54 protein-coding genes (1 of these 54 only partly in view) are annotated in these 57671 nt (G+C 66.7%); 32 read left to right on the top strand and 22 right to left on the bottom strand.

All coding sequences use genetic code 11. The features are described 5' to 3' along the window. Window positions 1-212, bottom strand: the 5' portion of a protein-coding gene (locus TX88_RS03395) for a spirocyclase AveC family protein (protein WP_044514664.1). Its footprint begins 949 nt before the window's first position; the window shows 212 of its 1161 coding nt (coding positions 1-212); the start codon lies at window positions 210-212; the stop codon falls past the left edge of the window. 168 nt (window positions 213-380) lie between these two features. Here TX88_RS03395 and TX88_RS03390 point away from each other — a divergent pair, with 168 nt between their 5' ends. Then, window positions 381-983, top strand: a complete 603-nt coding sequence (locus TX88_RS03390) for a TetR/AcrR family transcriptional regulator (RefSeq protein ID WP_044514662.1) — start codon at window positions 381-383, stop codon at window positions 981-983. Window positions 984-990: 7 nt separating this feature from the next. Here TX88_RS03390 and TX88_RS03385 read toward each other — a convergent pair whose 3' ends face one another. Together TX88_RS03385 and TX88_RS03380 are read right to left on the bottom strand one after the other, a co-directional pair. Next, window positions 991-2133, bottom strand: coding sequence for an amidohydrolase family protein (locus tag TX88_RS03385; RefSeq protein ID WP_044519046.1), 1143 nt, complete (start codon window positions 2131-2133; stop codon window positions 991-993). Between the two features lie 13 nt (window positions 2134-2146). Further along, on the bottom strand, window positions 2147-3607 hold the full coding sequence (locus TX88_RS03380; RefSeq protein ID WP_084621772.1) for an aldehyde dehydrogenase: 1461 nt from the start codon (window positions 3605-3607) through the stop codon (window positions 2147-2149). A gap of 141 nt (window positions 3608-3748) precedes the next feature. Between TX88_RS03380 and TX88_RS03375 the strand changes: the two genes are divergently transcribed. Genes TX88_RS03375 through TX88_RS03360 form a run of 4 tightly spaced genes read left to right on the top strand, consistent with a single transcriptional unit; the run spans window position 3749 to window position 7108 of the window. Further along, window positions 3749-5014 carry an aromatic ring-hydroxylating oxygenase subunit alpha gene (locus TX88_RS03375; protein ID WP_044514661.1) on the top strand — a complete coding sequence of 422 codons (1266 nt, stop codon included), beginning with the start codon at window positions 3749-3751 and terminating at the stop codon, window positions 5012-5014. Between the two features lie 4 nt (window positions 5015-5018). Next, window positions 5019-5348 (top strand): hypothetical protein, encoded by a 330-nt coding sequence (locus TX88_RS03370; RefSeq protein WP_044514659.1) that lies wholly within the window; start codon window positions 5019-5021, stop codon window positions 5346-5348. Further along, window positions 5345-6622, top strand: a complete 1278-nt coding sequence (locus TX88_RS03365; RefSeq protein ID WP_044514658.1) for a metal-dependent hydrolase family protein — start codon at window positions 5345-5347, stop codon at window positions 6620-6622. The genes TX88_RS03370 and TX88_RS03365 overlap by 4 nt, the downstream gene beginning before the upstream one ends. A gap of 33 nt (window positions 6623-6655) precedes the next feature. After that, window positions 6656-7108, top strand: coding sequence for a MarR family winged helix-turn-helix transcriptional regulator (locus TX88_RS03360; protein ID WP_044514656.1), 453 nt, complete (start codon window positions 6656-6658; stop codon window positions 7106-7108). Between the two features lie 28 nt (window positions 7109-7136). On the opposite strand, the gene TX88_RS03355 is transcribed toward TX88_RS03360, so the two are convergent. Further along, window positions 7137-8234 carry a fatty acid desaturase family protein gene (locus TX88_RS03355; protein ID WP_044514655.1) on the bottom strand — a complete coding sequence of 366 codons (1098 nt, stop codon included), beginning with the start codon at window positions 8232-8234 and terminating at the stop codon, window positions 7137-7139. A 233-nt stretch (window positions 8235-8467) separates the two neighbouring features. Here TX88_RS03355 and TX88_RS03350 point away from each other — a divergent pair, with 233 nt between their 5' ends. Genes TX88_RS03350 through TX88_RS03325 form a run of 6 tightly spaced genes read left to right on the top strand, consistent with a single transcriptional unit; the run spans window position 8468 to window position 13152 of the window. Continuing rightward, window positions 8468-9532, top strand: a complete 1065-nt coding sequence (locus TX88_RS03350) for a ferredoxin--NADP reductase (protein ID WP_044514653.1) — start codon at window positions 8468-8470, stop codon at window positions 9530-9532. Then, on the top strand, window positions 9529-10272 hold the full coding sequence (locus tag TX88_RS03345; protein WP_044514652.1) for an SDR family NAD(P)-dependent oxidoreductase: 744 nt from the start codon (window positions 9529-9531) through the stop codon (window positions 10270-10272). The genes TX88_RS03350 and TX88_RS03345 overlap by 4 nt, the downstream gene beginning before the upstream one ends. A 54-nt stretch (window positions 10273-10326) precedes the next feature. Beyond that, window positions 10327-11595 (top strand): aromatic ring-hydroxylating oxygenase subunit alpha, encoded by a 1269-nt coding sequence (locus tag TX88_RS03340; protein WP_044514650.1) that lies wholly within the window; start codon window positions 10327-10329, stop codon window positions 11593-11595. 2 nt (window positions 11596-11597) lie between these two features. Continuing rightward, window positions 11598-11942: a hypothetical protein gene (locus TX88_RS03335; RefSeq protein ID WP_044514649.1), complete on the top strand. Its 345-nt coding sequence runs from the start codon at window positions 11598-11600 to the stop codon at window positions 11940-11942. A gap of 42 nt (window positions 11943-11984) precedes the next feature. Continuing rightward, window positions 11985-12830: a TauD/TfdA dioxygenase family protein gene (locus tag TX88_RS03330; RefSeq protein ID WP_044514648.1), complete on the top strand. Its 846-nt coding sequence runs from the start codon at window positions 11985-11987 to the stop codon at window positions 12828-12830. A gap of 10 nt (window positions 12831-12840) precedes the next feature. Then, window positions 12841-13152 carry a hypothetical protein gene (locus TX88_RS03325; RefSeq protein ID WP_044514646.1) on the top strand — a complete coding sequence of 104 codons (312 nt, stop codon included), beginning with the start codon at window positions 12841-12843 and terminating at the stop codon, window positions 13150-13152. A gap of 24 nt (window positions 13153-13176) precedes the next feature. Here TX88_RS03325 and TX88_RS03320 read toward each other — a convergent pair whose 3' ends face one another. After that, a complete protein-coding gene (locus TX88_RS03320) occupies window positions 13177-14100 on the bottom strand; it encodes an NADP-dependent oxidoreductase (RefSeq protein ID WP_209446947.1) in 924 nt (307 codons plus the stop codon). Window positions 14101-14121: 21 nt separating this feature from the next. After that, window positions 14122-14535, bottom strand: coding sequence for a cupin domain-containing protein (locus TX88_RS03315; RefSeq protein ID WP_044514645.1), 414 nt, complete (start codon window positions 14533-14535; stop codon window positions 14122-14124). A 108-nt stretch (window positions 14536-14643) separates the two neighbouring features. Between TX88_RS03315 and TX88_RS03310 the strand changes: the two genes are divergently transcribed. Next, window positions 14644-15552, top strand: coding sequence for a LysR family transcriptional regulator (locus tag TX88_RS03310; protein WP_044514643.1), 909 nt, complete (start codon window positions 14644-14646; stop codon window positions 15550-15552). Window positions 15553-15633: 81 nt separating this feature from the next. Here the strand turns inward: TX88_RS03310 and TX88_RS03305 are convergent, their stop codons facing one another. Both TX88_RS03305 and TX88_RS03300 read right to left on the bottom strand, forming a co-directional pair. Further along, a complete protein-coding gene (locus TX88_RS03305) occupies window positions 15634-17052 on the bottom strand; it encodes a WS/DGAT/MGAT family O-acyltransferase (RefSeq protein WP_044514641.1) in 1419 nt (472 codons plus the stop codon). 26 nt (window positions 17053-17078) lie between these two features. After that, window positions 17079-18302 (bottom strand): alpha/beta hydrolase, encoded by a 1224-nt coding sequence (locus TX88_RS03300; RefSeq protein WP_044514640.1) that lies wholly within the window; start codon window positions 18300-18302, stop codon window positions 17079-17081. Between the two features lie 123 nt (window positions 18303-18425). On the opposite strand from TX88_RS03300, the gene TX88_RS03295 reads away from it, so the two are divergent. Next, the gene (locus TX88_RS03295; RefSeq protein ID WP_044514639.1) at window positions 18426-20588 is read left to right on the top strand and encodes an acyl-CoA dehydrogenase family protein; all 2163 of its coding nucleotides are present in this window, start codon (window positions 18426-18428) and stop codon (window positions 20586-20588) included. 8 nt (window positions 20589-20596) lie between these two features. Here the strand turns inward: TX88_RS03295 and TX88_RS03290 are convergent, their stop codons facing one another. Then, on the bottom strand, window positions 20597-21259 hold the full coding sequence (locus TX88_RS03290; protein WP_044514637.1) for a TetR/AcrR family transcriptional regulator: 663 nt from the start codon (window positions 21257-21259) through the stop codon (window positions 20597-20599). Window positions 21260-21502: 243 nt separating this feature from the next. Here TX88_RS03290 and TX88_RS03285 point away from each other — a divergent pair, with 243 nt between their 5' ends. Beyond that, the gene (locus tag TX88_RS03285) at window positions 21503-22078 is read left to right on the top strand and encodes a hypothetical protein (protein ID WP_049924821.1); all 576 of its coding nucleotides are present in this window, start codon (window positions 21503-21505) and stop codon (window positions 22076-22078) included. A gap of 114 nt (window positions 22079-22192) precedes the next feature. After that, window positions 22193-23095: an alpha/beta hydrolase gene (locus tag TX88_RS03280; protein WP_044519042.1), complete on the top strand. Its 903-nt coding sequence runs from the start codon at window positions 22193-22195 to the stop codon at window positions 23093-23095. On the opposite strand, the gene TX88_RS03275 is transcribed toward TX88_RS03280, so the two are convergent. Further along, window positions 23075-23320 carry a hypothetical protein gene (locus tag TX88_RS03275; RefSeq protein ID WP_044514636.1) on the bottom strand — a complete coding sequence of 82 codons (246 nt, stop codon included), beginning with the start codon at window positions 23318-23320 and terminating at the stop codon, window positions 23075-23077. The genes TX88_RS03280 and TX88_RS03275 overlap by 21 nt on opposite strands. A gap of 51 nt (window positions 23321-23371) precedes the next feature. Further along, window positions 23372-24907, bottom strand: a complete 1536-nt coding sequence (locus TX88_RS03270) for an APC family permease (RefSeq protein ID WP_044514634.1) — start codon at window positions 24905-24907, stop codon at window positions 23372-23374. Window positions 24908-25091: 184 nt separating this feature from the next. On the opposite strand from TX88_RS03270, the gene TX88_RS03265 reads away from it, so the two are divergent. From TX88_RS03265 to TX88_RS03220, 10 genes are read left to right on the top strand one after another with little or no spacing between them, the layout of a single operon-like run. Further along, complete coding sequence (locus tag TX88_RS03265) at window positions 25092-26372, top strand: class-III pyridoxal-phosphate-dependent aminotransferase (protein WP_044514633.1); 1281 nt, start codon at window positions 25092-25094, stop codon at window positions 26370-26372. Beyond that, a complete protein-coding gene (locus tag TX88_RS03260) occupies window positions 26369-27916 on the top strand; it encodes an aldehyde dehydrogenase family protein (RefSeq protein WP_044514631.1) in 1548 nt (515 codons plus the stop codon). Before TX88_RS03265 ends, TX88_RS03260 begins: the two co-directional genes overlap by 4 nt. Before the next feature lie 4 nt (window positions 27917-27920). Next, window positions 27921-28526 (top strand): BMC domain-containing protein, encoded by a 606-nt coding sequence (locus TX88_RS03255; protein ID WP_044514630.1) that lies wholly within the window; start codon window positions 27921-27923, stop codon window positions 28524-28526. Next, a complete protein-coding gene (locus TX88_RS03250) occupies window positions 28523-29035 on the top strand; it encodes a hypothetical protein (RefSeq protein WP_044514628.1) in 513 nt (170 codons plus the stop codon). The genes TX88_RS03255 and TX88_RS03250 overlap by 4 nt, the downstream gene beginning before the upstream one ends. Then, complete coding sequence (locus tag TX88_RS03245; RefSeq protein ID WP_044514627.1) at window positions 29032-29295, top strand: EutN/CcmL family microcompartment protein; 264 nt, start codon at window positions 29032-29034, stop codon at window positions 29293-29295. The genes TX88_RS03250 and TX88_RS03245 overlap by 4 nt, the downstream gene beginning before the upstream one ends. Before the next feature lie 12 nt (window positions 29296-29307). Next, complete coding sequence (locus TX88_RS03240; RefSeq protein ID WP_044514625.1) at window positions 29308-29589, top strand: BMC domain-containing protein; 282 nt, start codon at window positions 29308-29310, stop codon at window positions 29587-29589. A gap of 2 nt (window positions 29590-29591) precedes the next feature. Next, window positions 29592-30254, top strand: coding sequence for a microcompartment protein (locus TX88_RS03235; protein WP_044514624.1), 663 nt, complete (start codon window positions 29592-29594; stop codon window positions 30252-30254). Beyond that, on the top strand, window positions 30254-31249 hold the full coding sequence (locus TX88_RS03230; RefSeq protein WP_044514622.1) for a phosphotransferase enzyme family protein: 996 nt from the start codon (window positions 30254-30256) through the stop codon (window positions 31247-31249). The genes TX88_RS03235 and TX88_RS03230 overlap by 1 nt, the downstream gene beginning before the upstream one ends. A 19-nt stretch (window positions 31250-31268) precedes the next feature. After that, window positions 31269-32048, top strand: coding sequence for a 3-oxoacyl-ACP reductase FabG (gene fabG / locus TX88_RS03225; RefSeq protein ID WP_044514621.1), 780 nt, complete (start codon window positions 31269-31271; stop codon window positions 32046-32048). A 49-nt stretch (window positions 32049-32097) separates the two neighbouring features. Continuing rightward, window positions 32098-32865 (top strand): GntR family transcriptional regulator, encoded by a 768-nt coding sequence (locus tag TX88_RS03220; protein ID WP_044514619.1) that lies wholly within the window; start codon window positions 32098-32100, stop codon window positions 32863-32865. On the opposite strand, the gene TX88_RS03215 is transcribed toward TX88_RS03220, so the two are convergent. From TX88_RS03215 to TX88_RS03195, 5 genes are all read right to left on the bottom strand, one after another. Then, the gene (locus TX88_RS03215) at window positions 32840-33964 is read right to left on the bottom strand and encodes an MFS transporter (protein WP_322786849.1); all 1125 of its coding nucleotides are present in this window, start codon (window positions 33962-33964) and stop codon (window positions 32840-32842) included. The two genes, TX88_RS03220 and TX88_RS03215, sit on opposite strands and share 26 nt — an antisense overlap. Further along, window positions 33961-35238 (bottom strand): amidohydrolase family protein, encoded by a 1278-nt coding sequence (locus TX88_RS03210; RefSeq protein ID WP_044514617.1) that lies wholly within the window; start codon window positions 35236-35238, stop codon window positions 33961-33963. The genes TX88_RS03215 and TX88_RS03210 overlap by 4 nt, the downstream gene beginning before the upstream one ends. After that, window positions 35232-36344: a CoA transferase gene (locus TX88_RS03205; protein ID WP_044514615.1), complete on the bottom strand. Its 1113-nt coding sequence runs from the start codon at window positions 36342-36344 to the stop codon at window positions 35232-35234. Before TX88_RS03205 ends, TX88_RS03210 begins: the two co-directional genes overlap by 7 nt. After that, window positions 36344-37249, bottom strand: a complete 906-nt coding sequence (locus TX88_RS03200) for a hotdog family protein (protein ID WP_244438467.1) — start codon at window positions 37247-37249, stop codon at window positions 36344-36346. The genes TX88_RS03205 and TX88_RS03200 overlap by 1 nt, the downstream gene beginning before the upstream one ends. Before the next feature lie 115 nt (window positions 37250-37364). Next, complete coding sequence (locus TX88_RS03195) at window positions 37365-37931, bottom strand: TetR/AcrR family transcriptional regulator (protein ID WP_044519041.1); 567 nt, start codon at window positions 37929-37931, stop codon at window positions 37365-37367. A gap of 137 nt (window positions 37932-38068) precedes the next feature. Here TX88_RS03195 and TX88_RS03190 point away from each other — a divergent pair, with 137 nt between their 5' ends. Together TX88_RS03190 and TX88_RS03185 are read left to right on the top strand one after the other, a co-directional pair. Next, window positions 38069-39322, top strand: coding sequence for an NADH:flavin oxidoreductase/NADH oxidase family protein (locus TX88_RS03190; RefSeq protein ID WP_044514612.1), 1254 nt, complete (start codon window positions 38069-38071; stop codon window positions 39320-39322). Further along, window positions 39319-39747, top strand: coding sequence for a nitroreductase/quinone reductase family protein (locus TX88_RS03185; protein WP_044514611.1), 429 nt, complete (start codon window positions 39319-39321; stop codon window positions 39745-39747). Before TX88_RS03190 ends, TX88_RS03185 begins: the two co-directional genes overlap by 4 nt. Here TX88_RS03185 and TX88_RS03180 read toward each other — a convergent pair. Beyond that, window positions 39737-40627, bottom strand: a complete 891-nt coding sequence (locus TX88_RS03180) for an enoyl-CoA hydratase/isomerase family protein (RefSeq protein WP_084621961.1) — start codon at window positions 40625-40627, stop codon at window positions 39737-39739. The two genes, TX88_RS03185 and TX88_RS03180, sit on opposite strands and share 11 nt — an antisense overlap. A 5-nt stretch (window positions 40628-40632) precedes the next feature. Then, window positions 40633-42153, bottom strand: coding sequence for a fatty-acid--CoA ligase FadD4 (gene fadD4 / locus TX88_RS03175; RefSeq protein WP_044514607.1), 1521 nt, complete (start codon window positions 42151-42153; stop codon window positions 40633-40635). Window positions 42154-42378: 225 nt separating this feature from the next. On the opposite strand from fadD4, the gene TX88_RS03170 reads away from it, so the two are divergent. Continuing rightward, window positions 42379-45036 (top strand): ATP-binding protein, encoded by a 2658-nt coding sequence (locus TX88_RS03170; protein ID WP_044514606.1) that lies wholly within the window; start codon window positions 42379-42381, stop codon window positions 45034-45036. A gap of 3 nt (window positions 45037-45039) precedes the next feature. Here TX88_RS03170 and TX88_RS03165 read toward each other — a convergent pair whose 3' ends face one another. Continuing rightward, window positions 45040-45615 carry a TetR/AcrR family transcriptional regulator gene (locus TX88_RS03165; RefSeq protein WP_244438333.1) on the bottom strand — a complete coding sequence of 192 codons (576 nt, stop codon included), beginning with the start codon at window positions 45613-45615 and terminating at the stop codon, window positions 45040-45042. 76 nt (window positions 45616-45691) lie between these two features. Here TX88_RS03165 and TX88_RS03160 point away from each other — a divergent pair, with 76 nt between their 5' ends. After that, on the top strand, window positions 45692-48742 hold the full coding sequence (locus tag TX88_RS03160; RefSeq protein WP_044514602.1) for an MMPL family transporter: 3051 nt from the start codon (window positions 45692-45694) through the stop codon (window positions 48740-48742). Between the two features lie 75 nt (window positions 48743-48817). On the opposite strand, the gene TX88_RS03155 is transcribed toward TX88_RS03160, so the two are convergent. From TX88_RS03155 to TX88_RS03145, 3 genes are all read right to left on the bottom strand, one after another. Next, window positions 48818-50647, bottom strand: coding sequence for a phosphoenolpyruvate carboxykinase (GTP) (locus TX88_RS03155; protein ID WP_044514601.1), 1830 nt, complete (start codon window positions 50645-50647; stop codon window positions 48818-48820). A gap of 157 nt (window positions 50648-50804) precedes the next feature. Further along, entirely contained in the window at window positions 50805-52292 is a 1488-nt protein-coding gene (locus TX88_RS03150) for a hypothetical protein (RefSeq protein ID WP_049924820.1), read from the bottom strand. After that, window positions 52289-53137, bottom strand: coding sequence for a P-loop NTPase family protein (locus tag TX88_RS03145; RefSeq protein ID WP_322786848.1), 849 nt, complete (start codon window positions 53135-53137; stop codon window positions 52289-52291). The genes TX88_RS03150 and TX88_RS03145 overlap by 4 nt, the downstream gene beginning before the upstream one ends. Before the next feature lie 285 nt (window positions 53138-53422). Here TX88_RS03145 and trmB point away from each other — a divergent pair, with 285 nt between their 5' ends. From trmB to TX88_RS03130, 3 genes are all read left to right on the top strand, one after another. Further along, window positions 53423-54220 (top strand): tRNA (guanosine(46)-N7)-methyltransferase TrmB, encoded by a 798-nt coding sequence (gene trmB, locus TX88_RS03140; protein ID WP_044519039.1) that lies wholly within the window; start codon window positions 53423-53425, stop codon window positions 54218-54220. After that, window positions 54217-54930: an NYN domain-containing protein gene (locus TX88_RS03135; protein WP_044514598.1), complete on the top strand. Its 714-nt coding sequence runs from the start codon at window positions 54217-54219 to the stop codon at window positions 54928-54930. The genes trmB and TX88_RS03135 overlap by 4 nt, the downstream gene beginning before the upstream one ends. Before the next feature lie 65 nt (window positions 54931-54995). Continuing rightward, window positions 54996-57671, top strand: a 2676-nt coding sequence (locus TX88_RS03130; RefSeq protein ID WP_244438332.1) for a trehalose monomycolate exporter MmpL3, incomplete at its 3' end; no start/stop codon positions are given.

Raw genomic sequence — 57671 nt, 5'->3', positions numbered from 1 at the left:
ATATAAAGCGGCGGCTCGTTGACGCCGCCGGGCACGCGTTCGAAATAGGGTCCGGTGATCCAGCTGATCCACACATACAGCTGAAGTGCCAGCAATGCCCCACCGGCTACGGCCCATATCTGGACCGGTTTGACTGTCCGCTGTACCCCTACATCGATTGACGCCGCGCCGCCGCGCGGCTCGGTCTTGCTCCCGCTGGACAGGTCGCCCACGACACTGCCTCCTTCTTGGTTGCCGTATCAGCGCGCATGAATCGAACAGTGCACCCGAATCGCGAAATGGCCCCAGCGACAAGGGATCGTCATGCGTTCGCAGCAGAATATACCGAGTGGTATCTCAAATACCTAGAGGTTTTTTAGTTCTGTGGCAGAATCTCACGCATGGTCGAGCGGTGGACGCGGGAGCGGCGCCTGGAGCGCACCCGCTCACTACTCCTGGACGCTGCGGAAGCCGTTTTTGCCGAAAAAGGATTCACCGCAGCGTCTCTGGATGACATCGCCCACGCTGCCGGCTACACCAAGGGCGCCATCTACAACCACTTCTCCACCAAGGAAGACCTCTTCCTGGCAGTCAGCGACAGGTACTGGCGCCGGTATTTCGACAACTTCGCGGAGGTGATGTCCTCCGCGAAGGAGGTCGGGGCGGCAGAACTCGACGAGATCGCCGAGCGATGGCGCGAGCTGAGCCGCGACCGCGGCGCCGAGCATGCCGCGTTAGGCCACGAATTCACCCTCTACCTGCGTCGCAACCCGGAGGCTCGGGACCGGGTCGCAGCGAAGCGCGCCGAAGTCGTCGAGTCGCTCAGCGCCTTCATCGCCGCAGGTATGAAACGACTTGGCGCAACGCTGCGGATTCCGGCGTCGACGTTCGCCCAGGTGCTCATCGCCACCAGCGAGGGTGTGGTGCTGGGCAGTGAACTCGACGATGTCGACCTCTACCGGCCCATGGTGGAAATGTACGTGTCGGCCATCAAGCTGCCGTAAGGGCGACTCAGAACACCCGCACCTGACCCTCGAGCACCGGAACCGTCTCGGGCAGCTTGTAGGTCTCGATGCCGTTGCGGAACATGACGTTTTCCCTGGCGTGCTCGGGCAGGTGTTTGACCAGCCAGCGCGGGTCGTCGAACGTCCAGTGCGGGTAGTCGCTGGAGAACAGCAGGATCTTGTCGCACTCCATCCATTCGAAGGCCCGCGACAGTTCGGTCTTGTCCTCGGGGTAGTCCAACGGCTGGGTGGTGAACTTGATGTGGTCCTTGACGTACTCGGACGGCTTGCGCTTGATGTCCATCCAGGACTTGCGTGCCTCATAGATGGCGTCCATGCGCCACATCAGCGGCAGGATCCAGGTGAACGCGTGCTCGACGAACACGATGCGCAGCGTCGGGAACCGGTCGAACACGCCGTCGAAGATCAGGCTCATCACCTGGTTGGCCGCCAACAGTGAGTACGTGACCATGAAGTCGTGGTTGTAGCTGGGCAGCCCCACCGGCGGGAGCGGAAGTTCCTCGTACTCGCCGCGGGACAGGTGGCAGCTCACGGGAATGTCATGTTTGGTGGCCGCCGCCCAGATCGGGTCGTATTTGGGGTCACCCCACGACGGACGCGGCTCGGCCTTGATCAGGATCTGCGCCATGTACGGGTGGCCGGCCCACCGTTCGATCTCCTGCGCCCCCAGCTCGGGCGCTTCGACCGCCAGGCAGATGGATCCACGCCAGCGCTCGTGCCAGTTGTTGTGACTGTCCAGCCAGTGGTTGGCCTGCCAGTCGTTGAGCGCGCAGTTCATCACATGATTGGCCTCGGGAATGTGGGCCGAGTACGCCGCGGGTTCCAGAATCGCGATATCCGCCCCGGCCTCCATGATCAGCTGCCGGAAGGCGAGATCGGGGTTGCTGCCGGCGAATTCGCCGTCGGACGGGAAGGCATCCGTCCGCATCGCGTAGGCATGCGCGTAATCGGGGGCGTCGTAGTAGATGAGGTCGCCGACATCGTGGGTGTTGAAATACCTGGACCGCCACGGCTCGGGGATGTACTGGCCGAGCTCTCCCCGGCGGGGAACGGGATGCACATCGGAGTCGACACATCGCACGGCGATGCGTTCGGCGGCCGGAATCCTGGGTGAGGTGGTTGTGGTCATCATTCCCTCTCGATCACCGGGTGGCCGCGACGGCGATGGACTTGGTCTCGAGATAGCCGTCGAGGCCTTCACGGCCGAGTTCCCGGCCGTAGCCACTGTCCTTGACGCCGCCGAACGGTGCGAACGGATCCATCGTGTACCCCTGGTTTACCCCGAAAGTGCCGGTTTGTACACGTTCGGCGATCTTGATGCCGCGGTCGGTGTCCGCCGTCCACACCGAGCCGGCCAGGCCATAGTCGGAGTCGTTGGCGATCGCGACCGCTTCGTCCTCGTCGCGGTACCCGATCACGGTGAGTACAGGACCGAAGATCTCCTCGCGGGCGATGCGCATCGAGTTGTCAGCCCCGGCGAACAGAGTGGGCCGGACGTACCAGCCCGTGTCGACGCCATCGGGCAGGTCGGCCCCTCCGCAGACCATCCGGGCTCCCTCTTGCCGTCCGAGGTCGATGTAGTCGCGTACACGCTGCTGCTGCCGTCGGGACACGAGTGGACCCAGGTCGGTGGCCGCGTCGGCGGGATCGCCGACGACGAGTGCGTTCATCCGGTCGGCCAGGGCGTCGACGAACTCCTGCTCCCGGGACGCCGGTACGACGATGCGGGTCAAGGCATTGCAGATCTGGCCACTGTTGGACAGGCTGGCCGACCGCACCCCGGCCGCGACGGTCGCCGGGTCGGCGTCATCGAGGATGATGGCCGCCGACTTGCCGCCGAGCTCGAGACTTACCTTGGTCAAGTTGGCTGCGGCAGCCGCCGCGACGGCGCGGCCCGCGGCACTCGAACCCGTAAACGAGACCTTGTCGACGCCCGCGTGGCCGACCAGGTGGGCACCGACGGTGGCGTCCCCCTGGATGACGGAGACGACGCCGTCGGGCAGGCCGATCTCCTTGATCATGTCGCTCAAAAGCAGTGCATCCAGGGGAGATTCGGGCGCGGGCTTGAGCACCACCGCGCAGCCGGCGAGCAGCGCGGGCACGAGCTTGGTGACGATCAGGAACTGCGGCATGTTCCACGGAACGACGGCTGCGACGACACCCACCTGCTGCTTCACGACGCGAACGTCCGACCCGAAGAAACCCGAGCGGACCTCCCGCCAGGGATAGGTCTCGGCGAGGTCGCAGAACGCGGACATCATCATCGCCGGCAGCCCGACCTGCGCGCGTTGGGCGAAAGTGATCGGCGCACCCATCTCGGCCGAGATGAGTTGGGCCATCTCGCCGCGTCGTCCGGCGTAGACCTCGGCGAGGCGTCGCACCGCCGCGATGCGTTCCGCCGGGTCCAGCCGTGGCCACGGCCCGTGGTCGATGGCCGCACGAGCGGCCGCGACGGCAGCGTCCACCTCGGCCGGTCCGGCCGCCACCACACGAGCGATGGGTTGCCCGGTGTGCGGGGAGATGACCTCGATCGTGTCGCCGGGGTCGCCGTCGAGCGACCAGTCGGCCTCGACCCCCAGGTACTCCCCAAGATGCTGATCCATCGGACCCTCCCGCCTCAGTCGAATTCAGAGTATCAACTACTTGTCATTGATGAAACGGCCGTCTACCGTCGAGTTTGAGCTGCCGGCACCAACAGCCACGGGTCGGCATCGTCGGTCGAATCACATCTGACAGGAGCGAGCATGGCTCGGTTTCCCAAACCGGCTGAAGGCAGCTGGACTCAGCACTACCCGGAACTCGGCACCGGCCCGGTGTCGTATGAAGACTCGATCAGCCCGGAGATCTACGAACTCGAGCGCAAGGCGATCTTCAAACGCGCCTGGCTGAATGTCGGACGGGTCGAACAGCTTTCACGCAAGGGGAGCTACTTCACCCGGGAGATGAAGGCCGCCAACACCTCGATCATCGTGGTCCGCGGCAAGTCCGGAGAGGTCAAGGCCTTCCACAACGTCTGCCGCCACCGGGGTAACAAGCTGGTGTGGGATGACATGCCGCTGGAGGAGACCAGCGGGGTGTGCCGGCAGTTCACCTGCAAGTACCACGCCTGGCGTTACGACCTGGACGGCGAGCTCACCTTCGTCCAGCAGGAGTCTGAGTTCTTCGACCTGGACAAGAGCCGTTACGGCCTGGTTCCCGTGCACTGCGAGGTGTGGGAAGGGTTCATCTTCGTCAACTTCGCCAAGGTCCCAGAGCAATCTCTGCGTGAATTCCTGGGCCCGATGATCACCGATCTGGAGGGCTACCCGTTCGACAAGATGACCTCGCGGTTCACCTATCGCTCTGAGGTGAAGGCGAATTGGAAGCTCTACATGGACGCCTTCCAGGAGTTCTACCACGCACCCATATTGCACGCGAACCAGTCCCCCACCGCCTACTCGAAGGCTGCCGCTGAATCAGGGTTCGAGGCACCGCACTACCGGATCGAAGGGCCGCACCGGTTGGTGAGCACATCCGGCGTGCGGGCCTGGGAGATGGCCGACGAGATGCGCAAGCCCATCGAAGACATCTGCCAGAGCGGACTTTTCGGACCATGGGAGGCCCCGGATCTCGGCGACATGCCGGTCGGTCTCAACCCGGCCAAATGCGATCCGTGGGGGTTGGACTCGTTCCAGTTGTTCCCCAACTTCGTCGTCTTGTTCTGGGGCCAGGGCTGGTATCTGACCTACCACTACTGGCCGACCTCGTTCAACACCCACACCTTCGAATGCACGTTGTACTTCCCGCAGCCGCGGACACCACGGGAGCGGTTGGGCCAGGAATTGGCCGCGGTTTCCTTCAAGGAGTACGGCCTGCAGGACGCCAACACCCTGGAAGCCACCCAGAGCTCGATCGAGACCCGGGTGGTCGACGAGTTCCTGCTCTGCGATCAGGAGATCCTGCTTCGGCACCTACACAAGGAGACCGCGGCATGGATCGACGACTACCAGCGCAAGGCCGCGGGGGTGTGAACCGATGAGCACCAAACTGCCGGCCGAATTCGCCGACCTCGAACAGTTTTCGGACTGGTGCCTGTCCAGTGAGCCGCAGCGCTACGGCAAGCGGTTGGACAGCACCATGGCCGAGATGCAGGCGTTCTACGACGCGATCACGCCGCGGGCCGAGGAAGCGATCAGCTTCTGCGACAAGTTCGGTCTCGACGACATGCCAGAGGACGTGCTCAACCTGATGCACCTGCTGTACTCGATGGTGACGGTCTCCTTTCCGGTGGAGTGCTGGAAACAGCCACGGGTGCCCGATTCCGGTGCGACATCGCTGGACTGCGTCGCCGAGCCGATTCCGTGAGCCGGACCGAAACCGGGGCTGACACCGCGACGACGGTCCTGCGTGCCGCCCGTTGGGTGGACGTCACCGGTGGCCAGGTCCGGTCCCCGGCGGTTGTGGTCATCGAGGGAAACCGGATCTCCTCGGTCAATCCCGAAGGACCGCTACCTGATTCGGCCACCGTCATCGATCTGGGCGACGTCACACTGCTGCCCGGGTTGATGGACATGGAACTCAACCTGCTGATCGGCGGACCGGGCAACCCCGGCGGGCTGCCGACCCCGATGCACGGCGTGCAGGATGACCCGGCCTATCGGACGCTGCGTGGCGCGGTCAACGCCCGCACCACGCTCGATGCCGGGTTCACCACGGTCCGGAACCTGGGCCTGATGGTCAAGACCGGCGGTTACCTGCTCGACGTGGCCCTTCAGCGTGCCATCGACCAGGGTTGGCATCAGGGCCCGCGCATCTATCCGGCCGGCCACGCCGTCACCCCCTACGGTGGACACCTCGATCCCACGGTGTTCCAGCGGTTGGCGCCGGGGATCATGCCGCTGTCGGTCGCCGAGGGCATCGCCAACGGGGTGCCGGACGTCATCGCGTGTGTGCGCTACCAGATCCGCCACGGCGCCAAGCTGATCAAGGTGTCGGCCTCCGGTGGGGTGATGTCGCACAGCACGGCGCCGGGCGCCCAGCAGTACTCCGATGCCGAGTTCGCCGCGATCGCCGACGAGGCGCACCGCGCCGGTGTCAAGGTCGCCGCCCATGCCGTCGGGGATACCGCCATCCAGGCTTGTATCCGGGCCGGTATCGACTGCATCGAGCACGGATTCCTGGCCAGCGACGAGACGATCCAGATGATGGTCGACCATGGCACCTTCCTGGTGTCCACCACGTATCTGACCGATGCGATGGCCATCGACCGGATCGCGCCGGAGCTGCGCAAGAAGGCACTCGAAGTGTTTCCCCGGGCGAAATCCATGCTGCCCAAGGCCATTGCGGCCGGAGTCCGCATCGCCTGCGGCACCGACGCGCCCGCCGTCCCGCACGGCGAGAACGCCAGGGAATTGTGTGCACTCGTCGAACGCGGCATGACCCCGATGCAGGCGTTGCAGGCCGCGACGGTGGTGTCCGCGGAGTTGGTCGACGCCGCCGACGAACTGGGCCGGCTGGCCCCGGGCTACCTGGCCGACGTCATCGCCGTTGCGGGCGATCCCGGCGTGGACATCGCGACGACGCTCGATGTCCGGTTCGTGATGAAGGACGGAGTCATCTACAAGGAAGCGGTGCGCTAGCGTCGAGGTGAGGCGTGTGGCAGGAGAACGAGGATGGATCTGACCGAGAACACCCTGTGGTGGCTCAAACAGGCGTTCTATTTCTCGCTCACCGAGGTCAACGAGTCGGTCAAGGAGCACGGGGTCACCACTGCCCAGATCGGTGTCCTGCGCCAGTTGACCAACCAACCGGGCCTGTCCGGCGCCGAGTTGGCCCGTCGGCTGCTGATCACCCCGCAGGGCGTGCAACTCGCACTCACCGCGTTGGAGAAGCGGGGCCTGGTCGAACGCAAACAGGACCCCCAGCACGGGCGCATTCTGCAGGTCTTCCTCACCGATGAAGGCCGGGCGGTGGCCTCGGCCGTGGTCGCCGATGCCGTCGCGGCCCATGAGCGGGTGTTCGGCGTGCTCAGTGACGAGGAGCAGGAGCAGTTGAAGGCACTCCTCCGCCGCGTGATCGAGCAGGGTACGGGCCACACGCCGCACTCCGATCACATCGACCCATGAAATCTCCGTCTCCCGACGGGGCGATCGCCTATGTGCGGTGTCGCCGGACGATGTTCAGTAGCCAGTCGGGAAACGCCAACCCGTGGATGATCCGTTGTGTCCGGAAGTACTGGCGCGGAAGCGATGCCGTGTTGTAGGGCAGGTCGTACTTCTCGCACAGTTCCCGTACACGAACACTGATCTGCGGGAGGCGGTTGCTCGGCAGGTCGGGGAACAGGTGATGCTCGATCTGGTAGCACAGGTGACCGCCCGAGATCGCCAGCAGCGAGCTCGCGTTGAAGTTTGCGGTCCCCAGCATTTGCCGGAGGTACCACTCGCCTTTGGTCTCGTCCTTGACCACCGCCGGATCGAACGTCTCGGCGCCGTCGGGGATGTGTCCGCAGATGATGTTCACGTACACCCACAGGTTCCGGAGCACATTCGCGGTGATGTTGGCTGCCAGAGTCCGGCGCCACCGGCGCAGGCTCAGGGCGGGCAGGAACACATAGTCCTTGGCGAGCTGCCGAACGATCTTGTCGCGAAAGTTCCGCTTCTCCACGGCGAGGCCGTCTGGCGTCTCGTGCCGCAGACGCTCGGAGTGCAGGCCATGCAGGGCGATACCCCACTCGAACATCGCCGCCAGCACCAGGTTTCGCACCGGGGTCGCCAGATGGACCCAGCGCCACGGCTGGTCGGTGGTGACCCGATGCAGGCGGTAGCCGATGTCCTCGTCCATGCCGAGCACATTGCTGTAGACGTGGTGCCGGTAGTTGTGCGAGTACCGCCACTGCGCGGAATGCCCGACCATGTCCCACTCCCAGGTGTTGGAGTGGATTTCGGGGTCGTTCATCCAATCCCACTGACCATGGGAGATGTTGTGGCCGAGTTCCATGTTCTCGATGGACTTCGCATAGGCCAGCGCGCACGTTCCCACCAACCAGCCGGTCTTCGACCGACTGCCGGCGATCATCAGGCGCGCCGCGACATCGAGTGCTCGCTGAAAATGGATGACCCGACGGATGTAGGCCGCGTCGGCCGCTCCGAGCGACTCCTCGACGTCACGGCGGATGACCTCGAGTTCATAGGCGATCTCTTCGACATCCTCACTGCTGAGATGCAGATAGGCGGGAACATCGGCGATCGCCATCAAGGTGTCCTCGGAGTGTGTGCGGCAGGTAGAGCGGCACAATCACCGCGAGCGTCAGACCGCAGCCTAGAGCCTCAGACTTACCGACAGGTAATCGAGGTGCGCCGAACAGGCGAAATGGTGGTACTGACGTACAGCCTCAGCGCTCCTACCGTAGTTCGGCCTCGCCCCCACACTGCCGTTGATATCTAGCACTTGAGATTAATGACAAGTACTTGATATTGTTGGCCACGATGGAGACATCGACAACGCCACGCATGGAATCCGCCGACGTGATCGACGCCGACGGGTTCACCCCGCTGCGGGTCAAGCAGGTGATCCGGGAGACCCCCGACGCGGTGTCCCTGGTCCTCGACGTTCCCGAGCCGAGCAAGGACCGGTTCCGTTATCTGGCAGGGCAATTCGTCACTCTGCGGGTCGCGATCGACGACGCCGAACATCGCCGGTGCTACTCGATGTCGTCGTCACCGGCCGTCGATCCCGATCTGCGGATCACCGTCAAGCGTGATCGCGACGGCCTGGTCTCCAACTGGATCAACGACTCAGTGCGCGTCGGTGACGAACTGCACGTCGCGCCGCCCGAGGGGCGCTTCGTCCTCACCGCCACCGAGCACGACGTGGTCACCTTCGCCGGCGGCAGCGGTATCACCCCGGTGTTCTCCTTGGTGCATTCGGCACTGGCCGCCACCACCCGTAAGGCTCGGCTGTTCTACGCCAACCGCAATCTCGACTCGGTGATCTTCCGGGAGGCGTTGACCGACCTCACCGACACCCACACCAGGCGCCTTGAGGTGCACCACCATCTCGATGACCTCGACGGCGTCGTCTCGCCGCAACGCATCGCGGACTTCATCGGCAGTGCCGGCGGTCACGCCTCCACCGACTATTACGTCTGCGGACCCGCCCCGTTCATGGACACCGTCGAACGCGTCTTGCTCGACGCCGGGATCCCCAAAAAACAGGTGCATCTGGAGCGGTTCAGCGTCGCGGCGATCCCGCCTCCCGACCCGGCCGAACCAGCGGTCACCGAAGAGGTCACGATCGAACTCGGCCGCAGCACCGTCACCGCGCCCTACCGCGCCGGCAACACCTTGCTGCAGACCGCACGGCTGGCCGGGCTGAAGGCTCCGGCGTCCTGTGAAACCGGTTCGTGCGGAACATGTATGGCTCAAGTGGTCGAGGGCAGTGCATGCATGCTCAACAACGACGCCCTCGACGACGACGAGGTCGCCGAAGGCTGGGTAGTGACCTGCCAGGCACTCCCTACCAGCCGCACAGTGAAGGTGGTTTACGAATGAACAAGGTGGCCGTGGTGACCGGCGGGGCATCGGGCATGGGTGAAGCGACCTGCCACGAGTTGGGCCGCCGCGGCCATCAGGTCGCCGTGCTCGACGTGAATGCTGATGCGGCTCAACGTGTCACCGACGACCTGCGGTCGGCCGGCGTCACCGCCTTCGCCGTCGGTGCCGACATCACCGACCGCGCCGCGGTGGAAGAGGCCTTCGGCAAGGTCCGCAGCGAACTCGGACCGGTCGGCATCTTGGTGACCAGTGCGGGGATGTTCGGGTACGCCTCGTTCGCCGACATCACCGAGCAGTCCTGGGCGCAGATGCTCGAGGTGAACCTGAGCGGGACGTTCCGCTGCTGTCAGGTGGCCCTGCCGGACATGGTCGACGCCGGGTGGGGCCGCATCGTGATGATCTCCTCATCCAGCGCGCAGCGCGGTACACCGTTCGCGGCCCACTACGCCGCCTCCAAGGGTGCCCTGCTGACCCTGACGAAATCGTTGGCCCGCGAGTACGCCGCGCACGGCATCACGGTCAACAACATTCCGCCATCGGGTATCGAGACCCCGATGCAGCACCAGTCGCAAGCCGCAGGGTACCTGCCGCCCAATGAGACGATCGCCGCCAACATCCCGCTCGGCCGCCTGGGCACCGGAGCGGATATCGCTGCCGCCGTGGGGTTCCTGTGCTCCGAGGAGGCCGGCTTCATCACCGGGCAGACCCTCGGGGTGAACGGCGGCGCAGTGATGTAGCGGTGGCCAGACCCCGCAGCAGTCCCAAAATGTACCAGTCACACGGAGGTTCACATGGCAACCAAGTGGCCCAAGCCAGTTGAGGGATCCTGGACCGAGCACTACCCCGACCTGGGGACCGGACCGATCCCATTCCGGGACTCCATATCTCCGGAGTTTTACGCTCTCGAGCGGGAGGCCATCTTCAAGCGCGCCTGGCTCAACATCAGCCGGGTCGAGGAAACTCCCGGCGTCGGCAGTTACATCACCCGCCAGATCGAAGCCGCCGACGCCTCGCTACTCCTGGTGAAAGGCGACGACGGCGATATCCGCGCCTTCCACAACCTGTGCCGCAGACGCGGGCACACCGTGGTGCCGGCAGACTTCCGCGCTACCGAATTACGAAGCACCGGAACCGCATTCGAATGCCGGCACTGCGGATGGCGCTATGGCCTCGACGGAAAACTGATATCGCTGCCCGACGGGGACCGCTTCACCGGCCTGGACACCGGCGACTACGGACTGGTCGAAGTGCACTGCGATGTCTGGGCCGGCTTCGTGTTCGTCAACTTCGACCGCGAACCGCGCCAAAGCCTGCGCGAGTTCCTCGGACCCATGGTCACCGCACTCGACGACTATCCGTTCGGCAAACTCACCGAGCGATACGACTGGGTGGCGCACAACAACAGCAACTGGAAGATCTTCGCCGACGCCTTCCAGGAGTACTACCACGTGCCGTCGCTGCACACCCAGCAGATACCGCCGGAGGTACGGGACCCCAACGCCGGATTCACCTGCGGGCACTTTCAGCTCGACGGTCCGCACCGGCTCGTCTCGACGGCCGGGACCCGACGCTGGCTGCTGGCGCCGGAGTACATGTACCCCATCGAGCGGGCCACCGAGAGCGGCCTGGTGGGACCATGGCGGACCCCCGACATCGGTGAGTTGCCGATGCACGGACTCAACCCCGGCAACATCGAGCCGTGGGGCATCAGCAACTTTCAGATCTTCCCCAACCTGGAGATCCTGATCTACGGCGGCTGGTACCTGCTCTACCGCTACTGGCCGACCTCGCACAACACCCACCGGTTCGAGGCGTTCACCTACTTCCACCCGGCCCGCACGGTGCGGGAACGCATCGAGCACGAGGTGGCCTCCGTGGTGCTCAAAGAATTCGCCCTGCAGGACGCCGGCATGCTGGGCGGCACCCAGGCCGCGCTCGAGTACGACGTGATCGACGACTTCCCGCTCAACGATCAGGAGATCCTGGTGCGGCACCTCCACAAGATGTCGGTTGACTGGGTCGAGGCCTATCAGCGCGACCGCGCGCCGGCGGGAGCGTGAGCATGGCGCCCACGGACTCCCCGCGACTCCCCAGCGCCTTCGCCGAGCTGGAGCCCTACGCCGAAATCTGGTGTCTGCCAACGGAGACCGAACGGTGGGATCGTCGCCTGGCCAGCACCATGCCGGAGATGCACCAGTTCTACGACGCGTTCTTCCCGCGCGTCGAAGAGGCGATCGAGTACTGCGACAAGTTTTCGCTCGACGACATTCCCGACGATGCGCTCAACCTGCTGCACCTGATCTATTCGCTGATCATGGTCGCCATGGCGGTGGAGATCATGCACCAACCGGCCCCGACCGACTCCGCTGATGCCGTGATGATCCGCACCGGCGAACCACGGCCGTAACCGCCACCGAACGCAGCAACCGAACACCGAAAGGACGCACCGATGAGTGTGTTGACCATCAACAAGCTGACCACTTCGGTGGGCGCCGAGGTTGTCGGCGTCGACCCGGAACGCCTGGGCACCGACGACAGCCTGGGTGCCGCGGTACTGGACGCCCTCGAGGACAACGGGGTGCTGGTATTCCACGGCCTGCACCTGAATCCCGAAGCCCAGGTGGCGTTCTCGCAGCGGCTGGGTGAGATCGACCGCTCGGCCGACGGCCACCACCCGGTCTCGGGGATCTACCCGATCACCCTGGACAAGACGAAGAACAAGGCCGCCGAATACCTCAAGGCCACCTTCGACTGGCATATCGACGGCTGCACTCCGATGCACGACGAATGCCCGCAGAAGGCCACGGTGCTGTCGGCCCTGGAAGTTGCCGCGAGGGGAGGCGAGACCGAGTTCGCCAATACCTACGCGGCCTACGACTCGCTCGACGAGGCAGAGAAGGAACGCTACAGCACGCTACGGGTGGTCCATTCGCTGGAGGCCTCCCAGCGCCGTGTCTACCCGGACCCGACCGCCGATCAGCTGAGCCGTTGGCAGGCCCGGCCGACCCACGAGAACCCCCTGGTGTGGACGCACCGTAACGGCCGAAAGTCGTTGGTATTGGGTGCATCGGCGGACTACATCGTCGGCATGGATCGCGACGAAGGACGCGCCCTGCTCGCCGAACTCCTCGCCCACGCCACCACTGCAGACAAGGTGTACAGCCACAAGTGGTCGGTCGGCGACACCGTCATCTGGGACAACCAGGGTGTCCTCCACCGCGCCGCGCCCTACGAACCCAATTCACCGCGCCACATGCTGCGCACCACAGTGCTCGGCGACGAACCGATTCAATAGGAGTCCAACCATGACCAAGTCGCTGCTGTTTGTCGAGAGCAAGCCCGCCTCATCCAATCTGGTCGAGGATTACCACCGCTGGCACGACCGCACCCACATCCCAGAAATGCTGCGCGTCGAAGGTTTCGTATCAGCACGGCGCTGGCAGACCGACGGCGAGTCGTTCATCACGCTCTACGAGATCGACACCGACATCGAGACCGCCAAGTCGAACCTCAAGGCCGCGGTACAAGCCGGCCAGATGTCGAAACCCGTTGCTGTCGAGTTGAGCCCGCCGGCCGTGATGCGCTACCTCAGCCTGGTGAGTGAGACTTCGAACTAGCCACACCCACAGGGGCCCGCACCTCTAGGCACCTTCAACGACCCTGATGATCGTCTTGCCCGCGACGCGGTGCGCCGGGTCGAATGCCGACACCGCTTCCGCGAGCGGAATCACCGCGCCGGCGGGCGGCCGCAGTCGGCCCCTGCGCAGTTTGCGCTCCAGCACGGCGAGTTGCATCCGGTCGGGCTCGACGACGAAGAAGACCGCTCGAGCGTCCGCCGGCTGGACCCGCGGTGGTTCCGCGATGGTGACCAGGGTGCCGCCGGGCCGCACCAACTGCGCCGAGCGATCCAGGATCTCCCCGCCGAGGACATCGAAGACCACGTCGACCTGGCCGACGAGCTCGGGCCACCCCGGTTCGAGATCAACGAACACGTCGACACCCAGTTCGAGTGCGGCGTCCCGCTGCGCGGCTCGCCCGGTACCGATCACCCGGGCTCCGCGTGCGTGCGCCAACTGCGCCGCGATCGATCCGACAGCGCCGGCCACGCCGTGGATCAGCACGGTCTGCCCGGTCTCGAGGTGCCCGTGGTCGAACAAACCCTGCCAGGCCGTCAGGCCCGAGATCGGGAGTGCCGCCGCGACGGTGTGGTCGACATCGGCCGACAGTGGCGCCAGATTGCGCGCCTCGACCGCAACATATTCGGCGAGCGTGCCGTTACGAGCCCAGTCGGTGATGCCGAAAACCCGCTGACCTATCGTCAGACCCGTTGTGCCGTAGCCGAGTTCGACGACCGTTCCAGACACTTCGTGGCCCGGCACCGTCGGCGTCCTGTCACGGCCGGCGCGATCCGTCCATGTTCCCGGCCAGTCGAGCTCGCCGGGGGTGAACGCCGCCGCGTGCACCCGGACGATGACGTCGTTCTCGGCCGCGTGCGGATATGGCACCTCAGACAGCGACAGTCCGGCGAAACCCGCCGCGCGGTCGCTGGTGATTACTGCTTGCACGGTTGTCTCCTCGTTTCTCGGTCAATGACTCTTGGTTTGACGCGCGCTCGGGTGACGAAGATGGTCGCGGGCCACGATCTCGTCGGGATCCAGCATGGTGATCATGTCGACGCCCGGCGCACAGAGGCAGACCGCCAGGAACACGCTGCGGTCGTGTTGTTCCAGATTCGCGACCTGGTAGTGGACCACATCCCCGCCTGGCTCCCAAAAAGCCTCGCCCGCAACAATTTTCCTGGGCGCCTCACCCTCCAGCTCGAACAGGATCGAACCCTCCAGGACATAGCCGAAAACAGGTCCGGAGTGGCGATGCGGTTGCACCCCCTCGTCGGCGGGCGGGATCTCGACGATCTGGGTCATCGCATGTGCACCCTCGGGAATCCACGGTGGGGTGACGCACAGCAGATCGGTGACCGTGACATTGCCTGCAGCCAGCATTGTTCATTCCTTCGTTCGAACCTTCGCCCTTCCATCAGACCAACGCGGCTCTATCAAGTCCAACGAACAATGTTGATCATCTCTATCGCGAAACGCGATACTTTGAGGATGGAACTTCGCCAGCTTGAGTACTTCATCGCGGTCGCCAGTGAGATGAGCTTCTCCCGCGCCGCGAACCAGACGCACGTCGTCCAGTCGGCGCTGTCCACGGCGGTGGCGAAATTGGAGAAGGAACTCGGAGTGGAGCTGTTCGACCGCTCCAAACACCAGATCAGAATCACCCCCGCGGGAGAGTTGTTCCGTGAGCACGCCCGGCAAGTGGTCCAGACCGCGCGACTGGCCAAGGACGCGGTGAGCGCGTACCACGGGGAGCTGACGGGAACGGTCGATCTCGGATCACTGATCTCGTTCGGCACACTGGACGTACCGAAGGTGCTCGGCGACTTCCACCGCGACTATCCATTCGTCCGCATCAGGTTGCGGCAGAGCCAAATTGGTTCTCTGGCATACCTTTCGGCGATCGCCGACGGATCGCTCGACCTGGCCCTGATATCTGCCCCCGACCGGTTCCCCACCCGGGTCGAGATGCAGTTGCTGTGCCAGGAGCCGATGGTGTTCGTCTGCCGCAGCGATCATCCCCTTGCCCACCGCGACGCCGTCGAGGTCACCGAGCTCTGCGACGAGGACCTGATCGGCTTCCCGCCCGAATTCGGGCTCAGACGCCTCGTCGATGCCGCGTTCACCGCCGCAGGCGTTGCGCCGCGGGTGTCCCACGAGGTAGCCCTCGAGTATTCGATCGCCGGGCGCCTGGTCCGACACGGGCTGGGCACCATCATCATGCCGACCAGTGAAGCGGCCCACTATCCGGACCTGCGCGCCATCGAGATACGGCCGGCGATCGTGTGGGAGATCTACCTGGCATCGGCCGAGCAGTCGCGGCTCGGACCCGCCAGCGCCAAGCTGGCCGAGTTTCTCCTCGCCTCGGCCCAGCCTGTTGGTCGCGCGAAGTCAGACTGACTGCGAGGCCTCGCGAGCGACCGCAAATGTTCGCAGATTCACGGCGTGTTGCGTGCAGACACGGTCGCTCGCGGAGCGCGGCTACTGCGGCATCGCGGACTCCACGACCGTCAGTTTCTCTGAAAGCCCTGCCACCCTGCGGATCTCGCGGAATTCCTCGACCATGCCGTCGGTGACCTCGTGGGGATCGTCGACCGTGGCGTCGTCGGAGAGCACCGAGATGTTGAGCTGGTCCACATAGCTCCACACCGTGATGTTGAGCCCGCTGCCGGTGGTGATCGGACCGACCGAGTAGATCTCGGTGACGGTGGCCCCGCCGACCTTGCCGCGTTCCCGCGGCCCCGGCACGTTGGAGATGTTGAGGTTGAGCACCTTGTTCTGGCCATCCTTGTGGGACAACCATTTGAACGCCGCCTCGACCGGAGCCGGCGGCATGTATGCGGCCCAGCGCGCGATCAGTTCCGGACCGATGAGTTGGTGGCTTTCCTTGGCCAGCGCGGCGGCGTCGTGTGCGCGCTGCACCCGCTCGGCGGTGTCGGCGACGTCCACCGGCAAAGCCACCAGCACGCCGCTGAACCGGTTGCCCGAGATCCGGTCCGGCGAGAAGTCGAAGCTCATCGGCACCGAGGCAAGCAACGGATGGTCGGCCTTGCCGTCGTACTTGAGGGACAACTTGCGCAGCACCCCCGACGACATGGCCAACACCAGATCGTTGATGGTGACGCCAAGTGCCTTGCTGGTCTCCTTGACATCGGCCAATGCCAGTGTGGCCGTGGCGAACAGGCGCTTCTCGTCCAGGATGTGGTTCATGAAGCTGGGCGGCGGGGTGAAGGGGCGGGTCAGCTCCGGCGACAGCTTGCGGCTGCTGCGTCGCACCCGTCCGACCCCCTGGGTCGTGTAGCGCACGGTCCCGGGCAATCTGCCGAGCTGGCGCATGTGATCGGCAAACGCCGAGCGCACCAGCTCGGTGCTGCTCGGCGCGGGGTCGGGGACGTACGACTCGTCGTCACGCTGCGGGCCGTCGCGCAGGTCCATCCCCCTGGCCAGCAGATTCGCCGAGGCGACCCCGTCCGCCAGCGCGTGGTGGATCTTGCCGACCACGGCGATACGCCCATCGGCCAGGCCCTCGACGAAGTACATCTCCCACAACGGCCGGCTGCGGTCCAGCTGGGTGCTGCCGATGTCGCCGATGGCCTCGTCGAGTTCACGGCGTCCACCCGGTGCGCGGACCCGCCACGGCCGGACGTGGTACTCGAGGTCGACGTCGCAGTTCTCGCGCCACATCGGGTGGTGGAACTTGAAGGGGATGTCGACGAGCTGGTAGCGGAACGGGTCGAGCTTGTGCAGCCGTCCGCGGATCACCTCCCGGAACTCGTCGATCCCGAAAGTCCGGTCCCCCATGCCATCAAGAGCGATGACCGCGATCTTCAACGTGTGCATGTGCACGTTGGGTGTCTCTGTATAAAGCAGGAACGCGTCCCACCCACTCAACCGCTTCACGGTGTCCTCCCCAGGTGTGGAAACGTCTATATGACTGCTTTAGCCTCGTCCATCGCCCGGTTTCGGTGAATCTGGTTGAGGAACAACCCGATTGCGGTGGCCATCGCCCCGGTTCTGGCCCCGTCGGTCATGTCGAACGCGTGTCCGGCGCCGGGCAGCTCAATGTAGCTGACGACGGCTCGCGACACGGCCTTGAGCTTGTCGACGAAGCTGCGGGCCTGCGCCACCGGGATGACGCTGTCACCGGTGCCGTGGATGACCAGGAACGGCGGAGCGTCGGGATGGATCTGTGCGATCGGTGAAGCCTGCCGGTAGATCTCCGGATGGCGGTCGAGCTTGCGGCCCACCACGATTCGTTCCAGGAAGTCGACGAACCGGACCCGCTCCTCGGTGGAGCGGTCCTCCCAGTCGTACCGCCCGTAGATGCCGACCACGGCGTCGACGCTGGTGTCGGACCCCTCCGGCAGATCCCCCTGCAGATCCGGGTCGTTCGGGGTGAGCCCGGCCAGTGCGGCCAGGTGCCCGCCGGCCGAGCAGCCCGCGATGGCAACGAAGTTGCGGTCGCCGCCGAACTTGTCGACGTTGGCCCGGGCCCACGCGATCGCGGCCTTGACGTCGTCGATGTGCCGCGGCCATCGGTGATGCGGGGCCACCCGGTAGTCGATCGACAGACACACCCAGCCCTGCCGGGCCAGATGTGACAACAGCGCATAGCCCTGCAGGATCCGGCCGCCGTGCACCCAGGCACCGCCGGGCACGAACAGCAGCACCGGCGCCGGCTCGGCGGGCAGGTGCTTGGGCCGCCACACATCGAGCAGCTGGGACGGGTCGTCGCCGTAGCGCACCGAGGTTCGGTACACGTCGCGCCGATACTCCAGGGTGTGCCACAGCGGCGGCATGCTGTCCGGGGCCGGCCAGTCGATGGCCAGGTCAGCGGGCGAGACGACGCCGCGCAGTGCCTCCTGGGCGACCGCGTTGGTCTGCTCCCGCTCGGCATTGCGAAGTTGGCCGTTGTCCGGGGTGAACCAAGACTTCGCCGAGGAGGTGACGAAGTCGGGCAGGTGGCGGAACCCCCACACGCTCATCGCCGTGATGGCGCCGAGCGGTTCCAGGTGCTTACCCACCACCGGTAGCGAAGCCGACGCCACGCTAAGTGCCAGCATGTGGTCGGCGGGCTTGGCATGCAGCAACCATTTTGCTCGATCAGCGAGCGTCGGTGCGGGGTACCGGTTATCCGGTCGTGCCGTCATTGCGCGAGCGTACCCCGCTGGGGATTGACGGACGGGACAACTTCGCCGACTTGTTCACCTGGCGCACAAATGTGACCTGCATCACGTCGACGTCCCGCGAAACCCCCGTTAGCTTCGCTAAACATGACTAAGTCTGCGCTGGCCATCACCGAAGAGCACCAGGACCTCGCCGACGCGACGTTCGGGCAGCTGAAACGCCTCGACAGCCGCGCAGCCGCCCGCGCCACGCTGGAGAAGGCCGGCACCTACAACAGTGAGATCTGGTCCGCCGGCGCCGAACTCGGCTGGAACGGACTGGCCATCTCCGAGGAATACGGCGGCTCCGGATTCGGGCTGCCCGAACTGGCGGTGGTCGCCGAGATCGCCGGCCGGGAGCTGTGCCCGGGTCCGTTCCTGCCGACCGTGTCGGCTTCGGTGGTCATCGACCGCTACGCCCCGGACGCCGTTCGGGCCGAACTTCTTCCGGGCCTCGCCGACGGTACGACGGTGGCGGCGCTCGGGCTGGCCGGTTCCGTGAGCATCGGCGCCGACGGCCTCCTGGGCGGCCAGGCGCGCGCGGTGCTGGGCGCACCCGACGCCCACGTGCTCGTGCTCGCCGCCGGCGACGACCTCGTCGTGCTGGATGCCACGGCCGACGGGATCACCGTCACCGCACAGGATTCCCTGGACCCCACCCGCAGCATCGGTGCTGTCGACCTGCGCGCGGTGGCGGTCGACGAGAGCCGGATCCTGCGCGGCGCAGCGCGTGAGGCGCGCACGGTGTTCCGCATCCTCGGCTCGGCGGAGGCGGTGGGCGTGTCCTGGGCCGCACTCGACATGGCCGTCGAGTACGCGAAGGTGCGCGAACAGTTCGGCCGCACCATCGGCACCTTCCAGGCCGTCAAGCACCACGCGGCCAACATGCTCGTCGACGCGGAACAGACCACCGCCGCGGTATGGGACGCCGCCCGTGCCGACAACCTCGAGGGCGCCCGGTTCGCCGCCGCGGTGGCCGCCGCCCATGCCATCCGGGCCCAGATCTTCTGTGCGCAGACCAACGTTCAACTCCACGGCGGCATCGCATTCACCTGGGAACACGACGCGCACCTGTACCTGCGCCGCGCCCGGACCCTGGCCGCGGTGCTCGGCGACGGTGCCGACCCCCTGATCGACGTCGTCGACGGGCAACGCAGCGGGCAGGCGCACGGGGCGTCGTTCGCGCTACCCGAAGAGGCCGAGCAGTACCGCCAGGACGCCAGGGACGCGGCGGCCGCGGTGCACGCACTGTCCGAGGACAAGCGCCGCGACTACCTGGTGGATTCCGGCTATCTGGTGCCGCACTGGCCCAAGCCGTGGGGCCGGGCCGCGAATGTGTTGGAGCAGTTGGTGATCGAGGAGGAGTTCACCGACGTCGAGCGGGCAGACATGGGCATCACCGGTTGGGTGACCCTGACCATCGCCCAGGCCGGCACCGAAGATCAGCGCGAACGCTGGGTGGAGCCCGTGCTGCGCGGGCAGGTCATGTGGTGCCAGCTGTTCTCCGAGCCGGGCGCCGGTTCGGATGCGGCCGCGGTGCGCACCGCGGCCAAGAAGGTCGACGGCGGCTGGCGGGTCACCGGCCAGAAGGTGTGGACCAGCCTGGCCCAGCACTGCCAGTGGGGCCTGGCCACGGTGCGCACCGACCCCGACGCCCCCAAGCACGCCGGTGTCACCATGATGGCGATCGACATGAAAGCCCCTGGGGTGACGGTGAATCCGTTGCGCGGGCTGACCGGCGACGCCCACTTCAACGAGGTGTTCTTCGACGATGTGTTCGTCCCGGACGCCGATGTGGTCGGCGATGTGAACAAGGGTTGGCTGGTCGCTCGCGCCACCCTGGGCAACGAGCGCATCTCCATCGGCGGCGGTTCGGCCGCTCCGACGGGATTCGACGCCGACGAGCTGGTGGCCCTGATCGACGCGGATCCCGACGGGGCCCGCTACGTACGTCAGGCCGGTGAGGTGATCGCCGTGGGCCACACCCTGCGGCTGCTGAACCTGCGCCGGGTCAGCCGCGCCATCGCGGGCACCGAGCCCGGGCCCGAGGGCAACGTCACCAAGCTGCTGGTCGCCGAGCATTCTCAGCATCTGACCGAACTGGGTATGGATCTGGTCGGGACGGCCGGGGTGACCGGCGAGACGTCGAAACTGACCCGCGCCTATCTCGGCAACCGGGCCATGACGATCGCCGGCGGAACGTCCGAGATCACCCGCAACACCATTGCCGAACGCATCCTGGGCCTGCCCCGCGATCCGCTGCTGAAGTAGGACTTCCCCTACGTCTTACGACGCGCCCCCGGGCGTTGTGCCGGGGGCGGGGCCATGTAGAGCGTGATCGCCGCGCGGAGGCCCGCCAGCGCGTCGTCGATGTCGGCGCGGGGGCCGAACGCACGCTCGGCGTGCAGACCCCTCAGTGCCGCGGGCAGCAATGCGCTCACTTGGCGGGCACGACGGGGGTCGACGCTGACGCCGTCGAAGAACTCACCGAACTGTTTGATCAAGGCATCCTCGAGGACATCCAACGCGCTTGCGGTGCGCGGATAGTTCCGCTCGAGTTCAGCGCGGTCTTTGGCCAGCGCCGCACGCAGATTCGACAGGGCCGCGTTGTACGGAGAGGCGTAGGCATTCCACAAGAGGTCGATGATCTCGGCGACCCGCTCCTCCACCGACCCGGCAGACGGGTGCGCCCAGACGTCCGGCCCGGCGGTATCCAGAATGTGCAGAATCGTCGCGGCCCAGAACCCGTCGGCGTCGCCGAACTGGTACTGAACGGTCCCCCAGGTGACCTTTGCTTCCTTGGCGATCATCTTGACGCTGACCGCGTCGGGCCCGCCGCTCGCCAACTGTTGCAGCGCAACGTCGAGGATGTGTTTGCGCGACGACTCGCCGCGCCGGTTGGGACGTCGGCCTGCCCGAAGAGGGCTCTGGGGTGCCGTCATCGTCTCATCGTAAGTTGGCTCGAGCGCAGAACCATGAGTTCACCACTCTTGTGTTTTTCATCACTAGCTTTATGATACTCGTCAAGCTCCGAGGAGCCACAGCATGTGATCCCTTGTACTACAACCGATAAACCGCCATATAGCCGTTACGCTACGGCGCCCTGATTCGAGAAGGCATCCATGATCCGGCACGACTCAGCGGTGCACACCTCGCTGCGACAGATCCGTAGGAGCTGAAGAACCATGGGACATCAGCGCATTCGGCGCTCCGCCGATCGCTTCACCCGCTACCGCCTGCACGTCACCGCCTCCGATGTCGGAGAGCTCGTCACCTCGGCGGGCGGCTGGATCTGCGATCGGATCCACGCCGGCTGGGACGTCACCGTGTCAGTCGACGCACCGTGCGATGTGCGCCCGCTGCAGATCCTCGGCGTCACGACGGTGGTGATCGGCCAGCAGCTCGACGCCATCGGCCAGCCCGGAGACATCGCGACGGTCGCCTTCCCGTCCACGGCCTTCGACCACGACGAAACACTCCGCACCGAGGTGCTGCGTGTTCTGGAGGGCAACACTGCCGAGGTCACCACCTGGGGTTCGGTCCCCGGCGAGATCGACGGTCGCGTTCGGCGGTTCCAGTATCGACTCACCGGCCTGGCCCGAGCCTTCAAGGCACATGCCGTTGCCGCGGCAGCGCTGCCCACCGATGGCATCGGTCCGACCGAGGACCTCTACACCTCCGGGTCGTGGCACGACGTGTCCGTCGATCGCGGTGACACCTACCTGGCAGCAGTCACGAAAGCCGGCGGCGTCGGCAACTAGATCAGCGTTCGCGACCCGCCTGACCTGCTCCTACCACCGGCCGTGCGCTCGACGCCCGCGGAAATCGCGGGGCTGGATGCCGGCCAGGTCGGGACGCGCGGTAGAACGGACATTGTGACTGCGACCACAGACGGCCGGCCCAGCTTCCATCCGGACCTCGAACGCATCGCCCGCTTCATCCCACGTCGGCTGGTGTCCAGGCGCACGCTGCCGCTGCTGCAGCGGCTGACGGTGCTGCAGAACCGGCAGACACCCAAGGATGTCGAGGTCCTGACGCTCAGCTCGGGTGTCGGCGTGCGACTGTTCCGGCCCGCCGGGGTCACCGAACCGGCACCGGCCCTGCTGTGGATCCACGGCGGCGGCTATGTGCTGGGCAGCCCGGCGCAGGACGACGCCCTGTGCCGACGCTTCGCCAGGGAACTCGGCATCACGGTGGCAGCGGTCAAGTATCGGCTCGCGCCGCAGAACCCCTACCCGGCCGGGCTGGAGGACTGCTACCAGGCGCTGAAATGGCTCGCGGCACTTCCCGCGGTCGACCCATCACGGGTCGCTGTCGCAGGCGCCAGCGCGGGCGGCGGACTGGCCGCCGCCCTTGCTCTGCTCGCCCGTGATCGCGGTGAGATACCCCTTGCCGCACAGATACTCGTGTATCCGATGCTCGACGACCGCTCCGTGGGCCCGGAGCTGGAGAACCCCGGTCACCGGTTGTGGACGCAGGGCAGCAACCAGTTCGGCTGGTCGGCCTATCTCGGAGGCGCTGATCCCGCCACCGCGGTACCCGGCCGTCGTGAAGATCTGGCAGGGCTGCCGCCGGCGTGGATCGGTGTGGGCACGTTGGACCTGTTCCACGACGAAGACATGGCCTACGCCGAGCGCCTGCGCGCCGCCGGGGTGGAATGCCAGGTCGAACAGGTGTACGGGGCGTTCCACGGGTTCGATCAGATCGCCGCGAAAACACCGGTGGCACAGGCCTTCATGGCCAGCCAGGTCGCGAATCTACGCGCGGCGTTTGCCTGATTCCCGCTGGTGCCGCAGGTAGCGGCAGGCGCGTTCCAACAAGCCGCGGTCGGCAGCCGACAAGGCTTTGGCCCTGGGCACCTGACCCGCGACGATCCCGGCGAACCGGACGCACAACTGTTCAGCGGTCATGCCGAACTCGAGCCAGACGTCGTCCTCGCGCGGACCCCCGTAGGGAGCCCACGCGAGGACGAATTTCAGCAGGAGACGTTCGAAGGAATCCATCTACCGGCCTGGTCGCTGACCCAGTCGCTGATGAATACGGCCTTCAACTGTTCAGTCTCGAACAACGTTGTCCTCGAACACGATCCGGCCGATCAACTCGTAGCGGCGCGGATCGCGCAGCTTGAAGTAGGTGGCCATGCCCGCGCCCAGGACGAAGATGCCCACCACGATCCACGGCGTCAGCTTGAACAGCAGGGTGCCGGAAGCGGTGCCCGCCGCCGCGTCCTTGTGCTCCCACAGCAGGTACACGACGTAGAGCATGCCGAGCCCACCGAGGCCGGGGGCGATCAGTGTCTTGAACCAGTGCTTGGACACCGGGTGGTTCTTGCGGATGTGGAAGTAGCTGATCACCGAGAACGCGCACAGCGACTGCACGATCAGAATCGCCATGGTGCCCAGGATCGCGAGCAGCGTGTACATGTGCACATAGGGGTCCATCCCGGCGAGCAGGAAGGCCAGGATGATCACCAGGGTGATCCCGCTCTGCACGAATGAGGCGATGTGCGGAGAACCGTGCGTGGGATGCGTTGCGCCGATGGTCTTCTGCAGACTCTTGGACAGGCCTTCGCGGCCCAGCGCGTACAGGTAGCGCGACGCGCAGTTGTGGAACGCCATGCCGCAGGCGAACGACCCGGTGACCAGCAGGATGTTGAACACCGTGATCGCCCACTCGCCGTAGGCGCTACGCACCGGGCCGAAGAAGATCTCCGACGAGGTCGCGGAATCCTGCGCGAGTTCCACCGCGTGCTGCGGCCCGGTGCCTGCGATCGCCATCCAGGACACGAACACGTAGAACAGACCGACGCCCAGGACGCTCAGCATGGTGGCCCGGGGAATGATCTTCTTGGGGTTGCGCGACTCCTCGCCGTACATCGCGGTCGACTCGAAGCCGACCCACGACCAGAAGGCGAAGAACAGGCCCAAACCGGCACTGGCACCGGCGATTCCGGCAGCCGGGGAGAACGCACCGATGGGGTTGATGGTCTCGGCGACCGCGAAACCCTGCGGACCGCCGCCCTTGACCAGCACCGCCACGGCGCCGAGTGCGAGCATGACGATCTCGGTGACCAGGAATACACCGAGTACCTTCGCGGTCAGGTTGACGTCGAAGTAGGTCAGGATCGCGTTGACCGTCAGCATCAGCAGCGCCGGGATGATCCAGTGGATGTGGATACCCAGTTGGGATTGCATGAAGTTCTGGAAGAAGAACGAGAAGATCCCGATCAGCGAGGCCTCGAACACCACATAGGCCATGGTGATCAGTCCGCCGCTGGCCATCCCGACGATGCGGCCCAAGCCGTGGGAGATGTAGCCGTAGAACGCGCCCGTGGTGGTGATGTGCTTGGCCATGGTCGCGTAGCCGACGGCGAAGAGACCGAGGACAACGGTTGCGACGATGTAGCCGGCCGGCGCATGTGAACCATTTCCGAAGCCAACGGCGATCGGCACATTGCCGACCATTGCCGTGATCGGGGCGGCGGTCGCTACCGCCATGAAGATCACGCCGACGGTGCCGACGGCGTTGCGTTTCAGTCTCTGGACGTCTTGAGCTGCATTTTCGCTCTGAGCGACAACTTGATCGGTCATCTAGCGGGATACCTTCCAGGTAACAGTGGATGCTCGATGTGGCCTGGGCCACAGTGCGAACCTAAGGCATATTGGCACGACCAAAACCGATTGGCAAGCACTTTCCGCAACCATTGACACAAATGGTTGCGACCGTTTACGGTGAGGGCCATCACAGCTACCGGATAGCTGGAGAGGGAGCCGCATGTACGACTACGGCACGTTCACGTTCGAATCCAAAGCCGAAGTGCTGGATAAGGCGAAGACGTTCTGGAATCCAGACAAGACACAGTTCTGGACTGACACCGGTGTCGATCTGGTGATCGACCGCCGCGAGGGATATTTCCTGTGGGATATGGGCGGCCGCCGCCTGATCGATCTGCATCTCAACGGTGGGACCTACAACCTCGGTCACCGCAATCCCGAAGTGATGCAGGCGATCACCGAGGGCATGGAGCATTTCGACGTCGGCAACCACCACTTCCCGTCGGTGGCCCGCACCGCCCTGGCGCAGCGCCTCGTCGAGACCGCGCCCGCGTCGATCAAGAAGGTGGCCTATGGGTCCGGAGGCGGTGAGGCGATCGACATCGCGCTCAAGAGCGCCCGGCACGCGACCAAACGCCGCAAGATCGTCTCGATCGTCAAGGCCTACCACGGCCACACCGGCCTGGCCGTGGCCACCGGCGACGACCGGTTCGCCAAGTTCTTCCTGGCCGACCAGCCCGACGAGTTCCTCCAGGTGCCGTTCAACGACATCGAAGCGATGGAACGGGTGCTGGCCCCCGGCGATGTCGCCGCGGTGATCATGGAGACCATCCCGGCCACCTACGGATTCCCGCTTCCCGCACCGGGTTACCTGGAAGCCGTCAAGGCCATCACCGAGAAGCACGGCACCCTGTACATCGCCGACGAGGTGCAGACCGGCCTGATGCGCACCGGTGAGCTGTGGTGCATCACCAAACACGGCATCGAGCCCGACATCCTGGTGACCGGCAAGGGCCTGTCCGGAGGCATGTACCCGATCACCGCGGCCCTGCTCAGCGATCGCGCCGCGAAGTGGCTCGACGAGGACGGCTTCGGCCACATCTCCACCTTCGGCGGCGCCGAGCTGGGCTGTGTCGCCGCGCTGAAGACGCTCGAGATCTCCACCCGCCCCGAAGTGCGCTCGATGGTCCACTACATCGCCGACATCTTCGACCACGGGCTGCAGCGCATCCAGGCCGACCACCCGGACTGGTTCGTCGGTATTCGCCAGAACGGTGTGGTGATCGGCCTGGAGTTCGACCACCCCGAAGGCGCCAAGTTCGTGATGCGGGAACTCTACGAGAACGGGGTGTGGGCGATCTTCTCGACGCTGGATCCCCGTGTCCTGCAGTTCAAACCGGGTCTCCTGCTCTCGCGCGAGCTCTGCGAGGACGTCCTGGACCGCCTCGCCGTCGCGGTGGCCAGGGCCGAGACCGTCGTGAGAGGACGTAAAGCATCATGACCAGTACCGCACAGGCCGGCCACATGCTGGAACGGGCCGGTTGGGCCGCGGCTGCCTACGCCGATTACGACGCGGCGGCGGTGAACAACATCGTCAATGCGGTGGCCGACGCCGCCTACGGCGCAGCCGAACGGTTCGCCGCCGAGGCGGTGGCCGAGACCGGGATGGGTGTGGTGGCCGACAAGGTCACCAAGAACCGGGCCTGCTCACGCGGGATCGTCGACTACTACCGGGGCGAGGACTACGTGTCGCCACGCGTCGACGAGGCCCGCAAGATCGTCGAGCTGCCTAGGCCGGCGGGCGTGGTGCTGGCATTGACGCCGACCACCAATCCCGTTGCCACGGTGTACTTCAAGGTGATCCTGGCGCTGATGACCCGCAACGCCGTCGTCGTCGCTCCGCACCCGCGGGCCAAGCAGTGCTCGGGCGACGCGGCCCGGCTGCTTGCCGAGGCCGCGGTGGCCGCCGGCTTACCGGACGGCATCGTCCAGGTGGTCGAGGAACCGTCCATCCCGCTGGTTCAGGCGCTGATGGCCGACGAGCGCACCGACGTCATCGTGGCGACCGGGGGCACCGGCGTCGTGCGTGCGGCGTACTCCTCCGGCAACCCCGCACTCGGTGTCGGCCCCGGCAATGTCCCGGTGTTCGTCGAGGCCAGCGCGGACATCAACGCCGCGGCCAAGCGCATCGTGGACAGCAAGGCCTTCGACAACTCGGTGCTGTGCACCAACGAATCCGTCCTCATCGCCGAGGACGCGATCGCGGGCAAGCTCAACGGCGCACTGACCCGTGCCGGGGCGCACATCCTCGACGAGGACGGCGCACGGCGCCTGCGGGCCTACATGTTCGCCGACGGCCACCTCAACACCGACGTGGTGGGCCGTGATGCCGCCTGGATCGCGGGGCAGGCCGGCCTGCGGGTCACCCCCAAGACCCGGGTGCTGATCGCGCCGTTCAACGACGTGATCTCCGAGGAGATGCTGGCCCACGAGAAGCTGTCCCCGGTGCTCGGCATGACCACCGCGGCCGACGCCGCACGTGGTACCCGCGCCGCCCGGGCAGTGGTGCGGATCGGCGGGGCCGGTCACTCGGCGGCGATCCACAGCGAAAATCCGTCGGTGATCGCCGATTTCGCCGCCCAGGTACCGGTGTTGCGGGTGTCGGTCAACGTGGGCAACAGCACCGGCAGCTCCGGGCTGGAGACCAACCTGGCGCCGTCGATGACGATCGGCACCGGGTTCGTCGGGCGCAGCTCGATCGGGGAGAACCTGCAACCGCAGAACCTGATCAACTGGGCCCGCATCGCCTACAACAGCGATTCCGCCGTGCCGATGGGCAATTTCGCGGGGATCAATCCGTGGCACTCACCGGCCGGACCGGTGCCGGAGTATCCGCGCGCCTCCAATGACCGTCACGGTGCGCCTGTCACGCCCCGCCGGCCATACCCGACTGCCAACCGGTCGTCGGATCCCGGACTGGACGTGCTGCGGGCCGAACTGCGCGCGCTGGTCGCCGAAGAACTCACACAACTGATCAAGAGGTAGGGCTGTGGCTGAACTTCGTTCCTTCATCTTCATCGACCGGCTGCAACCGCAGACCATGTCGTATCTGGGCACCTGGATCAAGGGGGCTCTTCCCCGTGCCGATCAGGCCGCCCAGATCATCGAGGTGGCACCGGGACTGGACATCGAGGGCGTCACCGACGTCGCCCTCAAGCACGCCGAGGTCAAGGCCGGAATCCTGGTGGTAGAGCGGCAATTCGGCTATCTGGAGTTCCACGGCGAGACCGGTGCGGTCAAAGCTGCCGCGGACGCCGCACTGGACGAGCTCGGCGGCAACACCGGAAGCGCGGTGCAGCCGAACGTGCTGGCCTCACGGATCATCTCCAGCGTCGACCACCAGCATGCCTTCCTGATCAACCGCAACAAGATCGGATCGATGGTGCTCCCCGGGGAATCACTGTTCGTGCTCGAGGTGGCCCCCGCGTCCTACGCCATCCTGGCCACCAACGAGGCCGAGAAGGCCGCGGACATCAAGGTGGTCGACTTCCGGATGATCGGCGCCACGGGCCGCGTGTACCTGTCCGGGACCGAAGCCGATGTTCGTACGGCAGCCGAGGCAGCCCAGGACGCGCTGGCAAGGGCCACCGCGTGAGTATCAACCGGGACGAACTGCGCGCCCTCGTGCGTGAGGTGGTGCGGGATGCCGTCCGCGATGTCGGCGCTGCCGCGAAGACTCCGGGGCCGGTGGCTGTCCCCCCACCACCGGCTCCGGCTCCACCCGCCCCGCCGACGGTCGCGGACCAGTTCGGCGTGGAACCCACCGGGCCCCGCGCCGTCGACGGCAAGAACCGCACCGAGACGGTGCAGTTGAGCAATGACCGGGACCTCAACAGCTTCGTCCGGAAGCTGTTGCGGCTCTTCGAAAGCCCGAAGACCCGCGCGGACCTCAAGGCAGGTCGGCTCAGCTTCCGGCTGGCGGGATCGACCCGGCCATCCGGCGGCGGAGCCATTCACCGCATCGAAACCGGGGCGGTCACCGAACGGCAGATCGCCGACATGGCCGGCGGCACGCTCGTGCTCGGCCGCAAGGCGGTACTCACCCCGCTGGCCCGAGAAAAAGCCCGCACTCTGGGGATCACGATCGAGAAGGAGCGCAAATGATCTCAGCGGTTGTCACCGGCAACGTGTGGTCGACCCGTCGGATCGACGGCATCCCGCCCGGCGCGTTCCTCGAGGTCGAGATCGACGGCACCGGGTCGAAGCTGATCGCTTTCGACGTCCTCGGCAGCGGTGTGGGCGAGCGGGTTCTCGTCGCGCAGGGCTCCGTGGCCTCGGGCTGGTTCACCGGCACCCCGCCTCCGGTCGACGCACTCATCATCGGATCCATCGACAGCAAACCTGATACCAAACCCAACAAATAAGGAGAAACACCTATGTCCAGCAACGCAATCGGACTGATCGAGACCAAGGGCTACGTGGCTGCGCTGGCCGCTGCCGACGCCATGGTCAAGGCCGCCAACGTCACCATCACCGATCGCCAGCAGGTCGGCGACGGCCTGGTCGCCGTGATCGTCACCGGTGAGGTGGGTGCCGTCAAGGCTGCCACCGAGGCCGGTGCCGAGACCGCCTCGCAGGTGGGCGAACTGGTGAGCGTGCACGTCATCCCGCGTCCGCACAACGAACTCGGCGCGCACTTCGCGGTCGCCAGCAAGTAGCCATGCCGACCAAAGCAGAGGAGAGTACGCGGATTCGCACCCAGATCCGCGTCTACCTGTTGGTGGAGGACCTGCAGCGCCAGTTCGCCGCCTACCTCGGAACGCCGACCCGGGCCCGGGGTTACCCACCGTACGAGGGTGAGCACGCGCTGATCGTCGAGGTGTCCCCCGCCTTGGCGATCGAGCGGGTGATCGACCTGGCACTGCGTGAGGTCCCTGGCATCCAGCCCGGAATCCTCTACGTGGAGCGTCAATTCGGTGTTCTCGAGATCCACTCGGCCAGTCTGGAGGATGTGCAGCGGGCCGGCGAGGCGATCCTGGCCGGCACCGGCAACAAGGCTTCCGACCAGCTGCGGCCGCAGGTGCTCTACCACGACATCATCGAGAACATCACCGATCAGCATGCGGTGATCCTGAACCGCAACAGGCAGGCATCGATGATCCTGCCCGGGCAGTCCCTGCTGGTGTACGAGATGACCCCGGCGTTGTTCGCAGCGGTGGCGGCCAATGAGGCGGAGCGGGCCGCACCTGGGCTTACTGTGGTCGACGTGCAGATGATCGGCGCCGCTGGGAGGCTCTACATCGGCGGTAGCACCGCTGACGTGACCGTGGCGAGGGACCGGATCACGGCGGTGCTTGATGGTATTGAAGGACGGGATCACTGATGGTCATCACCGACGAGATCGATGTCGCCCAACTGGCGTTACGCCAGTACGACATCGGGACGGACGCGACGCTGCGATTGCTGAACCTGTCCGAGAATGCCACCTATCTCGTCGAAGATGCCGGCGCCCAGTCGATCCTGCGGGTGCACCGGCAGGACTATCACCAGCCGCACGAGATCGAGTCGGAACTCGACTGGCTGCAGGCGTTGCGGGCCGACAGCGACGTCACGGTGCCCACCGTGTTGCCGGCCCGCGACGGCCGGCGGCTGGTCACCGTCAACGCCGATGGAACCGACCGCCACGCCGTGCACTTCGGCATGGTCGCCGGGGCCGAGCCCGACGAGGGCACGTTGACCCTCGGCGATTTCCACACGCTGGGCCGGATCACCGCTGCGCTGCACGACCATTCGCAGCGGTGGGAGCGCCCGGCCGGGTTCGGCCGGTTCTCCTGGGACTGGGAACACAGTCTGGGGGCGGCTCCCCGTTGGGGCCGCTGGCACGATGCCGAAGGCGTCGGCACGGCCGAGCAGCAGGTGCTGGAGCGCGCCCAGGCGCTGCTGCACGATCGGCTGCACGCCTACGGCACCGGGCCCGACGTCTACGGCCTGATCCACGCTGACCTGCGGTTGGCCAATCTGCTGGTGGACCCTGACCCCGCGGGAACTCCCAAGATCACCGTCATCGACTTCGATGACTGCGGATTCGGGTGGTATTTCTATGATTTCGGCACCGCGGTGTCGTTCATAGAAGACGACCCGGCACTGCCGGAATGGCAGGACGCCTGGGTGAGCGGCTACCGCACGCGACGCGATCTGCCTGCCTCGGACGAGGACATGCTGGCGTCGTTCGTGCTGCTGCGCAGGCTGCTGCTGCTGGCCTGGATGGGCAGCCACAGCCACTCCAGGGAATCGGCGACCAAGGCCATCAGCTACGCCGCGGGCAGCTGCGAACTCGCCGAGCGCTACCTGCGCTCCAACGGCCTCACCCTGACCTGACTCTCAAAGGACCCCAAACATGTTCGCATCGCTTCAGGGCCGTTCGGCCATCGTCACCGGCGGCAGCAAGGGCATCGGGCGCGGCATCGCCCAGACGTTCGCCAACGCCGGCGTGGACGTCCTCATCACCGGCCGCAACCAGTCCGACCTCGACGAGGCGGTCGCGGCGCTCGCCGACGCCCCGGGTCGGGTCAGTGCCCTGCGCGCGGACGTGACCAGTCCCGAAGATGCCCGCCAGGTGGTCGGTGCCGCCGTCGAGCGGCACGGCGCGCTGGACATCGTCTGCGCCAATGCCGGCATCTTCCCGTCCGGACGTCTGGAAGACCTCACCCCGGACGACATCGACCAGGTGCTTTCGGTGAACTTCAAGGGCACCGTCTACATCGTGCAGGCCGCCCTCGCTGCCCTGACCGCGAGCGGCCACGGACGCGTCGTCATCACGTCGTCGATCACGGGCCCGATCACCGGCTACCCCGGCTGGTCGCACTACGGGGCGTCCAAGGCCGCCCAGCTGGGCTTCCTGCGCACCGCCGCGATGGAGCTGGCCCCGAAGAAGATCACCATCAACGCCGTGCTGCCCGGCAACATCGTCACCGAGGGCCTCGTCGAAATGGGCCAGGACTATATGGACCAAATGGCCTCGGCCGTGCCTGCCGGCCGACTCGGATCGGTCGCCGACATCGGCAACGCGGCGCTGTTCTTCGCCACCGACGAAGCCGCGTACATCACCGGACAGTCGCTGGTCGTGGACGGCGGACAGATTCTGCCCGAATCTCACATGGCAATCGCTGAACTCTAGTTCAACCTGGATAGAATTGGCTGTACCAATACACGGGCAGGGGGCCGGGGTGGCAGTTCACAGCGAGGAGTTGCGCAGGCGCATCGTCGGCGATATCAACGCGGGCACCCCCGGCGCGAAACTGGGCAGTGAGCGTGACCTGGCCGAGCAGTACGGCACCAGCCGGTCCAGCCTGCGCCAGGTGCTGGCCGCATTGGAGGAAGCCGGGCTGGTGCACCGGGTGATCGGCCGGGCCGGCGGCATCTTCATCAGCCACGGCCAGGTAGAGCGACACCTCTCCGATGTGGTCGGCGTGCCCGCTTTCCTGGCCAATCAGGGGTACGTCGCGGGCACCCGAGTGCTCTCGACGCGCATCACCACCCCCGACGACGCCACCAAGACCGCCCTCCGGCTGGGACCCGGCGACTACGTGATCGAGATCCAGCGAGTCCGTCTGGCCGACGGCTCACCCATCTCGCTCGAACACGCGCAGTTCCCCGCCGACGCCTTCCCGGGCCTGCTCGATCAGCAGCTGGGCGGATCACTCTACGAAATCCTGGAATCCCAATACGGTTTGGTCACCGGCCGGGCCGATGAGCGGATCGAGGCGGTCAGCGCGACCAGCAGCGAAGCCACCCTCCTGGGTATCAAGCCCAAGGCGGCACTGCTGTTGATCACCCGGGTCACCTACGACCAGAACGGTTCTCCGTGCGAGTTCTCCCGCGACCTGTTCCGCGGAGACCGCACGGCTCTGGCCGTCACGGCGAAGGGCAGCGGTATCGCCACCCACGCCGATGCCAACACCGCCTCGGTCACCTTGCAGCGCCAGGCCGGCTGAGCCATATCAGCCCGACTCCCGCACACACGGCCGTCATCACGGCGAACGCCGTCGGGAACGAGAACGACGTGGCCAGCGCACCGACGGCCAGTGAACCCAGCCCTGTGCCAGCGTCGAAGCCCACGTTCCAGGCGACGCTGACCGCGCCGCGGGCATGCTCGCCCGTCGCGGCGAAGGCCTGCACCAGGGTGAGATTCTGCAGTCCGCCGTAGGCGGTGCCGAGCAGCGCGCAACCGAGAATCACCAACCCGCCGCCGACACCGATACCCACGGCGATCACCGCCAGACCGACCGCGCCGACACCGAGCATCGGGGCGATGAATCCGGCCGGGCCATGACGATCGGCGACCCCGCCGACCAACCACCTGGCCAACGCGGCCATGCCGGTCATGGCCAACAACGCCCCGAGCGCAGTTGTCGCACCGCCCAACAGCGGTGCGAACGTGAGGATCGCTCCGCCGGCAGCTGTGATCACCACGAGTGCGGCGATCGGGCCGACCAGCGGCCCGATGCTGTCGAGTCGGTCCGAATGCGGTTCGTCCACCAGGGTCGGCGCCGGGCGGGCGAACGCCAGCGGCACCGCCAGCAGAGGAATCGCGGCCAGCACGAACACCGGCTGAAACCCGACGTTCTCGGCCAGCCACGGTGCCAGCGGGGTCAACACGAACTGCGGTGCCGCAATGGACAGTCCGTACGCGCCGATCGCCCGGCCGCGGCGCTCCTGCGGGATCAACGCGGCGATGCCCCTGACGCTGCAGACCGTCAGGATGCCGAAGCCCAATCCCCGCAACGCCGCCAGAATCAGTACCTGCCACAGGGAACCGGTCAGCGAGTGCAGCACGGCCGGTATCCCCAGCAGCACGAGCCCGAGTGCCTGCGTGACGCCCCAGCCGGCCCTGCGCAACAGCCGGCCGACCAACAGTTGCGCGATGACGGTGAACAGCATCAGCACGCTGTTGACCGCCCCGGCCCCCAGGCTGTCGCCACCGATATGTACCGCCCACATGGGGGCAACCGGCAGCAGCAGGGAGAACCCTGCGAATCCCAATGCGGCACACCCCAACAACGCGGGCATGCCCGCTACCCGCCACACGCTCACCGCTCGAACACCACCACTCCGCCGACGATGGTGGCAGCCACCAGATCGGCGTCGAGCGCGTCGACCACCCGCTGCGGGGAGCCCGTCAGCAGGCACAGGTCGCCGGGCTCGCCGGTCGCGATACGCCGGGGCCGGGCCGGGTTCTCCGCGCTGCCCAAGAACAACGTGAGCGCGCGCCGCCCCGATATCCGTTCGACCGGGTTGAGCACCGCACCGTGCGGGGTGCGACGGTGCACGGCCGCGCGCATCGCGGCCCACGGATCGGGGGCACCGAACGGCGCATCGGTGGACAACGCGACCGGCACGCCCGCAGACAGCAGAGTTGCCAGCCGCCAGAGCTGATCCTGTTCGGCGGCAGGCACATCCGTGCGGTACTGATCGCCCCGCTCGGCTACGAAGTTGGGCTGGGTCACCACCGTGACCCCGAGGGCGACGAGGTCGGCGATACAGTCCTGCGGCACCATCGCGGCGTGCTCGATCCGGTCGGCCGGATGGCTACCCGCCGCACGCAGGGCGGCGATCGTGACGACGAGTTGGGCCGCGGTGACGCAATGCACCGCCACCGGTTCACCGGCCTGGTGCCGGTGGGAGATCCAGGCCGTCAACGCATCCAGGTCGAGCCCGTCATCGTGCAGGATGCGCTTGCCCGGGGCCAGGTAGTGCGCACGTTGGCACATGGCCGTCGGGCGATCACCGGGCTGCAGGTCGGGCGTCGCATCGGTGACCCCGGTTACGCCGTAGCCCGCCAGCCGGGCGCTGAACTCCGCGACCGCCGCAGGTCTGCGTTCCAGCGCCTCCGACCAGGTGCGGTCCGCGCTGCGCAGACGCCCGTCGGGATGATCGTCCAGACCCAGCGCTGCCAGGCCCGAAGAGTTCACGGTCCACAACACGCCACTGCGATGCTGCACGCGCACCGGGACATCAGGGGTCAACCGGTCCAGGACGTCCCGGTCCAGCGGGCCGGCCACCGCCTCGTGGTAACCGACGGCACGGACCCAGCCGTCACTGCCCGCCACCGCAGAGCTCAATACCCTGGCCAGCGCGTTCTCATCGGCCACCTCGGCGGGCCCGACGCGGACCGAATCCCCCTCGGCCGCAGCCGAGTACACGTGCAGATGATGATCGTGCAGTCCGGGAATCACGGTGCCGAACGCGGCGTCGAGCACCTGTTCACCGGGCTCGGCAGGCAGTGATTCCGCGACCGCTTCGATGGTGTCGCCGACGCGGATGTCGGCCACCGCGCCGTCCAGCAGGGTCGCACGACGAATCAGCATGCGGCATCGGTCCGTTCCGCCACCAATCGGCGCACCGCGTCGTTGTCGGATCCGAGTTCCGGGCCGGGCGGCCCGGCGGCGGGCCGTGCCGGGGTCACCTCGGTATCTTCGCCGTCGCGGGAGTGGTATCCGGCAGCCACGGCGGCCATCGAGAACTCGATCAGCTCTCCGCCGCCGCGTACCCGTGATGCCACCACGGCAGCCGCGGCATCAAGTCCGGTGAGCGGGTCGGCGATGGCGTCACCGCTGAATACCGGTGCTCCCTCGCGGTATCCGACGAGGCCGCCTGACACCGCGGCGTCGTCGCCGAACGCCACCCAGCCGGCCTTCTCCCCCGCGGTGCCGTGCCCGGTGATGCGCAGCCAGATCCGGCCGGGCCGGTCCGCGACGGTGTCGGGACCCAGCCCGCGCCGGCTCAGCGCCGCGGGTCGTGAGGCCTCGATGACCACGTCGGCCACCTCGATCAGAGCGGCCAGGTCCCGGGGATCATCGAAATCGACCGCGTATGAGAGCTTTCCGCTGTTCATCCAGTCGAAGAACTCCGGCGCTCCGGCCCGCGTCCCGTCCGGACGACTCCGGCTCTCCACCTTGACCACGGTGGCCCCGGCCCGGGCCAACAGCTGTCCGCACAGGGGCCCGGCCCACATCGAGGACAGGTCGGCCACGAGCATGCCTGCCATCGAACCGGTCCGGGCAGGTCCGAGAGGGCTCACCACCGGCGGCGCGGGTGCGGTTTCACCCAGCACGGCGACCGGCAATCCCAGCAGGCGAGCCCGGCCGGCCACCTCCGCGGCGGAGGTCACCGCCGCCCAGGCCTGGACGGCGGGCCATGGGTCGGGCTCCACCGAATCCTCCTGCAACAGTGCGGGAACAGCGGCCACATCATCGGGCCGCGACAACGTCAGCGCACACCATCCGTCGCCGGTGGCCAGCAGTCGCGTCGCTTTGCCCGCCGAGACCTGCGCCCGGGGTGCGATGTCCAACAGTGCGGCGCGGCCGGTCAGCAGTTCGGCAGCGTCGACCCGCACGCCTGTGACTGCCGTGAAGTCGTCGGCGACCGTCTGGGCCTGCCGCAGCAGGGCCAGCGGAATCGCCAACGGTGTCATCAGAACTGCAACGCGCTGAACCGCCAGTCCAGCACCTGGCGGTCGTCGCCGCCGTCGGGTCCGCCGGCCGCGTACACCAGCGAGCGCAGTTTGAGCACTCCGGCGTCGGCCGATTCCACATGCAGCTCACTGAACAGTGTGTCGCCCTCGTGCACCGGACCGGTGTGATCACAGGACTCCCAGCCCAGCACGGTGACCAGGTTCGGGAGCAACCTGCAGGCCTGGGCCAGGGCCAGCCCGATGGTGTGCCCGCCGTACACCAGGCGCTTGCCACCGGCGCGCCAATCATGATGGGTGGCAGCGATGTTCAGGGTCAGCCGGGCCAGTTCCGGGGCGCTGCTGACCACATCGGCGGTGCTGTGCAGCACCGCGCCGGCCAGCGCCGGGTCGAAATGCGGTCCGGGCACCCGGGTCCGGAAAGCGTCCGCATCCCAGCCGGCGGTGGGGTTCGGCGCGGCGGCGCCGGCGCCGATCGCCGACAGATCGTCGGCATGCCCGGTGTCGACGTCGTCACCGGACAGCGGCAGCATCGCGCAGCGGTAGAAGTCGAGAACCTTGCGATCCAACTGGTCGACAGTCGTCATCCGCAGCGCTGCCAGGCCGGTGGCCGCCCGGCCGGGCTTCGTCGAATTCTGTTTGAGACCAACCACTTCGGTGCGGGTGTACAAGGTGTCACCGATCACCGGGCAGCGGTGGAACGCCAGGCCCCGGTAGAACAGGTTGGCCTTGACCCGCTGGGTGACCAATGTGCTCTGCCCGATCGCGACGTCGCACACCAGCGCGGGGTGCGCCAGCGGACCCGGCTCGCCGGTCACCGCGGTGGCCAGCTCGGCGTCGAGCGCCAGCCGCAGCCGGTCACCGAGGATCGCCTGGTGCGTCGCGGCCGCACCTGCGGTCAAGGTCATCGACGGTGCGGTGTCGAATACCTGACCGACCTGCAGATCATCGAAGTACGGGCCACCAGTCACAACTGGCACTGTAGACCAGCCACCAGAAGCCGTTGCGAGCTAAAGCAGTAGATCAGGCGCCTGGCAGGTGCAGCCTGGTGAGTTCGACGAGATGCCGGCCGACATCGTCGAGGGCATCGGTCTTCTGAGCTGCGATCGCCATGATGATCGCACCTTCGACAGCCGCTATCGACATGGTCGCCAGGGAACGGGCTGTTTCCGCGTCCGTACCGGAGCGAACCAGCCGCTCGGCCAGGATCGCGTGCCAGTCCTGGATCGTTTCGGCGGCGACCTCAGCGGCTTTGGGTGCCTCACAGCGACCGAAAACGGCCGCGACGATCGGGCAACCGGCCTGCAACTCCGTCTCCGCCAGTTGCAGTTTCCACTGGTCGATGAATTCCTGCACCGCTTCGGCGGGGTCGCGCCCGTCGTCGGTCGCGCGGATCAACGTCGTCAGCGTCTGCCCGGCGACCCGCGTCGCCTCGGCGACGAGTTCCTCCTTACCGCCCGGGAAGTTCAGGTAGATGGTCCGCCGGGAGACCCCACTGTCCTCGAGCAGTGCGTTGACGCCGGTGCCGGCGACACCTCTGCGCCGCAACAACCCGGTCACGCTCGTGATCAAGGTGTCTCGTGCTGACATCGCGCCCGTCGCCTCCGTAGTCTTCAGCACCCCCCACCACATACTAGACCAATCAGTCTACCTACCCGTTGCACTATACCGATCGGTGTACTAGCGTCGCGACAAGCATCCCCCGACACCATTTCGAGGAGACCGCCGTGCCAGACATTCACGACCCACTGCCGCTTGCCAGTGGCCAGGTCCTGCGCAACCGGCTGATGAAGTCAGCGCTCAGCGAAGGCCTGGGCGACGCCGGCCACGGTCCGGACCATCGGCTGATCGAGCTCTACCGCCGCTGGGGAACGGGCGGGTACGGGCTCGTGATCACCGGGAACGTGATGGTCGACCACGATCATCTGGGCGAACCGGGCAACGTCGTCATCGAAGACGACCGGCACCTCGACGGGCTGTCCCGGTGGGCCAAGGCCACCAAGGACGGCGGAGGGCTCATCTGGATGCAGGTGAACCATCCTGGACGCCAAGCCAATCCGCTGGCCACCCGGTCTCAGCCCGTGGCACCGTCACCGATCCGCATGAGCGTGCCCGGATGGCAGGCGCCGCGCGCCCTCACCGACGACGAGATCGAGGCCACCGTCGACAGGTACGCGCGGACAGCGGCGATCGCCGACGCGGCCGGCTTCGACGGAGTCCAGATACACGGTGCGCACGGGTATCTCGTCGCCCAGTTCCTGTCGCCACGGACCAACCAGCGGACCGACCGCTGGGGCGGCGATGCGGAGCGCCGGATGCGCTTCGTGCTCGAGGTGGTGCGGCGGACGCGGGCGGCCGTCAGTCCCGGCTTCGCCGTTGCCATCAAACTCAATTCCGCCGACTTCCAGCGCGGCGGTTTCACCGAGGAAGAGTCCCGCGCCGTCATCGCCGCGCTGAGTGCCGAAGATATCGACCTGATCGAAATCAGCGGTGGCACCTACGAATCCCCCGCGATGGAAGGCCGACCCGTGGTGCAATCGGCCTCCACCAAGGCGCGTGAGGCGTACTTCATCGAGTACGCGATGGCCGCCCGGGAGGTCGCCGGAGACGTACCGCTGGCCGTGACCGGAGGTTTCCGCACGGAGGGGGCGATGAGTGAGGCCGTCCGGTCGGGAGCCACCGACGTGGTCGGACTGGGCAGACCCACCACCGTCAATCCGGCCGCCGCCGACAGCCTCCTGGTGGCACGACAGGAGCGCCTCCGAGTTCCGGACATCTCGCCGCCACTGCCCGCCCGGCTCGCGAACACCGCTCGCGCCAAGACTTTTCTCAGCGCGCTGGAACTCCAGTGGCATGCCACCCAGCTGCACCGGCTCGGCGCGGGCAACGACCCCGACCCGACGATCGGCCCGCTGATCACCGCGCTGCGCCTACTGAAGAGCAACGGACTCGACGCCTTCCGGGCAAGGAGGAGCTCATGACCGGCACGCAGCCCGACAAGACACTGAGCAAGTTCCGCAGGGAGCGGGCGCTCGGACGCTATCTGCTGAACCCCACCATCACCGTGTTGGGGAAGCTGGGCGTGCGCACCGCCCTGGCTTCCGAGTTGGAGACCACCGGTCGCAAGACCGGCCAGTTGCGGAGGGTGCCCGTCTCCGCCCAATTCGACGCCACCGGCGCCTGGGTGATCTGCCAGCACGGAACCCGATCGGGCTGGGGCAGCAATATCGCCGCGAACCCGAACATCCGTCTGCGGCAAGGGAACCGGTGGCGCGCCGGCATCGCACAGTTCCGGCCCGATGACGACGTCGTCGCGCGGGGCCGCAAGTTCGGGGCGATCGGCGCGCGCGTCGTCAAGGCCCTGGAGACCACGCCCGTATCGGTGCGCATCGACTTCAGCGACTGACGCTCTCACCGATCTCGTCTATCAGGCCCCAACCCAGCGCGGTGGCCGCGTCGATGGTGCGCCCGGAGAGCACGAGATAGGCGGTACGCCACCGGCCGATGCGACGTGTGATGCTCACCGTGCCGCCCGCCCCGGGAATCAAACCCAGCGCCAACTCCGGCAGGCCGATCGTGGCGTCTGGATGGCAGCTGACCCACCCGCAGCAACAGGCCATCTCCAGACCGCTGCCCAGCACCTGGCCGTGCACCTCGGCGCGGCAGCGTCGCCCCAACCTTTCGGTGATCTCGTCGAGTACCAGGGCCGGGCTGTGCCTGGTACGCGCCAGATGGGCGGTCGCCGGGTCGGCGAACGAGCCGAATTCGGCGAGATCGCCACCGCTGCAGAATGATCGGCCGTTCCCGCCGAGCACCACCTCGTCGACCGACGGATCCAGCCGGGCCACCTCAAGTGCCTCCAGCAACGCGCCCCGGGCATCGGTGGAGAACGCGTTGTGCCGCTGCGGCCGGTTGAACCGGACGTGCAGGGTGTACCCCTCGCGATGCGCCTGCACCGGCTCGGGTAACAGCGGCGCGGTCGCCGGGCCCCGTTCGGCCAGCCACCGGCCGAACTCGGGTCCCGACTGCAACGTCGAATACGCCAGCGACTCGGTGATCAGCCCGGCCCGGGTCGGCGCGGCCGGATCGAGGGAACGCAGCACATCGTCACAGACCGCCGCGGCCTGCGGCCATGTCCGACACCGCTCCGTGAGCTCGTCCAGAGCCTGCTCGACCGAATCCACGGTGACCACCCGCCGGTCCTCGGCGGGACGTTCGGTCAGCGTGAACGTCGCGGCATCCGTCGGGGTGTCGACCCCGACGCGGATTCCCGCGGGCAGCTCCAGAACGGTCACGAGTACTTGTTTATCAGCCCCTGCTTGTACAGCTTGCCGGTATCGGTGCGGGGCAACTCGGCCTCGAACGAGATCGTCCGCGGGCACTTGTAGTGCGTCAGACGCTCACGCAACCAGCCGAGGAGCTCCTCGGCGAACTCCGGAGTCGCGTCGGCCGGGTCCACGGTCTGCACCACACCCTTGACGCTCTGTCCCATCTCGTCGTCCGGGATGCCGAACACCGCGGCATCCATCACCTTCGGGTGGACGACGAGCATGTTCTCGGCTTCCTGCGGGTAGATGTTCACCCCGCCCGAGATGATCATGTGGTGGCGCCGGTCGGTGAGGTACAGGTAGCCCTCCTCGTCGACATACCCGATGTCCCCCACCGTCTTCCAACCGTGCGAGTCCCGCGAGGATGCGGTCTTCTCGGCGTCGTTGAGGTACTCGAATTCGGCGCCGCCCTCGAAGAAGATCTCGCCGGCCTGACCGGCTGGGACTTCGTTGCCGTCCTCGTCGAGGATGTGGACGAGACCGTTCATCGGCTTGCCGACCGAACCCGGGTGGGTCAACCAGTCCTCGGCGAAGATCACCGTCGCCCCGATGGCCTCCGAGGATGCGTAGTACTCGTCGACGATCGGCCCCCACCAGTCGATCATCTGCTTCTTGATCTCGACCGGACACGGGGCGGCGGCGTGCATCACGCGCCGCAGGCTGGACATATCGTACGAACTCCGCACGTCCTCAGGGAGTTTCAGCATCCGGGTGAACATCACGGGAACGAACTGGCCCTGGGTGACGCCGTACTTCTGGATCGCGTCGAGTGCGCCTTCGGCGTCGAACTTCTCCAGCACCACCGTGGTGATACCGGCGGCGTGGGTCTGCATGGACCACACCGAGGGGGCGGTGTGATACAGCGGCGCGGGGCTGAGATACACCGAATCCGGCTGCATCCAGAAGCCCACCAACGCCGACATCATGCCGGGGGTCTCCGACGGCGGCACGTGCGGCAGTTCCCGCTTGATGCCCTTGGGCCGGCCGGTCGTGCCCGACGAGTACTGCAGCAGATCCCCGTCCAACTCGTCGTCGATCGGGGTGGCGGGCAGGTCCGCGACGGCTTCCGGGTAACGCTGCCACCCGTCGAGCTCACCGTCGGCGATCAGCAGGACCTCCGGCAGGCCGTCGGGGAGTTCCTTGTCCAGACCGCTCAGGATGTCCTTGAGGACGGCGGAGCCGACAATGGCCTTGGCCCCGCTGTTGTCGATGATGTACGCGGCCTCGGCCGCGGTCAGATGCGTGTTGATCGGCACGTAGTACAGGCCGCTGCGGCGCGCCGCCCACATCACGGTGTGGATGTGCTCGTTGTTCTCCATGAGGATCGCGACCACGTCGCCCTCTGCCAGTCCGTGTCGGCGGAAGTAATGGGCCAGGCGATTCGCGCGAGCTTCGAGCTCACCGAACGTGACGACGGTGCCCGACGGGTGGAGGATGATCGCCGGCTTCTCGGGGTTGGCCTCGGCATGCTCGCGGATCTGCATGAGGGCACTGTAACCGGCGCCACTTGACAGGTGTCAAGTAGGGCGCGGTTACACACCCCGATATCGGCGTGAGCAGGTGTTTGACTACAGAAGCACCGCCGCCACCCGCACTGCCAATCCCGAGTCCAGCCGCGCCCGCCGGACCTACGATGTCCAAACGCCCAGCGGATCGAGCGTGGGGAGCGCCGATGCGATTCACCGAAGCGCGCTGAGAGCGGCGTCGACATGCCACCCGGCATCGCCACTTTTCTGTTCACCGACATCGAAGGTTCCACCCGACGGTGGGAAGCCGACGCCGACACCATGCGAACTGCCCTGGCCGTACATGACGAGGTGTTGCGCCGGGCGATAGCCGGGCGGGCCGGCACACTTTTCAAGCACACCGGCGACGGCGTCTGCGCGGTGTTCGCCTCGCCGTCGGCCGCCGTCGACGCGGCCATGAGCGCGCAGCGGGAGCTGGGGCTGCCCGTACGGATGGGCCTGGCCACCGGGGAAGCCGAACACCGCGACGACGACTATTTCGGCGCCGTCCTCAACCGGGCCTCCCGAATCATGGCCGCCGGGCACGGCGGCCAGATCCTGCTCGACGGGGTGACCGCGGGCCTGTTGAGCGGCGTCGACCTGATTTCGTTGGGGTCGAGACGGTTACGCGACATCGCCAAACCCGTCGACGTCTACCAAGTCCACGCCGCGGGCCTGCGCACCGAGTTCCCGCCGCTGAACACCACCAATTCCGAACCGGGCAATCTGCGGGCCCCGACCACGAACCTCATCGGACGCGAGGCCGATCTGACCGAGTTGGACACGGTGCTGAAATCACATCGCCTGGTGACCTTGACCGGCGTCGGCGGGGTCGGCAAGACCCGGCTGGCACTGGAGGCCGCCGGCCGCTCACTCGAAGCATTCCCGGACGGCGCGTATGTGATCGAACTGGCCGCGGTCGGCGATCCGACCGCGGTCCCGGACTCCGTCGCGACCGTTCTCGGAATCACCCAGCAGGCCGGGTTGACCGTCACCGAGAGCATTGCCGCGGCGCTCCAAGGACGCTCCCGCATCCTGGTTTTCGACAACTGCGAACACGTCCTGAACGCGGCAGCCGATCTGATCGAGACGATCCTCGCCCAGTCGTCGGCAGTCACAGTCCTTGCCACCAGCCGCGAAGGACTGAGACTCAAAGACGAGCAGCTGTGGCCGGTGGCATCGCTGGACATCGACAACGGACCGGGTTCCGCGGCCGCGGCATTGTTCATCGATCGAGCTCAAGCGGTCTCTCCCCGTGCGTCGTTCACCTCGACGGCCGAGTCCGCCGCGGTGGTGGAAATCTGCCGTCGCCTCGACGGAATTCCACTGGCGATCGAGCTCGCGGCGTCCCGCATGGTGTCGATGACGGCTTCCGAGATCCGCGATCGGCTGGACGACCGTTTCCGGCTGCTCGTGGGCTCGCGTCGAGGGCTGGAACGGCACCAGACGCTGAGCCACGCCGTGCAATGGTCCTACGACCTGCTCGACAGCAATGAAAAGTCCGTGTTGACAAGGCTTTCAGTGTTCAACGGCGGGTTCAACCTCGCCGCGGCATGCGCGGTCGCCGGCTCCGACGACGAATTGGCGACACTGGATCTGCTCGACGCCCTGGTCCGGAAGTCGCTGCTGGTGGCAGACCCCACCACATCGCACACCCGCTTCTCGATGCTGGAGACCATCCGTCAGTTCGCAGAGGAGCAACTCGTCGGCTCGGGCGACTCGGAAGCGATACGCACAGCACATGCGCACTACTTCGCAGGCCTGGAATCCGAAGTGCTCGCGTTGTGGGACAGCCCGAGGCAACGCGAGGCCTACGAATGGTTCTCAACCGAATTGCCCAACCTGCGGGCAGCGTTTCGCTGGGCCGCCGACAACGGCGATCTCGACGCGGCCGCCGCAATCGCGGTGAACACGGTATTCCTTGGCTATTTCGTGGAGCAGTGGGAGCCGGTCGCGTGGGTCGAGGAACTGATTGCCGTCGCGAAATCCGTGCAGCATCCACGGCTCGCACAGCTGTATGTCGGGGCCGCCAATTGCGCAGCGCTGGGAAGGATCCGCGAATTCGACGAGTTCGCCGATGCTGCCCGACTGGCCATAGACAGTGGGCAATTCGCCGACGTCAGTGACGAATTCGCGTGTATCGTCGCAGCGGGTTACAGCACTATGGGCCGGCCCGACCGGGCCATAGAGTGGTGCAAGGCCATGATCGCGGGCAGTCCGGGCCGCCACACCGCCAGCCAAGCTGTGATGGCGATAGCGCTGGCCGCATCCGGGTCATCGGCCGAGGCGATGGACGCATCCGAAGGCTTGATCGAAGCCGCCGCCGATTCCGGCAACCCCGCGATGACGGGTGCGGCACTGCTCGCGTACGGCTGGGCGCGCCGACACGCCGATCCCACTGCTGCATACGAGGCGCTGCGTCAGGCCTGGGCCATCGCTGACGCAAGTGGCGACCGGCAGCAGGAATCCATCATCTCCGGACTTCTGACAGGACTCGCCGCAGACCGCGGTGAACTTGGCGATGCCTTCGACTACATCACCCAAACTATTCGGCACTACTACGATTCCGGCACCGTAGAGCTCATGCGCAATACGCTCGGGCTGCTCGCCGCATTGCTCGACCGCGTCGAATTCCACCAACCGGCGGCGACGATCTGCGGATTCGCCGCACGCGCCCTCGCCCATGTCAGCTTCCCTGAGATCGACAACGCGATAACGCATCTCCGCAACGTTCTCGGCGACGCCGCCTACGACGCACTTGCCCGGACGGGTGCGAGCATGACGACCACCGAGATTGCGAACTACGCGTTCAACGAGATCGACAGGGCCCGCGCCGAGCTGTCACCGGCGGGGAGGTCTTGAGGCTCACCCGGCACCCACACTGCGCAGCAGCAGCATCAGGCCGGCACCGGCGTCGTCGAGGGGCTGCAGCGACCTCGCGCTGCGGCACTGGATGATGGCACCTTCCAGTGAGCTGACGATGAAGCTGCCGAGTGAGGCTGCCGTGGCGGCGTCAACGCCCTTGGACTCGATCGACGCCGCGATCACCCTGGCCCAATCAGCAAATACCGTTGCCGAAGCTTCCCGTACCGCGAGCGCGTCTGGCCCGGCCTGGGCGGCAGCCACGATGGGACATCCCCCGGTGAAGTCACTGTCGATCAGGTTTTGTTTCCAGCCGCCGATGAAGGCACCGATCACGTCTTCGGCCGGCAGCGCCTCCGTCAACTGTTCGATCCTGGCGGTGATGATCCGCCCGGCCTCCAGCGTGGCCTGTTCCATCAGTTCAGTTTTTCCGGCCGGAAAGTGCTGGTAGATCGACCCGCGAGCGGTGCTGCTGCGTTCCAGCAGATCGCTGAGCCCCGTCGCGTGCACCCCGTACTCACGCATCAGCTCGATGGCGCTCTGAATGAGACGCTCACGCGGGCCTGCCACCGCCGCCACCCTCTCCATCACCGAAATAGACCAGTTGGTCCATCCTAGTCGACCACTCCTAGACCGATTGGTCTACGATGCCCGAATGCACAATCTGGCGGTCTTCGGCAAACTCTCCAGGGTCTGCGCGAAGCATGCGTGGTTGATTCTGGGGGCGTGGCTGGCCCTGGCCGGCGTACTCAACCTGGCCATCCCCCAGCTGGAACGCACGGTGGCCGAGCACTCCGCGCCGTTCACTCCGGAAAGCCCGACCACCGAGACCTTGCGGCAGATGTCGCGCGACTTCGGCGTCCCCGACACCACCGCGGTCGGCAGCATCGTGGTGTCCAGCGACCGAGTCCTCAACCCGGCCGACACCGCGTACTACCGCGACCTGGTGGCGCGGTTGACGGCGGACAAGGACGACGTCGCCTACGTGCTCGACACGTACGGCACCCCGGGACTCGAGGGAATCGGGCTGAGCCCCGACGGGAAGGCCATCCACCTGATCGTCGCCACCACCGGCGACGTCGGCTCCACCCGTGCACACCGGTCCACCGAGAACGTCCGCGCCGCGGTCGAGGCGCTCCCCCGCCCATCCGGGCTCGACGTGCATTTCACCGGGGCCGCACCGACCCTGTCGGATCTGTTCTCCGCCATCGACACCTCGCTGGCCATCATCACCGTGGTCTCGGTGGTGCTGATCACGCTGCTGCTGCTCGCGGTCTACCGGTCGCTGATCACCTCGATGATTCCTCTTCTCACCGTGGGTATTTCGCTGGCCGTCGCGCGCCCGGTGATATCCCTGCTCGGCGGACATGATCTGCTGACCGTCTCGAACTTCACCATCGCCCTGGTCACCGCGATGGTGCTGGGTGCGGGGACCGACTACGGCATCTTCCTACTGGCCAACTATCACGAGGCCAGACGCCGCGGGCAGGCCGTCGACGACGCGGTTGCCCGCTCCGGTGCGCACACCGCGGGTATCGTCATCGCCTCGGCGCTGACCATCGCCGGTGCCGGAATGGCCATGGTGTTCACCAAGATCGGGATGTTCCGCACCGCGGGACCTCCGATCGCCCTGTCGATCGCGATAACCATGGCAGTCAGCCTGACGCTGACTCCCGCGATCATGGCGCTGTGGGGGCGGCGCGGATACGCCGAGCCCCGCCCCCTGGACGAACGACGCTGGCGCAAGCGCGGCGCCGCCATCATCCGTCGCGCGCCCGCGCTGGTCGCAGCGTCCCTGGCGTTTCTCATCGCCATGAGCTCAGTGCTGTTCACCTTCGAACCGAACATCGACGAGAACGCGATGCAACTGCGCGCCACCGACAGCAAGCGCGGATACGAGGCCGTCTACCGCCATTGGGGCGTCAACGAGGCGGCTCCTGAGTTCATCACCATCCGGACCGACCACGACATGCGCAACACCAACGACCTCGCCGCCCTCGACCTGATCGCGATGTCGATCGGCAACCTTCCCGAGGTGGCCTACGTCCGGTCGATCACCCGGCCCGAGGGAAAACCCCTGCCCGAGACGGCCATCGGCTCACAGACCGCGCAAGTCGGCGCCGGCCTGGCCGATGCCCACGACCGCGTCGAAGAGGCCATCCCGCAGCTGAAGCGCCTCGCCTCCGGCGTGACCCAACTGCACGACGGATCGGCAAACGCGGCCGCCAGGCTCCCCGAGCTCACCGACGGCGCCCGGTCCCTCGTCGACTTGGCGCGCAACCTGCTCGGCACACTGGAATCCGCCGATCGGGTGGTCGGCAACCTCTCCGGCGGGTCCCTTGACGTTGTGACTGCGGTACGCAGCATCTCCAACGCCACCGATTCCCTGGACCGGGTGGTCGACGACATCGATTCCGCCCGACAGAGATTGGCGGCCCCCACCGCCGCCCTGCACGCCGTGTTCGATCCGCTCACCGGTCCGGAGCCGTCGGCCGCCTGCGCGGCGGACAGCTCGTGCCTGCGCGCGAGGCAGGCCTTCGCCGACCTCAACGCGGCCACCGGCGGGCGCGCGCAGCTGGCAATCGACGGATTGACGCTCGCCGCGCCGCTGGTCCCCGAAGGACCGGTGACCACGGCACTGGACACGCTGCCCGACCTGCGCGTGGCGATCAAGAAGCTGCGGGCCATGCTCGATCAACTCGGTACCCGCACCCCCGAACAGACCCGTCAGGAACTGAGCCGGCTGCTGTCCGGAATCAATGAACTCACAACAGGTCTGGGCCGTCTCACCTCGGGACTGGGTCAGGTCAAGACCGGTACCGACACCATGGTCACGCTGACCACCGAGCTCAGCGCGGGGCTCTCACGCGCATCGGACTTCCTGCACCGGATGTCCGCCGACACCAGCGCCGGCGCAGGCCGGGGCTTCTACCTGCCCGAGGAGGGTCGCTCCGACCGCCGCCTCACCGCCGGAGAGCAATTGCTGATCTCCCCGGACGGTCGCAGCGCCCGCATGATGGTGGTCTGGGCGGTGAACCCGTACGGTGCCGAGGCGATGGGCGCGGTACCCGACGTCATCGCCGCGGCGAACAACGCCGCCACGGGAACCGTGCTGGAGCACGCCCAGATCGAGTCGACCGGCCTGGCCTCGCTGTCCCAACGCCATGTCGACCAAACCTGGCGCGATTTCGCGCTTTTCGGTGTCGTCGCGGTGGCGGCCGTGCTCCTGGTGCTGATCGTGATGCTGCGCAGCCTGGTGGCCCCGGTCCTGATGATCGCCGCGGTGGTGCTGTCCTTCGGGGCAGCGGCGGGGATGTCCACCCTGATCTGGCAGCATCTGATCGGCATCAGCCTGGACTGGTCGGTGTTCCCGGTGTCGTTCATGGCGCTGGTCGCGGTCGGCGCCGATTACAGCATGCTGTTCGCCGCCCGTATCCGCGAGGAATCCCACAGCGGGGTGATCAGCGGCATCATCCGGGGATTCGGTAGCACCGGCAGCGTGATCACCACCGCCGGAGTGGTTTTCGCGATCACCATGTTCGCGTTGACCAGTGGGACGGTGCTCAACCTGGTACAGATCGGGTCCACGATCGGCATCGGGCTGCTGCTCGACATCACCGTGGTGCGGACCTACCTGGTTCCCGCCGCGATGAGCCTGCTGGGCGATCGCATGTGGTGGCCGTCCCGCGAGATGGTGCGCACGTAAGGGGTTGTCCCTCAACGCAAACGCGCACCCTCGTGAATCACGAGGGTGCGCGTCATGCTGAAGCGTTGCGGCCGCTCAGGACTCTTCGGCCAGGCGGTGCTTGAGGGCGTCGAACTCGTCCTTGATGCCGGTGGGCAGCTTCTCACCGACGAACTCGAACCACTCCTCGATCAGCGGGAGCTCGGCCCGCCACTCCTCGGCGTTGACGGCCAGGGCCTCGTCCACGTCGGCGGCGTCGACATCGAGCCCGGACAGGTCCAGGTCGGCGGCGGTCGGGACGATGCCGATGGGGGTGCTCTTGCCGTCGGCCTTGTGCTCGATGCGCTCGATGGCCCACTTCAGCACGCGGCTGTTCTCGCCGAAGCCCGGCCACAGGAAGCGGCCGTCATCGCCGCGGCGGAACCAGTTGACGAAGAACACCGCGGGCAGCTTCGACTCGTCCGCGTTCTTGCCGATGTCGATCCAGTGCTGGAAGTAGTCACCGACGTTGTAGCCCAGGAACGGCAGCATGGCCATCGGGTCGCGGCGCACGGTACCGACCTTGCCCTCGGCGGCGGCGGTCTGCTCGGAACCCAGTGTGGCGCCGATGAATACACCGTGCTGCCAGTCGCGGGCCTGGGTCACCAGCGGGACCGTGGTCTTGCGGCGACCGCCGAACAGGATCGCCGAGATCGGCACACCCTGCGGGTCGTCCCACTCCGGCGCCAGTGTCGGGCATTGCGAGATCGGGGTGCAGTAACGCGAGTTCGGGTGCGCGGCCTTGGATTCCGTCTCGCGCAGGAACCAGTCGTTGCCCTTCCAATCGATCAGGTGGTCGGGCTCGCCCTCCAGGCCTTCCCACCACACGTCGTTGTCGTCGGTCTTGGCCACGTTGGTGAAGACGGTGTTGCCCGCGGCAATGGTCTTCATGGCGTTGGGGTTGGAATCCCAGTTGGTGCCGGGGGCGACGCCGAAGAATCCGAACTCGGGGTTGACGGCGTAGAGGCGACCGTCCTTGCCGAACCGCATCCAGGCGATGTCGTCACCGACGGTTTCGGCCCGCCAGCCGGGGATGGTGGGCTGCAGCATCGCGAGGTTGGTCTTGCCACAGGCCGACGGGAACGCCGCTGCGACGAAGTAGGCCTTGTTCTCCGGGGAGATCAGCTTGACGATCAGCATGTGCTCGGCGAGCCAGCCTTCGTCGTGGGCCATCGCCGAGGCGATGCGCAGCGAGTAGCACTTCTTGCCCAGCAGAGCGTTACCGCCGTAGCCCGAGCCGAAGCTCCAGATCTCGCGGGTCTCCGGGAAGTGGGTGATGTACTTGGTGTCGTTGCACGGCCACGGCACGTCCTTCTGGCCGGGCTCCAGCGGTGCACCGATCGAGTGCAGCGCCTTGACGAAGAAGCCGTCGTCGCCGATCTTGTCGAGCGCGGCCTGACCCATCCGCGTCATGGTGCGCATCGAGACCACGACGTACTCGGAGTCGGTGATCTCCACACCGAGCTTGGGGTCCTCGGCGTCGAGCGGACCCATGCAGAACGGCACCACCCACATGGTGCGGCCGCGCATCGAGCCGCGGTACAGGTCGGTCATGATCCCGCGCATCTTGGCGGGTTCCATCCAGTTGTTCGTGGGGCCGGCGTCGATCTCGCGCTCGGAGCAGATGTAGGTGCGCGATTCCACCCGCGCGACGTCCGAGGGGTCCGACAGGGCCAGGTACGAGTTCGGCTGCTTCTCTTCGTTGAGCTTCTGGAAGGTGCCCGCCTCGACCAGGTGAGCGGCCAGGCGGTCGTACTCCTCGGCAGACCCGTCGGCGAAAACCACCCGATCGGGTTGAGTCAGCTCTGCGACCTCCTGGACCCAGGCCAGCAGACCCTGATGTTTCGTCGGTGCGGTGTCCAGACCCGGAATGGTCGCTGAGGTCATCAAAATTCTCCTGCGTAGGTTTGTGGAACCCAAGCCACGTCACGACGCGGTCACGGCTACCCCTTGGGTAGAGGTTAACGCGGGTGACATACCCACGGTGAACCAGTGGTATGTCCGATCACTCACAGGAACGATTCAGATCAACGTTATCAGCTGGTTACTCGTCAGTAGCATCGCTGTTGCCGTACAGATCGGCCCGAACGGCGTTCAACGCCCGCTGTAACGGCGGGATCCGCCGGTCCCTCTGGGCCGCCGCCCGCGCGGTCGCGACGGCATGTTCACGCAGTTCGGCATCCATCGCGGCGGTCTTCTCGGCCGCCGCGGCCGCCTCGGTTTCCTCACGGGCCGCCAGTTCCGCGGTGAGCACGGACTCCGCGGCCAGCACCCGCGTCCCGACGAGCTCCTCGACCGCCGAACGCAGCGTGGTGGTGATGTCGCCGACCCAGCGATCCAGCACCGCCCGGTCGTGTAACAGCCCCCGGGTGCCGACCACCCAGACCGCCAGCAGCAGACCCACCACCGCGCCGACCACCAGTCCGGCCACGGCCAGTCGTGGCGCCGCACCCGCCAGCACCCTGCTGACCGCCACCGCGACACCCAGCCCGAAGCCCGCCCCCAGAACCAGCATCAGCCGGGTCTCGAGGGTCCGGGATTTCAGTGACGGTGACGGCAGATCGGGCACTCGCGGCGGAGCCGACAACTCGAGTGCGGGCAGCTCAAGTTCCGCAGCGACGCCGCGCAGGTGTGCGGTGACGCCTTCGTCGACGTCGCCGACGACCTCGTGGGCGCGCTGCCGGGCGTACTCCTCGAACGTCTCGATCCGGCGCCGGCTCATGCCCGCGACGTCCTCCTGCAGTTCGGTGCGCACCGAATTGCATCTGTTGCGGGCGAAATAGCCCAGCTGGACCCGGGCCTGCTGCAGCTGACTGCGCAACGCGATGCTGCGCTCGGTGCGGGTCAGCCTGCGTGCCCTGGCCACCTCGGCGCGACGCTCGCGCAACACGTCCACCCGGGCCTGGCGGTCGGCTCCTGATCCGTCGGCCTCATACCGGAGGATGACCGCTTCCAGTCGAGTTTCCCAGGCGCGCAACCTGTTCCGTCGGGCGACGTCGGGATCGGCCAGCTGACCGGTGAGCAGTTCGACAAGCTCGTCGAGCTGCGGCTCACCGAGATCGGGCGCGGCCGACACTCCCACCCAGGGCATGCGCGCGTAGCGCGCGTCGCGCTCGCTCAGGATCTCCGCATCCGCGTCGCGCACATCGCGCCAGTCGCGGTACGCATCGATCTTGGACACCACACCGATCACCAGGTCGGTGTATCGCGACGCCAAATCGACCAGGGCACAATCTGATTCAGCCAAAGGGGAGGCCGCCGAAACCACGAACACCACAGCTGCCGGCGCCTCGCCCGCCACCAATTCGGTGGATTCCACGAAGGTGGTCTGGGGCATCCGCTCCCGCAACGCCGCCATCACACTCGTCGATCCGGCCAGCCACGGACCGGCGACCAGCACCGCGTCGCGGGTTTCCACCCCCGGCGAGTTCAGGCCCGGGTCGATCGCGGCCACCACGGCGTCGGCGTCGGCGATTTTCGCCTCGCGCGTGCGCGCCGCTGCCGGATCCCGGGCCGTATCCACGTCGGTCATCCTCGGCTGCCCGCCGCACCGAGCAGTCGCAGCGACCCCCGCACGATCGCGTCACCGCAACTGCGATGCAGGGCATTCACCGGGCCGTCGCGGTAATGCCGCCAGCGCCGGGCCCGGCAGAGATGGGCGTTGCGATCGTCGCCGGGATCGACGGTCAGTCCTTCGGCCTCGACCACGTCGACCGCCGCGGCCATCACCGCGATCACCGTGGCATCGGCGGAAAGGAAACGTCCAACCGCCGGGCCGCCCACCGCACGCAGCTCGGCCAGGGCCCACCGCACCCGCCGGTACCGGACCGGGGCAGCCGCCGCATCGATCGCCGCCACCACCCGGTCGACCTCGCTGAGCCGACGCAACAACCCCGGCACCGCCTCGAGCTGCACGCCACGGCTCATCGCCAAGGTGGTGTGGGCGATCCCGAACCGGTCCAGACGTTCCAGCAGCTCCGTGCGCACCGCGCGCTGCACTCGATGTGAACCGGCGACGAAGGCATCGGCCGAGGTCAGGTCGGCGGGCTCACCGGCAAGCAACCGCAGCGCGTCGACCAGGTGCGGAGGAAGTGCCCGGACGGACGCCAACGCCAGCAGCGCCGCCATCGGTACCACCGGCACTCCGGCCGGCTTCTGCAGACGCAAGGCCCTGCGGTGCGCGGTGGCGACGGGTCCGCCCGGCCCGGACCCGGCCAGATCGGCCTTGTTGAGCACCACGATCGCTGGCCGGCCCGCCCCGGCCAACTCGGCGAGCACTGCCTCGTCCTCGGGTTTGAGCACCTCGGCGATCACCAGCGCCGTGACATCACCTGACTCGGCGATCTCGATGTCTGAGCTCTCCAAAGCGGAGGTCACCGTGCTCACGCCGACGCCGCGGCGCCCGCACACACGGACACTGACGGGAGCAGACACCCGTGCACTGATCTCCGCCAACCGCGCATCGCCGTCACGGTCGGCAAAGCGTGTGAGCTCGTCTGCGAAAATCTGGCAGCCTTCCCTGCGTGGTGACGGGCCTACCCCTGCGCCCACGAAAAATCGTGACACGGCCCGCGGGGACGTGCGAACAGAGGTTTAAGCCTTAACAGTAGGAGGCAACTGTTGGGTATCAATCTCTACCACGATGCGGGCACATCGCCGGAGATAAGAGACCATGGACGGATGCACCCGTCCAGGTCCGACATCGATGGGCAGGCGCCGGCAGATGAGGCGGCCGACGTGCCGCCCGCCCAGCCGCACCGTTTTCCCCGGGTGACCAGCTTTCGCACCCGGCGCTCGACGCTGTCGCCGGCCCAGCAACAGACCTGGGACCGGCTGTGGCCCGAGCTCGGAATGCAGGCCCGTGACGAGGTCTCGACACCCGTCGTCGACCTCGACACCGACGTCTGGTTCGGCCGCTCGGCCCCGCTGATCCTGGAGATCGGCTCGGGCACCGGCACCTCCACATTGGCCATGGCCCAGGCCGAACCCGATCTCGACGTGATCGCGGTCGAGGTCTACCGCAAGGGCCTGGCCCAACTGCTCAGCGCGATCGACCGCACCGCACAGACCGGATCCCCCGTCACCAACATCCGCATGATCCGCGGCGACGGCGTCGACGTGCTGGAGCACATGTTCGGGAGCGAGACCCTGACCGGCGTGCGGGTGTTCTTCCCGGATCCCTGGCCCAAGGCCCGCCACCACAAGCGTCGCCTGCTGCAGCCGGCCACGGTGGCCCTGATCGCCGACCGGCTGCGGCCCGGCGGAATTCTGCATGCGGCCACCGACCACGCCGGGTATGCCGAGCACATCGCCGAGGTCGGAGACGCCGAGCCGCTGTTGCGCCGGGTCGAGCTCGGAGCACATCTCCCCATATCGGTCGAGCGCCCGGTCACCAAGTACGAGCGCAAAGCGCTGGCCGGCCCCGACGTCACCGAGTTGGTCTGGGAGAAACAGCCATGAGTGTGACCGAAGACATGCAAGACGAGACCGCGCAGGCAGAGGCCCGATCCGAGGCGGAGTCCGAGACCTCGGTCACTGCTCCCTCGCGGCGGGTGCTGCTCGTGTGGGACGCCCCCAACCTGGACATGGGACTGGGTGCGATCCTCGGCGGCCGCCCGACCGCCGCGCACCGTCCACGGTTCGACGCGCTGGGCCGCTGGCTGCTGGGATACACCGCTGATCTGTCCGCCGAATCCGGCGATGCAGACGTTTCGCTGGAGCCCGAGGCCACGGTGTTCACCAACATCGCCCCAGGTAGCGCCGATGTAGTACGGCCGTGGGTGGAAGCGTTGCGTAACGTGGGTTTCGCCGTCTTCGCCAAGCCGAAGATCGACGATGACAGCGATGTCGACAGCGACATGCTCGAGCACATCGCCCTGCGTCGCAGGGAAGGGCTGGCAGCGGTCCTCGTTGCCTCGGCTGACGGACAAGCGTTCCGCCAGCCGCTGGAAGAAATCGCCCGTGAGGGCACCCCGGTGCAGGTGCTTGGATTTCGCGAACATGCGAGCTGGGCGTTAGCGTCGGATACCTTGGAGTTTGTCGATCTGGAGGACATTCCTGGTGTGTTCCGGGAACCGCTGCCACGGATCGGACTGGACTCGCTGCCCGAGCAGGGAGCATGGCTGCAGCCGTTCCGGCCGCTGTCATCGCTACTGACCGCACGTATGTGACAACTGAAGACCTTCGTCCAGTACAAGCGCGGGTCACCAAGAGTTTTAGAGCGTTAGGAGCCTAAGTGTTCGCCTGGTGGGGTCGAACGGTGTACCAGTTCAGGTACATCGTCATCGGTGTCATGGTGGCGCTGTGCCTAGGTGGCGGCGTCTACGGCGCCAGTCTCGGAGAGCACGTCACGCAGAGTGGTTTCTACGACGAGGGCAGCCAGTCGGTCCAGGCGTCGCTGTTGGGCGACGAGGTCTACGGCCGCGACCGCACCAGCCATGTCGTCGCCATCCTGACGCCGCCGGATGACAAGTTGGTCACCGACAAAGCGTGGCAGAAGAAGGTCACCGAGGAACTCGACCAGGTGGTCAAGGACCACCCGGACCAGGTCCAGGCCTGGGTCGGCTGGCTGAAGGCGCCTGACGTCGCCTCGCTCGCCGCGATGAAGACCGAGGACCAGCGTCACACGTTCATCAGCGTTCCCCTCAAGGGTGACGACGACGACGCGATCCTCAAGAACTATCAGGCCGTCGAGCCCGATCTGCAGCAGGTCAACGGCGGCGATATCAAGCTGGCCGGCCTCAACCCGCTGGCCAGTGAGCTGACCGGGACCATCGGCACCGACCAGAAACGCGCCGAGCTCGCGATCGTGCCGCTGGTGGCCGTCGTGCTGTTCTTCGTGTTCGGCGGTGCGGTCGCCGCCGCCCTGCCCGCGATCATCGGTGGCCTGACCATCGGCGGCGCGTTGGGCATCCTGCGGTTCACCGCCGAGTTCGGGCCTGTGCACTTCTTCGCCCAGCCGGTCGTGACGATGATGGGTTTCGGTATCGCCATCGACTACGGCCTGTTCATCGTCAGCCGGTTCCGAGAGGAACTCGCCGAGGGCTATGACACCGAGGCCGCGGTACGAAGATCGGTGATGACCTCGGGCCGGACCGTGGCATTCTCCGCGGTGATCATCGTGGCGTCCTCGTTGCCGCTGCTGCTGATCCCGCTCGGGTTCCTGAAGTCGATCACCTACGCGATCATCGCCTCGGTCATGTTGGCAGCCTTCCTGTCCATCACGGTGCTGCCCGCCGTCCTGGCCATCCTGGGACCCCGGGTCGACGCGCTCGGCGTCACCACACTGCTGAAGGTGCCTTTCCTGGCCAACTGGCCGTTCTCGCGGCGGATCATCGACTGGTTCGCCGAGAAGACCCAGAAGACCAAGACCCGCGAAGAAGTCGAGCAGGGCTTCTGGGGCCGGCTGGTCAACATCGTGATGAAGCGACCCATCGCCTTCGCCACACCGATCCTGGTCATCATGACGCTGCTGGTCCTCCCGATCGGCTCGCTCACACTCGCCGGTATCAGCGAGAAGTACCTGCCGCCGGACAACGCCGTGCGCCAGTCCCAGGAGCAGTTCGACAAGCTCTTCCCCGGATTCCGCACCGAGCAGATCACCCTGGTGATGAAGCGCGAAGACGGTGAGCCGATCACCGACGCCCAGATCGCAGATATGCGCGCCAAGGCGCTGAACGTGAAGGGCTTCACCGATCCGGACAACAACCCGGACGCCATGTGGAAGGAGCGCGCGGCCACCGACAGCGGGTCCAAGGACAAGTCGGTCCGGGTCATCCAGAACGGGCTGGTCAACCGCGGCGACGCGGCGCAGAACATAGCGGACCTACGAGCCCTGCAGCCCCCGCACGGCATCGAGGTGTTCGTCGGCGGCACCCCGGCGCTGGAGCAGGACTCGATCCACAGTCTGTTCTCCCGGCTCCCGCTGATGGTGACGATCCTGGTCATCACCACCACGGTGCTGATGTTCCTGGCCTTCGGCTCGATCGTGCTGCCGGTCAAGGCCGCGCTGATGAGCGCCCTGACCCTCGGCTCGACGATGGGCATCCTGACCTGGATGTTCGTCGACGGCCACGGCTCAGGACTGCTGAACTACACACCACAGCCGCTGATGGCACCGATGATCGGTCTGATCATCGCGGTGATCTGGGGTCTGTCCACCGACTACGAGGTGTTCCTGGTCTCGCGCATGGTGGAGGCCCGAGAACGCGGGATGTCGACCGCCGAGGCCATCCGCATCGGTACCGCGACCACCGGTCGCCTCATCACCGGTGCCGCGCTGGTGCTGGCGGTGGTGGCAGGCGCGTTCGCCTTCTCCGATCTGGTGATGATGAAGTACCTGGCGTTCGGTCTGCTGATCGCCCTGCTGCTCGACGCCACGGTGATCCGCATGTTCCTGGTGCCGGCCATCATGAAGTTGCTCGGCGACGATTGCTGGTGGGCTCCGCACTGGATGAAACGCATCCAGGAGAAGCTCGGCCTCGGTGAGACCGAACTGCCCGACGAGCGCAAGCGCCCGATGGGCCAGGAGTCCGCAGAGGACCCCCGCGCCCTGGCCGGCGTCGGCGCCCTGCCTGCACCGCGCCCGCACGATCCGACGCATCCTGCGGCCGAGCCCAGGCGCCCGCAGATGCCGCGTACCAACGCGCCCTCGGCTGCCGGCACCGCGCGGATCACGCCGCCGCAGCCACCGGCCCAGCAGCAGCTTCCGAGTGCCCAGCAGGAGCCGGCCACCACGCGGTTCGCGATGGCCCGTAACGCCGTGCGCAACGCGGTGAACACCGCGGTCAACACGGTCAACACCGCGACCGGCAATACCAGCACCAACGCCGGTACGGAGCGCACGCCGCAGCCCACCGGGCGGCCCGCGGGCGGCCCGGCATCACCCCCGCAGCGTGAAGATCGTGAGATC

This window comes from Mycolicibacterium septicum DSM 44393, from assembly GCF_000455325.1.
In the GTDB taxonomy this organism is placed as follows: Bacteria; Actinomycetota; Actinomycetes; order Mycobacteriales; family Mycobacteriaceae; genus Mycobacterium; species Mycobacterium septicum.
Note: the sequence above shows the minus strand (reverse complement) of the source record. Positions and strands in the feature narration are given on the sequence as shown.

Coding starts and splice junctions, on each gene's coding strand:
- TX88_RS03340 (WP_044514650.1), top strand. CDS start 10,327: ATGGCAACCAAGTGGCCCAAGCCAGTTGAGGGATCCTGGACCGAGCAC.
- TX88_RS03385 (WP_044519046.1), bottom strand. CDS start 2,133: ATGACCACAACCACCTCACCCAGGATTCCGGCCGCCGAACGCATCGCC.
- TX88_RS03370 (WP_044514659.1), top strand. CDS start 5,019: ATGAGCACCAAACTGCCGGCCGAATTCGCCGACCTCGAACAGTTTTCG.
- TX88_RS03170 (WP_044514606.1), top strand. CDS start 42,379: ATGCCACCCGGCATCGCCACTTTTCTGTTCACCGACATCGAAGGTTCC.
- TX88_RS03200 (WP_244438467.1), bottom strand. CDS start 37,249: ATGACCTTGACCGCAGGTGCGGCCGCGACGCACCAGGCGATCCTCGGT.
- TX88_RS03290 (WP_044514637.1), bottom strand. CDS start 21,259: ATGACGGCACCCCAGAGCCCTCTTCGGGCAGGCCGACGTCCCAACCGG.
- TX88_RS03315 (WP_044514645.1), bottom strand. CDS start 14,535: ATGCTGGCTGCAGGCAATGTCACGGTCACCGATCTGCTGTGCGTCACC.
- TX88_RS03325 (WP_044514646.1), top strand. CDS start 12,841: ATGACCAAGTCGCTGCTGTTTGTCGAGAGCAAGCCCGCCTCATCCAAT.
- TX88_RS03205 (WP_044514615.1), bottom strand. CDS start 36,344: ATGACACCGTTGGCGATTCCGCTGGCCCTGCTGCGGCAGGCCCAGACG.
- TX88_RS03240 (WP_044514625.1), top strand. CDS start 29,308: ATGTCCAGCAACGCAATCGGACTGATCGAGACCAAGGGCTACGTGGCT.
- TX88_RS03275 (WP_044514636.1), bottom strand. CDS start 23,320: ATGGATTCCTTCGAACGTCTCCTGCTGAAATTCGTCCTCGCGTGGGCT.
- TX88_RS03160 (WP_044514602.1), top strand. CDS start 45,692: ATGCACAATCTGGCGGTCTTCGGCAAACTCTCCAGGGTCTGCGCGAAG.
- TX88_RS03245 (WP_044514627.1), top strand. CDS start 29,032: ATGATCTCAGCGGTTGTCACCGGCAACGTGTGGTCGACCCGTCGGATC.
- TX88_RS03285 (WP_049924821.1), top strand. CDS start 21,503: ATGGGACATCAGCGCATTCGGCGCTCCGCCGATCGCTTCACCCGCTAC.
- TX88_RS03350 (WP_044514653.1), top strand. CDS start 8,468: ATGGAGACATCGACAACGCCACGCATGGAATCCGCCGACGTGATCGAC.
- TX88_RS03135 (WP_044514598.1), top strand. CDS start 54,217: ATGAGTGTGACCGAAGACATGCAAGACGAGACCGCGCAGGCAGAGGCC.
- TX88_RS03390 (WP_044514662.1), top strand. CDS start 381: ATGGTCGAGCGGTGGACGCGGGAGCGGCGCCTGGAGCGCACCCGCTCA.
- TX88_RS03335 (WP_044514649.1), top strand. CDS start 11,598: ATGGCGCCCACGGACTCCCCGCGACTCCCCAGCGCCTTCGCCGAGCTG.
- TX88_RS03295 (WP_044514639.1), top strand. CDS start 18,426: ATGACTAAGTCTGCGCTGGCCATCACCGAAGAGCACCAGGACCTCGCC.
- TX88_RS03185 (WP_044514611.1), top strand. CDS start 39,319: ATGACCGGCACGCAGCCCGACAAGACACTGAGCAAGTTCCGCAGGGAG.
- TX88_RS03210 (WP_044514617.1), bottom strand. CDS start 35,238: ATGCTGATTCGTCGTGCGACCCTGCTGGACGGCGCGGTGGCCGACATC.
- fabG (WP_044514621.1), top strand. CDS start 31,269: ATGTTCGCATCGCTTCAGGGCCGTTCGGCCATCGTCACCGGCGGCAGC.
- TX88_RS03155 (WP_044514601.1), bottom strand. CDS start 50,647: ATGACCTCAGCGACCATTCCGGGTCTGGACACCGCACCGACGAAACAT.
- TX88_RS03380 (WP_084621772.1), bottom strand. CDS start 3,607: ATGGATCAGCATCTTGGGGAGTACCTGGGGGTCGAGGCCGACTGGTCG.
- TX88_RS03300 (WP_044514640.1), bottom strand. CDS start 18,302: ATGACGGCACGACCGGATAACCGGTACCCCGCACCGACGCTCGCTGAT.
- TX88_RS03265 (WP_044514633.1), top strand. CDS start 25,092: ATGTACGACTACGGCACGTTCACGTTCGAATCCAAAGCCGAAGTGCTG.
- TX88_RS03260 (WP_044514631.1), top strand. CDS start 26,369: ATGACCAGTACCGCACAGGCCGGCCACATGCTGGAACGGGCCGGTTGG.
- TX88_RS03195 (WP_044519041.1), bottom strand. CDS start 37,931: ATGTCAGCACGAGACACCTTGATCACGAGCGTGACCGGGTTGTTGCGG.
- TX88_RS03355 (WP_044514655.1), bottom strand. CDS start 8,234: ATGGCGATCGCCGATGTTCCCGCCTATCTGCATCTCAGCAGTGAGGAT.
- TX88_RS03360 (WP_044514656.1), top strand. CDS start 6,656: ATGGATCTGACCGAGAACACCCTGTGGTGGCTCAAACAGGCGTTCTAT.
- TX88_RS03345 (WP_044514652.1), top strand. CDS start 9,529: ATGAACAAGGTGGCCGTGGTGACCGGCGGGGCATCGGGCATGGGTGAA.
- TX88_RS03235 (WP_044514624.1), top strand. CDS start 29,592: ATGCCGACCAAAGCAGAGGAGAGTACGCGGATTCGCACCCAGATCCGC.
- TX88_RS03270 (WP_044514634.1), bottom strand. CDS start 24,907: ATGACCGATCAAGTTGTCGCTCAGAGCGAAAATGCAGCTCAAGACGTC.
- fadD4 (WP_044514607.1), bottom strand. CDS start 42,153: ATGCAGATCCGCGAGCATGCCGAGGCCAACCCCGAGAAGCCGGCGATC.
- TX88_RS03150 (WP_049924820.1), bottom strand. CDS start 52,292: ATGACCGACGTGGATACGGCCCGGGATCCGGCAGCGGCGCGCACGCGC.
- TX88_RS03310 (WP_044514643.1), top strand. CDS start 14,644: ATGGAACTTCGCCAGCTTGAGTACTTCATCGCGGTCGCCAGTGAGATG.
- TX88_RS03330 (WP_044514648.1), top strand. CDS start 11,985: ATGAGTGTGTTGACCATCAACAAGCTGACCACTTCGGTGGGCGCCGAG.
- TX88_RS03375 (WP_044514661.1), top strand. CDS start 3,749: ATGGCTCGGTTTCCCAAACCGGCTGAAGGCAGCTGGACTCAGCACTAC.
- TX88_RS03230 (WP_044514622.1), top strand. CDS start 30,254: ATGGTCATCACCGACGAGATCGATGTCGCCCAACTGGCGTTACGCCAG.